The sequence below is a fragment of the Motilibacter rhizosphaerae genome (genome assembly GCF_004216915.1).
In the GTDB taxonomy this organism is placed as follows: Bacteria; Actinomycetota; Actinomycetes; order Motilibacterales; family Motilibacteraceae; genus Motilibacter; species Motilibacter rhizosphaerae.
On the sequence record NZ_SGXD01000007.1, the window covers coordinates 1 to 57,120 of the forward strand.

Annotated in this window: 52 protein-coding genes and 3 tRNA genes (1 of these 55 only partly in view); 14 read left to right on the forward strand and 41 right to left on the reverse strand. The window is 73.4% G+C overall.

Annotated elements, in window-relative coordinates:
• Window positions 1–143: 143 nt before the first annotated feature.
• From rpoB to secE, 7 genes are all read right to left on the reverse strand, one after another.
• Window positions 144–3,638: a DNA-directed RNA polymerase subunit beta gene (rpoB, locus tag EV189_RS18855; RefSeq protein ID WP_130494567.1), complete on the reverse strand. Its 3,495-nt coding sequence runs from the start codon at window positions 3,636–3,638 to the stop codon at window positions 144–146.
• A 516-nt stretch (window positions 3,639–4,154) separates the two neighbouring features.
• The gene (rplL, locus tag EV189_RS18860) at window positions 4,155–4,544 is read right to left on the reverse strand and encodes a 50S ribosomal protein L7/L12 (protein ID WP_130494568.1); all 390 of its coding nucleotides are present in this window, start codon (window positions 4,542–4,544) and stop codon (window positions 4,155–4,157) included.
• Between the two features lie 50 nt (window positions 4,545–4,594).
• Window positions 4,595–5,248 (reverse strand): 50S ribosomal protein L10, encoded by a 654-nt coding sequence (gene rplJ / locus EV189_RS18865; protein WP_130494569.1) that lies wholly within the window; start codon window positions 5,246–5,248, stop codon window positions 4,595–4,597.
• Window positions 5,249–5,583: 335 nt separating this feature from the next.
• The gene (gene rplA / locus EV189_RS18870) at window positions 5,584–6,300 is read right to left on the reverse strand and encodes a 50S ribosomal protein L1 (RefSeq protein ID WP_130494570.1); all 717 of its coding nucleotides are present in this window, start codon (window positions 6,298–6,300) and stop codon (window positions 5,584–5,586) included.
• An 80-nt stretch (window positions 6,301–6,380) separates the two neighbouring features.
• On the reverse strand, window positions 6,381–6,812 hold the full coding sequence (gene rplK, locus EV189_RS18875) for a 50S ribosomal protein L11 (protein WP_130494571.1): 432 nt from the start codon (window positions 6,810–6,812) through the stop codon (window positions 6,381–6,383).
• A 43-nt stretch (window positions 6,813–6,855) separates the two neighbouring features.
• Entirely contained in the window at window positions 6,856–7,755 is a 900-nt protein-coding gene (nusG, locus tag EV189_RS21180; protein ID WP_130494572.1) for a transcription termination/antitermination protein NusG, read from the reverse strand.
• A gap of 65 nt (window positions 7,756–7,820) precedes the next feature.
• A complete protein-coding gene (gene secE / locus EV189_RS18885) occupies window positions 7,821–8,093 on the reverse strand; it encodes a preprotein translocase subunit SecE (RefSeq protein WP_165400399.1) in 273 nt (90 codons plus the stop codon).
• Window positions 8,094–8,320: 227 nt separating this feature from the next.
• On the opposite strand from secE, the gene EV189_RS18890 reads away from it, so the two are divergent.
• Window positions 8,321–9,541 (forward strand): pyridoxal phosphate-dependent aminotransferase, encoded by a 1,221-nt coding sequence (locus EV189_RS18890; RefSeq protein ID WP_130494574.1) that lies wholly within the window; start codon window positions 8,321–8,323, stop codon window positions 9,539–9,541.
• A complete protein-coding gene (locus EV189_RS18895) occupies window positions 9,538–10,581 on the forward strand; it encodes an adenosine deaminase (protein WP_130494575.1) in 1,044 nt (347 codons plus the stop codon). The genes EV189_RS18890 and EV189_RS18895 overlap by 4 nt, the downstream gene beginning before the upstream one ends.
• Here the strand turns inward: EV189_RS18895 and EV189_RS18900 are convergent.
• From EV189_RS18900 to EV189_RS18940, 9 genes are all read right to left on the reverse strand, one after another.
• Window positions 10,578–11,645, reverse strand: coding sequence for a UDP-N-acetylmuramate dehydrogenase (locus EV189_RS18900; protein WP_130494576.1), 1,068 nt, complete (start codon window positions 11,643–11,645; stop codon window positions 10,578–10,580). The genes EV189_RS18895 and EV189_RS18900 overlap by 4 nt on opposite strands.
• Window positions 11,642–12,070, reverse strand: coding sequence for a MaoC family dehydratase (locus EV189_RS18905; RefSeq protein ID WP_130494577.1), 429 nt, complete (start codon window positions 12,068–12,070; stop codon window positions 11,642–11,644). The genes EV189_RS18900 and EV189_RS18905 overlap by 4 nt, the downstream gene beginning before the upstream one ends.
• A complete protein-coding gene (locus tag EV189_RS18910) occupies window positions 12,067–12,492 on the reverse strand; it encodes an FAS1-like dehydratase domain-containing protein (RefSeq protein ID WP_165400392.1) in 426 nt (141 codons plus the stop codon). Before EV189_RS18910 ends, EV189_RS18905 begins: the two co-directional genes overlap by 4 nt.
• 20 nt (window positions 12,493–12,512) lie before the next feature.
• Window positions 12,513–12,677, reverse strand: coding sequence for a 50S ribosomal protein L33 (rpmG, locus tag EV189_RS18915; RefSeq protein WP_130494579.1), 165 nt, complete (start codon window positions 12,675–12,677; stop codon window positions 12,513–12,515).
• Window positions 12,678–12,717: 40 nt separating this feature from the next.
• Window positions 12,718–12,790 (reverse strand) — tRNA-Met (locus EV189_RS18920).
• Between the two features lie 41 nt (window positions 12,791–12,831).
• Window positions 12,832–12,904 (reverse strand) — tRNA-Thr (locus EV189_RS18925).
• A gap of 52 nt (window positions 12,905–12,956) precedes the next feature.
• The gene (locus tag EV189_RS18930; RefSeq protein ID WP_130494580.1) at window positions 12,957–14,030 is read right to left on the reverse strand and encodes a hypothetical protein; all 1,074 of its coding nucleotides are present in this window, start codon (window positions 14,028–14,030) and stop codon (window positions 12,957–12,959) included.
• Window positions 14,027–14,599, reverse strand: a complete 573-nt coding sequence (locus tag EV189_RS18935) for a SigE family RNA polymerase sigma factor (RefSeq protein ID WP_130494581.1) — start codon at window positions 14,597–14,599, stop codon at window positions 14,027–14,029. Before EV189_RS18935 ends, EV189_RS18930 begins: the two co-directional genes overlap by 4 nt.
• A 316-nt stretch (window positions 14,600–14,915) precedes the next feature.
• Window positions 14,916–14,997 (reverse strand) — tRNA-Tyr (locus EV189_RS18940).
• Window positions 14,998–15,122: 125 nt separating this feature from the next.
• Here EV189_RS18940 and EV189_RS18945 point away from each other — a divergent pair.
• Complete coding sequence (locus EV189_RS18945) at window positions 15,123–15,614, forward strand: YajQ family cyclic di-GMP-binding protein (protein ID WP_130494582.1); 492 nt, start codon at window positions 15,123–15,125, stop codon at window positions 15,612–15,614.
• 76 nt (window positions 15,615–15,690) lie between these two features.
• Here the strand turns inward: EV189_RS18945 and htpX are convergent, their stop codons facing one another.
• The 4 genes from htpX to EV189_RS18965 form a co-directional block, all read right to left on the reverse strand.
• Window positions 15,691–16,554, reverse strand: coding sequence for a zinc metalloprotease HtpX (htpX, locus tag EV189_RS18950; protein WP_130494583.1), 864 nt, complete (start codon window positions 16,552–16,554; stop codon window positions 15,691–15,693).
• A gap of 62 nt (window positions 16,555–16,616) precedes the next feature.
• Entirely contained in the window at window positions 16,617–16,994 is a 378-nt protein-coding gene (locus tag EV189_RS18955; RefSeq protein WP_130494584.1) for a 4Fe-4S binding protein, read from the reverse strand.
• On the reverse strand, window positions 16,991–17,560 hold the full coding sequence (locus tag EV189_RS18960; RefSeq protein WP_231116577.1) for an NADH-quinone oxidoreductase subunit C: 570 nt from the start codon (window positions 17,558–17,560) through the stop codon (window positions 16,991–16,993). Before EV189_RS18960 ends, EV189_RS18955 begins: the two co-directional genes overlap by 4 nt.
• A complete protein-coding gene (locus EV189_RS18965) occupies window positions 17,557–17,991 on the reverse strand; it encodes an NADH-quinone oxidoreductase subunit B (RefSeq protein ID WP_130494585.1) in 435 nt (144 codons plus the stop codon). The genes EV189_RS18960 and EV189_RS18965 overlap by 4 nt, the downstream gene beginning before the upstream one ends.
• A 185-nt stretch (window positions 17,992–18,176) precedes the next feature.
• Between EV189_RS18965 and EV189_RS18970 the strand changes: the two genes are divergently transcribed.
• From EV189_RS18970 to EV189_RS18990, 5 genes are all read left to right on the forward strand, one after another.
• On the forward strand, window positions 18,177–19,922 hold the full coding sequence (locus EV189_RS18970; RefSeq protein ID WP_130494586.1) for a right-handed parallel beta-helix repeat-containing protein: 1,746 nt from the start codon (window positions 18,177–18,179) through the stop codon (window positions 19,920–19,922).
• 249 nt (window positions 19,923–20,171) lie between these two features.
• Window positions 20,172–22,067, forward strand: coding sequence for a 2-oxoacid:acceptor oxidoreductase subunit alpha (locus EV189_RS18975; protein ID WP_130494587.1), 1,896 nt, complete (start codon window positions 20,172–20,174; stop codon window positions 22,065–22,067).
• Window positions 22,064–23,113 carry a 2-oxoacid:ferredoxin oxidoreductase subunit beta gene (locus EV189_RS18980; RefSeq protein WP_130494588.1) on the forward strand — a complete coding sequence of 350 codons (1,050 nt, stop codon included), beginning with the start codon at window positions 22,064–22,066 and terminating at the stop codon, window positions 23,111–23,113. The genes EV189_RS18975 and EV189_RS18980 overlap by 4 nt, the downstream gene beginning before the upstream one ends.
• On the forward strand, window positions 23,095–24,039 hold the full coding sequence (gene rarD / locus EV189_RS18985; protein ID WP_231116578.1) for an EamA family transporter RarD: 945 nt from the start codon (window positions 23,095–23,097) through the stop codon (window positions 24,037–24,039). Before EV189_RS18980 ends, rarD begins: the two co-directional genes overlap by 19 nt.
• A gap of 10 nt (window positions 24,040–24,049) precedes the next feature.
• Complete coding sequence (locus EV189_RS18990) at window positions 24,050–25,519, forward strand: glycosyltransferase family 39 protein (protein WP_231116579.1); 1,470 nt, start codon at window positions 24,050–24,052, stop codon at window positions 25,517–25,519.
• A 4-nt stretch (window positions 25,520–25,523) separates the two neighbouring features.
• On the opposite strand, the gene EV189_RS18995 is transcribed toward EV189_RS18990, so the two are convergent.
• The 3 genes from EV189_RS18995 to EV189_RS19005 form a co-directional block, all read right to left on the reverse strand.
• Window positions 25,524–26,330 carry a hypothetical protein gene (locus tag EV189_RS18995; RefSeq protein WP_130494589.1) on the reverse strand — a complete coding sequence of 269 codons (807 nt, stop codon included), beginning with the start codon at window positions 26,328–26,330 and terminating at the stop codon, window positions 25,524–25,526.
• Window positions 26,331–26,440: 110 nt separating this feature from the next.
• Window positions 26,441–27,922 carry a DUF4331 domain-containing protein gene (locus tag EV189_RS19000; RefSeq protein WP_196788601.1) on the reverse strand — a complete coding sequence of 494 codons (1,482 nt, stop codon included), beginning with the start codon at window positions 27,920–27,922 and terminating at the stop codon, window positions 26,441–26,443.
• Window positions 27,923–28,052: 130 nt separating this feature from the next.
• Window positions 28,053–28,985, reverse strand: coding sequence for an NADP-dependent oxidoreductase (locus tag EV189_RS19005; protein WP_130494590.1), 933 nt, complete (start codon window positions 28,983–28,985; stop codon window positions 28,053–28,055).
• Between the two features lie 59 nt (window positions 28,986–29,044).
• Between EV189_RS19005 and EV189_RS19010 the strand changes: the two genes are divergently transcribed.
• Window positions 29,045–29,509: an alpha/beta fold hydrolase gene (locus tag EV189_RS19010; RefSeq protein ID WP_196788602.1), complete on the forward strand. Its 465-nt coding sequence runs from the start codon at window positions 29,045–29,047 to the stop codon at window positions 29,507–29,509.
• On the opposite strand, the gene EV189_RS19015 is transcribed toward EV189_RS19010, so the two are convergent.
• Window positions 29,458–31,071 carry a phospholipase D family protein gene (locus EV189_RS19015; protein ID WP_130494591.1) on the reverse strand — a complete coding sequence of 538 codons (1,614 nt, stop codon included), beginning with the start codon at window positions 31,069–31,071 and terminating at the stop codon, window positions 29,458–29,460. The two genes, EV189_RS19010 and EV189_RS19015, sit on opposite strands and share 52 nt — an antisense overlap.
• A 32-nt stretch (window positions 31,072–31,103) precedes the next feature.
• Between EV189_RS19015 and EV189_RS19020 the strand changes: the two genes are divergently transcribed.
• Complete coding sequence (locus tag EV189_RS19020) at window positions 31,104–31,796, forward strand: hypothetical protein (RefSeq protein ID WP_130494592.1); 693 nt, start codon at window positions 31,104–31,106, stop codon at window positions 31,794–31,796.
• Window positions 31,797–31,806: 10 nt separating this feature from the next.
• On the forward strand, window positions 31,807–33,213 hold the full coding sequence (locus EV189_RS19025) for an FAD-binding oxidoreductase (RefSeq protein WP_130494593.1): 1,407 nt from the start codon (window positions 31,807–31,809) through the stop codon (window positions 33,211–33,213).
• Between the two features lie 3 nt (window positions 33,214–33,216).
• Here the strand turns inward: EV189_RS19025 and EV189_RS19030 are convergent, their stop codons facing one another.
• The 17 genes from EV189_RS19030 to EV189_RS19110 form a co-directional block, all read right to left on the reverse strand.
• A complete protein-coding gene (locus EV189_RS19030) occupies window positions 33,217–34,626 on the reverse strand; it encodes a glycoside hydrolase family 5 protein (RefSeq protein ID WP_130494594.1) in 1,410 nt (469 codons plus the stop codon).
• Window positions 34,627–35,025: 399 nt separating this feature from the next.
• Window positions 35,026–36,039, reverse strand: a complete 1,014-nt coding sequence (locus EV189_RS19035) for a polyprenyl synthetase family protein (RefSeq protein WP_130494595.1) — start codon at window positions 36,037–36,039, stop codon at window positions 35,026–35,028.
• Between the two features lie 7 nt (window positions 36,040–36,046).
• Window positions 36,047–37,612 carry an NADH-quinone oxidoreductase subunit NuoN gene (gene nuoN, locus EV189_RS19040; protein WP_130494596.1) on the reverse strand — a complete coding sequence of 522 codons (1,566 nt, stop codon included), beginning with the start codon at window positions 37,610–37,612 and terminating at the stop codon, window positions 36,047–36,049.
• Window positions 37,609–39,150: an NADH-quinone oxidoreductase subunit M gene (locus EV189_RS19045; RefSeq protein WP_130494597.1), complete on the reverse strand. Its 1,542-nt coding sequence runs from the start codon at window positions 39,148–39,150 to the stop codon at window positions 37,609–37,611. The genes nuoN and EV189_RS19045 overlap by 4 nt, the downstream gene beginning before the upstream one ends.
• The gene (gene nuoL / locus EV189_RS19050; RefSeq protein ID WP_231116580.1) at window positions 39,150–41,051 is read right to left on the reverse strand and encodes an NADH-quinone oxidoreductase subunit L; all 1,902 of its coding nucleotides are present in this window, start codon (window positions 41,049–41,051) and stop codon (window positions 39,150–39,152) included. The genes EV189_RS19045 and nuoL overlap by 1 nt, the downstream gene beginning before the upstream one ends.
• A gap of 10 nt (window positions 41,052–41,061) precedes the next feature.
• Window positions 41,062–41,361, reverse strand: coding sequence for an NADH-quinone oxidoreductase subunit NuoK (gene nuoK / locus EV189_RS19055; RefSeq protein ID WP_130494598.1), 300 nt, complete (start codon window positions 41,359–41,361; stop codon window positions 41,062–41,064).
• On the reverse strand, window positions 41,362–42,153 hold the full coding sequence (locus EV189_RS19060; RefSeq protein ID WP_130494599.1) for an NADH-quinone oxidoreductase subunit J: 792 nt from the start codon (window positions 42,151–42,153) through the stop codon (window positions 41,362–41,364).
• Window positions 42,150–42,689 carry an NADH-quinone oxidoreductase subunit NuoI gene (gene nuoI / locus EV189_RS19065; RefSeq protein WP_407938161.1) on the reverse strand — a complete coding sequence of 180 codons (540 nt, stop codon included), beginning with the start codon at window positions 42,687–42,689 and terminating at the stop codon, window positions 42,150–42,152. The genes EV189_RS19060 and nuoI overlap by 4 nt, the downstream gene beginning before the upstream one ends.
• Before the next feature lie 76 nt (window positions 42,690–42,765).
• Complete coding sequence (gene nuoH, locus EV189_RS19070) at window positions 42,766–44,109, reverse strand: NADH-quinone oxidoreductase subunit NuoH (RefSeq protein WP_130494601.1); 1,344 nt, start codon at window positions 44,107–44,109, stop codon at window positions 42,766–42,768.
• A complete protein-coding gene (locus EV189_RS19075) occupies window positions 44,106–46,757 on the reverse strand; it encodes an NADH-quinone oxidoreductase subunit G (protein ID WP_130494602.1) in 2,652 nt (883 codons plus the stop codon). The genes nuoH and EV189_RS19075 overlap by 4 nt, the downstream gene beginning before the upstream one ends.
• Entirely contained in the window at window positions 46,754–48,058 is a 1,305-nt protein-coding gene (gene nuoF, locus EV189_RS19080; protein WP_130494655.1) for an NADH-quinone oxidoreductase subunit NuoF, read from the reverse strand. Before nuoF ends, EV189_RS19075 begins: the two co-directional genes overlap by 4 nt.
• Window positions 48,059–48,063: 5 nt before the next feature.
• Window positions 48,064–48,885, reverse strand: coding sequence for an NADH-quinone oxidoreductase subunit NuoE (gene nuoE / locus EV189_RS19085; RefSeq protein WP_231116582.1), 822 nt, complete (start codon window positions 48,883–48,885; stop codon window positions 48,064–48,066).
• Window positions 48,885–50,213 carry an NADH-quinone oxidoreductase subunit D gene (locus EV189_RS19090; RefSeq protein WP_130494604.1) on the reverse strand — a complete coding sequence of 443 codons (1,329 nt, stop codon included), beginning with the start codon at window positions 50,211–50,213 and terminating at the stop codon, window positions 48,885–48,887. Before EV189_RS19090 ends, nuoE begins: the two co-directional genes overlap by 1 nt.
• Window positions 50,213–50,956 carry an NADH-quinone oxidoreductase subunit C gene (locus EV189_RS19095; protein WP_130494605.1) on the reverse strand — a complete coding sequence of 248 codons (744 nt, stop codon included), beginning with the start codon at window positions 50,954–50,956 and terminating at the stop codon, window positions 50,213–50,215. Before EV189_RS19095 ends, EV189_RS19090 begins: the two co-directional genes overlap by 1 nt.
• A complete protein-coding gene (locus tag EV189_RS19100; protein WP_130494606.1) occupies window positions 50,953–51,507 on the reverse strand; it encodes a NuoB/complex I 20 kDa subunit family protein in 555 nt (184 codons plus the stop codon). The genes EV189_RS19095 and EV189_RS19100 overlap by 4 nt, the downstream gene beginning before the upstream one ends.
• A gap of 48 nt (window positions 51,508–51,555) precedes the next feature.
• Complete coding sequence (locus tag EV189_RS19105; RefSeq protein ID WP_130494607.1) at window positions 51,556–51,912, reverse strand: NADH-quinone oxidoreductase subunit A; 357 nt, start codon at window positions 51,910–51,912, stop codon at window positions 51,556–51,558.
• 152 nt (window positions 51,913–52,064) lie between these two features.
• A complete protein-coding gene (locus EV189_RS19110; protein ID WP_130494608.1) occupies window positions 52,065–53,327 on the reverse strand; it encodes a geranylgeranyl reductase family protein in 1,263 nt (420 codons plus the stop codon).
• 178 nt (window positions 53,328–53,505) lie between these two features.
• Between EV189_RS19110 and EV189_RS19115 the strand changes: the two genes are divergently transcribed.
• From EV189_RS19115 to EV189_RS19125, 3 genes are all read left to right on the forward strand, one after another.
• On the forward strand, window positions 53,506–54,360 hold the full coding sequence (locus EV189_RS19115; RefSeq protein WP_165400394.1) for a DUF3105 domain-containing protein: 855 nt from the start codon (window positions 53,506–53,508) through the stop codon (window positions 54,358–54,360).
• A gap of 571 nt (window positions 54,361–54,931) precedes the next feature.
• Window positions 54,932–56,416: a DUF222 domain-containing protein gene (locus tag EV189_RS19120; RefSeq protein ID WP_130494610.1), complete on the forward strand. Its 1,485-nt coding sequence runs from the start codon at window positions 54,932–54,934 to the stop codon at window positions 56,414–56,416.
• 330 nt (window positions 56,417–56,746) lie between these two features.
• On the forward strand, window positions 56,747–57,120 hold the start of the coding sequence (locus tag EV189_RS19125) for a discoidin domain-containing protein (protein WP_130494611.1). It continues 1,810 nt past the right edge of the window; 374 of the gene's 2,184 nt are visible here — the first part of the coding sequence; its start codon is at window positions 56,747–56,749; the stop codon falls past the right edge of the window.

Genomic DNA, 57,120 nt, shown 5'->3' on the forward strand with positions numbered 1-57,120 from the left:
CGGGGCGGGGCGGGGGCGGGGCGGGGGGGGGGGGCGGCCCGCGCGCCCCCGCCCCCCCCCCCCCCGGCGGGGGGGGGGGGGGTGGGGGGGGGGGGGGGGGGGGGGGGGCCCCGGGGGGGGGGGGCCCCCCCCCGCCCCTCCCGTCAGACCTCTTCGACGCTGCTGGGCTCGCGGCGGGACAGGTCGATGCCCAGCTCCTCCGCGGCCCTGAAGACGTCCTCGTCGGTCTCGCGCATCTCGATGGACATGCCGTCGCTCGAGAGCACCTCGACGTTGAGGCAGAGCGACTGCATCTCCTTGATGAGCACCTTGAAGGACTCGGGGATGCCCGGCTCGGGGATGTTCTCGCCCTTGACGATCGCCTCGTAGACCTTGACGCGGCCGGTGACGTCGTCGGACTTGATGGTGAGCAGCTCCTGCAGGGCGTAGGAGGCGCCGTAGGCCTCGAGGGCCCACACCTCCATCTCGCCGAAGCGCTGGCCGCCGAACTGGGCCTTCCCGCCCAGCGGCTGCTGCGTGATCATCGAGTACGGGCCGGTCGAGCGCGCGTGGATCTTGTCGTCGACCAGGTGGTGGAGCTTCAGGATGTAGATGTAGCCCACCGAGATCGGCGCCGGGAACGGCTCGCCGGAGCGGCCGTCGTAGAGCCGCGCCTTGCCGCTGGCGCCGATGAGGCGCTGGCCGTCGCGGGTCGGCAGGGTCGAGTCGAGCAGGCCGGTGATCTCCGACTCGCGCGCGCCGTCGAAGACGGGCGTCGCGACGTTGGTCCCCGGCTCGCCCTGGTCGGCCCCGATCGAGCGCAGCGACGTCCGCCAGTCCTCGCCCTCGGCGTCCTCGCCCTCGACGCTCCAGCCCGTCTTCGCGACCCACCCGAGGTGGGTCTCGAGGACCTGGCCGACGTTCATCCGGCCCGGCACGCCGAGCGGGTTGAGCACGATGTCGACCGGGGTGCCGTCCTCGAGGAACGGCATGTCCTCGACCGGGAGGATCTTGGAGATGACGCCCTTGTTGCCGTGGCGGCCGGCGAGCTTGTCGCCGTCGGTGATCTTGCGCTTCTGGGCGACGTAGACCCGGACGAGCTGGTTGACGCCCGGCGGGAGCTCGAAGCCCTCCTCGCGGTCGAACACCTTGACGCCGATGACCTTGCCGGACTCGCCGTGCGGCACCTTGAGCGAGGTGTCGCGCACCTCGCGCGCCTTCTCGCCGAAGATCGCGCGGAGCAGGCGCTCCTCGGGGGTCAGCTCGGTCTCGCCCTTGGGCGTGACCTTGCCGACGAGGATGTCGCCCGGGACGACGTCGGCGCCGATGCGGATGATGCCGCGGTCGTCGAGGTCGGCGAGGACCTCCTCGGAGACGTTCGGGATGTCCCGGGTGATCTCCTCGGGGCCCAGCTTGGTGTCGCGGGCGTCGACCTCGTGCTCCTCGATGTGGATCGAGGAGAGGACGTCGTCCTGCACGAGGCGCTGCGACAGGATGATCGCGTCCTCGTAGTTGTGGCCCTCCCACGACATGAAGGCGACGAGCAGGTTCTTGCCCAGCGCCATCTCGCCGTTGTCGGTGCAGGGGCCGTCGGCGAGGACCTGACCGGCCTCGATGCGCTGGCCCTGGTCGACGATCGGGCGCTGGTTGAAGGCCGTGCCCTGGTTGGAGCGGCGGAACTTCTGCACCCGGTAGGTCTGGTAGGTGCCGTCGTCGTTGGCCGTGGTGATGTAGTCGGCCGCGACCTCCTGCACGACGCCGGCCTTCTCCGCCACGATGACGTCGCCCGCGTCCTTGGCACCGCGGTACTCCATGCCGGTGCCGACCAGCGGGGACTCGCTGCGCAGCAGCGGCACCGCCTGGCGCTGCATGTTGGCGCCCATGAGCGCGCGGTTGGCGTCGTCGTGCTCGAGGAACGGGATCATGGCCGTGGCCACCGACACCATCTGGCGCGGCGAGACGTCCATGTAGTCGACCTCGTCGGCCGGGATGTACTCGACCTCGCCGCCCTTGCGGCGGACGAGGACGCGGGCCTCGGCGAAGCTGCCGTCGGGGTTGAGCGGCGCGTTCGCCTGGGCGACGACGTGCTCGTCCTCCTCGTCGGCGGTGAGGTAGTCGACCTCGTCGCTGACCCGGCCGCCGGTCACCTTGCGGTACGGGGTCTCGACGAACCCGAACGCGTTGATGCGCGCGTAGGTCGCGAGCGAGCCGATGAGGCCGATGTTCGGGCCCTCGGGGGTCTCGATCGGGCACATGCGGCCGTAGTGCGACGGGTGGACGTCGCGGACCTCCATGCCCGCCCGCTCGCGCGAGAGGCCGCCGGGGCCGAGCGCCGAGAGGCGGCGCTTGTGGGTCAGGCCGGCCAGCGGATTGGTCTGGTCCATGAACTGGCTGAGCTGGGAGGTCCCGAAGAACTCCTTGATGCTCGCCACGACCGGGCGGATGTTGATCAGGGTCTGCGGCGTGATCGCCTCGACGTCCTGGGTCGTCATCCGCTCGCGCACGACGCGCTCCATCCGGCTCAGGCCCGTGCGGACCTGGTTCTGGATGAGCTCGCCGACCGTGCGCAGGCGCCGGTTGCCGAAGTGGTCGATGTCGTCGACCTCCACGCGCACCTGGCCGCGGGCGCCCTCGAGCGAGGTCTCCCCCGCGTGCAGGGCCACGAGGTACTTGATCGTCGCGACGACGTCGTCGACGGTCAGGACGCCCTGGCCGATCTCCGCGTCGGTGCCGATCTTCTTGTTGACCTTGTAGCGGCCGACCTTGGCGAGGTCGTAGCGCTTCGGGTTGAAGTAGAGGTTGTCGAGCAGCGTCTGCGCCGCCTCGCGGGTCGGCGGCTCGCCCGGGCGCAGCTTGCGGTAGATGTCGAGCAGCGCGTCGTCCTGGCCCTGGGTGTGGTCCTTCTCCAGGGTGGAGCGCATCGACTCGTACTCGCCGAACTCCTCGAGGATCTTGGCGTCGTCCCAGCCGAGGGCCTTGAGCAGCACGGTCACCGACTGCTTGCGCTTGCGGTCGACGCGGACGCCGACCTGGTCGCGCTTGTCGATCTCGAACTCGAGCCAGGCGCCGCGGCTCGGGATGATGCGCGAGCCGAAGACGTCCTTGTCGGAGGTCTTGTCGAGCTGCTTGTCGAAGTAGACGCCCGGCGAGCGGACGAGCTGCGAGACGACGACGCGCTCGGTGCCGTTGATGATGAACGTGCCCTTGTCGGTCATGAGCGGGAAGTCGCCCATGAAGACCGTCTGGGACTTGATCTCACCGGTGGTGTTGTTCATGAACTCGGCCGTGACGAACAGCGGCGCCGAGAACGTGATGTCCCGCTCCTTGCACTCCTCCACGGAGTACTTCGGGTCGGAGAACTCCGGGTCCGAGAACGACAGGGACATGGTCCCCTGGAAGTCCTCGATCGGGCTGATCTCCTCGAAGATCTCCTGCAGCCCGGACTTCTCCGGGACGAGGACGCCCTGTGCGCGGAGGCCCTCGACGCGGGTCTTCCACTTGGCGTTGCCGAGCAGCCAGTCGAAGCTGTCGGTCTGCAGGGCCAGGAGGTTGGGGACCTCCAGGGGCTCACGGATCTTGGCGAAGGAGATGCGCCGGGGGGCGGTGCTCATGCTGCTGTGCTGGGGGGTCGTGCCATCTGCGGGGCGCGAGGCGGCCAAGAGGGGTCCTTCCGAGGCTCGGACTCGAGGCGTACGGAGTGCGTGCCCACGACCCCCACCTCCGGGCGTCTCAGGACGACGTCTCGGGGCATCTGAAGTGCACAGGGCAGCGCAAAGCGACAGCATACCCGTCCGGGCATGCTCGCGCAAACCCCTGCTCCGGCCCCTCCAGCGGGTCCCCTCCGCACCGCGGAGGTCCAGCACCGGTCGGGCCGACGAGCACCGTCCCGGGGGCTCGCGCTCCCGTCCGGCGCGAGCAGGATGGCCCGCGCGGGCCGGTGCGGTCAAGCACCCGGGAGGGGGTGTGGACGACCTTCTTCCCGCCGACACCTCGCCGACACTCCTCCGTCGACACCCGCGGGCCCGACCTGAGCTGTCCTCGCCCCTCCCGCGCGCACCCGCTCCCCCGCCGCGACGGGACAGGGGCACCCCCGGACGCAGCGAGGCCGCCCGTGCAGGTGCACGGACGGCCTCAGGGCGCAGCGGCCGGACGCGGGGTCCGGCCGGTGCGCGGGACTACTTGAGCGTGACGGTGGCGCCGGCGCCCTCGAGCTGCGCCTTGGCCTTCTCCGCCGCCTCCTTGGTGACCTTCTCCAGGACCGCCTTGGGCGTGCCGTCGACGAGGTCCTTGGCCTCCTTCAGGCCGAGGTTCGTGAGGGCGCGCACCTCCTTGATGACCTGGATCTTCTTGTCGCCGGCGCCCTCGAGGATGACGTCGAACTCGTCCTGCTCCTCGACGGCCTCGGCGGCCGCGCCGGCGCCCGCGCCGGCCGGGGCCGCGACGGCGACCGGAGCGGCGGCGGTGACGCCGAACGTGTCCTCGAACGCCTTCACGAACTCGGAGAGCTCGATGAGGGTGAGCTCCTTGAACGCGTCGAGGAGCTCGTCGGTGCTGAGCTTCGCCATGGTGGCGGTCCTTCCGTGCTGGGGATGTAGCGGGTCGGGCGAGGCGCTGGTCAGGCCTCGGTCGCCTCGGCGGCGGGAGCCGCCTCGGCCACGTCGGCGGCGGGAGCCGCCTCAGCCGCGTCGGCGGCCGGAGCCGCGTCGGCAGCCTCGGGGGCGTCGGCCGGAGCCGCAGCCTCCTCGGCGGGGGCGCCCTCCGCGCGCTGGGCGCGCAGGGCCTCCGCCAGGCGCGCGGCCTGGCTGAGCGGGGCCTGGAACAGCGCGGCCGCCTTGGCGAGCGTGGCGTTCATCGCGCCCGCCGCCTTGGACAGCAGCACCTCGCGCGACTCGAGGTCGGCGAGCTTGGTGATGTCGGCGGCGCTGAGGGGCTTGCCCTCCAGCACACCGCCCTTGATGACGAGCAGCGGGTGCGTACGGGCGAAGTCGCGCAGGCCCTTCGCGGCGTCGACCGGGTCGCCCTTGACGAAGGCGATGGCCGACGGGCCCGCGAGCAGGTCGTCGAGACCCGTCACGCCGGCCTCGCGGGCGGCGATCCTGGTCAGCGTGTTCTTCACCACGGCGTACGTGGCACCCTCGCCCAGGGAGCGGCGGAGCTCCTTCATCTGGGCGACGGTGAGCCCGCGGTACTCGGTGAGCACCGCCGCGGAGGAGTCACGGAAGTGCTCCGTCAGCTCGGCGACGGCGGTGGCCTTGTCAGCCTTCGCCATGGGTCTCCCTTCGGTGCCGGCACGCGAAGGGCTCCGGGGACGACGAACGCCCCGGCGCAGGCGCACGGGGCGTGGCACGCTGGGGACCAGCGGGCGAGCTCTGTCCAACCTGCGCGGGCGCCCGCGGAGCGGGTCCTTCGGCTCCTTCGTGGTCGGGCAGGTGCCCGGGCACGGTGGAGCAGCCAGCGGTCTTCGGCTCCGCCAGCGTACGCGACGCCGCGACCCCGTGTCGAATCCCGCCCTCCCCCCGGACGCGCCGAGGGGGCGCCGGCCGGAGCCGGCGCCCCCTCGGGACGCGCAGGTGGAGCTGTGCGGGTGGAGCGGAGGGGCGGTCCTCAGACCGCGGCCTCCTCCTCGAGCAGGTTGCGCGTGCGGCTGCTGTCGAGCGGGATGCCCGGGCCGTTGGTCGTGCTGACCGTGGCCTTCTTGATGTAGCGGCCCTTCGCGGCGGAGGGCTTCAGGCGGTTGATCTCCTCGAGCGCGGCGGAGTAGTTCTCCACCAGCGAGCGGTCGTCGAAGCTCGTCTTGCCGATGATGAAGTGGAGGTTCGAGTGGCGGTCGACGCGGAACTCGATCTTGCCCCCCTTGATCTCGGTGACGGCCTTGGCGACGTCCGCGGTGACCGTGCCGGTCTTGGGGTTCGGCATGAGGCCGCGGGGGCCGAGGACGCGGCCGAGGCGGCCGACCTTGCCCATGAGGTCCGGCGTGGCGACGACGGCGTCGAAGTCGAGGCGGCCCTTGGCGACCTCGTCGATGAGCTCGTCGGAGCCGACGATGTCGGCGCCGGCGGCGCGGGCGGCCTCGGCGCGGTCGCCGTTGGCGAAGACGAGGACGCGGGCCGTCTTGCCGGTGCCGTGCGGGAGGTTGACCGTGCCGCGGACCATCTGGTCGGCCTTGCGCGGGTCGACGCCCAGGCGGAAGGCGACCTCGACGGTCGCGTCGTACTTGGTGGAGGACGTCTCGCGGGCGAGGCGGACGGCCTCGAGCGGGGCGTAGAGCTTGTCGCCGTCGACCTTCTCGGCCGCGGCGCGGTAGGCCTTGCTGCGCTTCATGGTGCTGCTCCGTGTCGTTCGTGGGAGGTGTGGTCCGGGCCGCGCGAGGCCCTGCCACGGGTCGGGGGGAGCCGGGTGGCTCAGCCCTCGACCGTGATGCCCATCTGGCGGGCGGTGCCGGCGATGATCTTCTCGGCGGCGTCGAGGTCGTTGGCGTTGAGGTCGGGCAGCTTGGTCTGCGCGATCTCGCGGACCTGGTCGCGGCTGAGCTTGCCGACCTTGGTCTTGTTCGGCGTCGACGAGCCCTTCTCCAGGCCGGCGGCGGCGAGGATCAGGCGGGCGGCCGGGGGGGTCTTCGTGATGAACGTGAACGAGCGGTCCTCGTAGACGCTGATCTCGACCGGCACGACCTGGCCGCGCTGGGCCTCCGTCGCGGCGTTGTACGCCTTGACGAACTCCATGATGTTGACGCCGTGCTGGCCCAGCGCGGGGCCGACGGGCGGCGCGGGCGTCGCCGCGCCGGCCTTGATCTGCAGCTTGATGATCGCTGCGAGCTTCTTCTTGGGAGGCATCTCTCTCGCGTCCTCGTGGGTCAGCCCCGGCCGACGGCCGGGGTCAGATCTTCTGGATCTGGCTGAAGGGGAGCTCGACCGGGGTCTCGCGCCCGAAGATCTCGACGAGGCCGCGCACCTTGCGGGCGTCGACGTCGATCTCGTTGATGGTCGCGTGCAGCGTCGCGAAAGGCCCCTCGGTCACCATGACCGAGTCGCCCACCGCGAAGTCCACGACCTTGACCTCGGGCGCCGCGGAGGCCGCCGCGCCCTTCTTCTCCTCGGGCTTCGGGGCGAGCATGCGCCCGACCTCGTCGGTGCTGAGGGGCGAGGGGTTGTGCGCGTGGCCGACGAACTGCGTCACGCCGGGGGTGTTGCGCACGACGCCCCACGACTCGTCGGTGAGGTCCATGCGCACGAGGACGTACCCGGGGAACTTGGTCCGGCGCACGGTCTTGCGCTGGCCGTTCTTGATCTCGGTGACCTCCTCCATGGGCACCTCGACCTGGAAGATGAAGTCCTCCATGTTGAGCGTCGCGGTGCGCTGCTCGAGGTTGGCCTTCACCCGGTTCTCGTAGCCGGCGTAGGAGTTGATGACGTACCAGTCGCCCGGCGCCCGGCGCAGCGCGGCGTAGAACTCCGCGACCGGGTCCTCCTCGTCCTCGTCGGCCCCCTCAGGGGCGTCCTCGACGGCGTCCGGGGCGCCCGGCAGGTCGGCCTCCTCCTCGCCCGCGGCCTCCTCCTCGCCGGCCCCGCTCACGACCGCGCCCTCGAGGTAGCCGCTCGAGGCGTCGTCCGTGCCGCCGAGCGCGTCCGTGCCCGAGCCGGTGTCGTCACCCGGGTCGGCCGCGAACGGGTCGGTGCCGTAGCCCGCGCCGTAGGGCGAGCGGCCCGCGAACGCGCCCTCGGCGTCGGCAGCCTCGGCACTCTCGGTGTGCGGGACGTCGAAAGGACTCTGGGACACGGTGGGCGGCTCCGGTCTTCGGTGCGGGCGGTCGGTCAGGAGGGGGGGCGCGGCGGGGCCGCGGGTCAGCCGAAGACCCAGAACATGAGCCGGCCGAAGCCGTAGTCCAGGACGCTGAGCAGGGCGATCATCGCGATGACGAAGACGATGACGACCGTGGTGTAGGTCGTCAGCTCGTTGCGCGTCGGCCAGATGACCTTGCGCAGCTCCGCGACGACCTGCCGGATGTAGAGCGAGAGGCGCGCGAGCGGACCGCCCCGCCCGACCGCCGCACGGGCGCCGCTGCGGGACGCCGGCGCGACGTCGCGCTCGGGGACGGCGCTGCTGCCGTCGTGCAGCTCGGTCACAGCGGGGCTCCACTCGGTGGTCGGTCGGTGCTGGCGGGCGGTGTCGTCCACCCGTGCGGGGCCGGCACGACCCGGGCGGGTGCGCAGGCGCGGGCACGGGTCGGCACGACGCCGACGGACCAGTGTACGGCGTGGTCCCTCCCGCGGTCGAACCGCGTACGGCCGGGGCGCCGGGAACGCCCGCGCGGGCACCGTCGGGCGTCTGGCACGATCGGGGCATGACCTCCCCCGTCGCGCCCACCGCCGCCCGGGTCTCCGCCCGGGTGGGAGCCATCGCCGAGTCCGCCACCCTGGCCGTCGACGCCAAGGCGAAGGCGCTCAAGGCGGCGGGGCGGCCGGTCATCGGGTTCGGCGCCGGCGAGCCCGACTTCCCGACGCCCGCGCACATCGTCGAGGCCGCGGTGCGCGCGTGCTCGGACCCGAGGATGCACCACTACACCCCCGCGGCGGGGCTGCCCGAGCTGCGCGAGGCCGTCGCCGTCAAGACGCTGCGCGACTCCGGCTGGGGCGTGCAGGCGAGCCAGGTGCTCATCACCAACGGCGGCAAGCAGGCGGTCTACAACGCCTTCGCCGCGCTGCTCGACCCGGGCGACGAGGTGCTCGTGCCCGCGCCGTACTGGACGACCTACCCCGAGAGCATCCGGCTGGCCGGCGGTGTCCCCGTCGAGGTCCTCACGGACGAGACGACGGGCTACCTCGCGAGCGTCGAGCAGCTCGAGGCGGCGCTGACCCCGCGTACCAAGGTCCTGCTGTTCGTCTCCCCCTCGAACCCCACGGGGGCGGTCTACTCCCCCGAGCAGACGGCGGAGATCGGGCGCTGGGCGCTCGAGCGCGGCCTCTGGGTCGTCACCGACGAGATCTACGAGCACCTGGTCTACGGCGGCACGGTGTTCTCCTCGCTGCCGGCGCTGGTGCCCGAGCTCGCCGACCGCACCGTCGTGGTCAACGGCGTCGCCAAGACGTGGGCGATGACCGGCTGGCGCGTCGGGTGGCTCATCGGCCCCGGCGACGTGGTCCGCGCGGCTGGCAACCTGCAGTCGCACGCCACCTCCAACGTCAGCAACGTCGCGCAGGCCGCGGCGCTCGCGGCCGTCACCGACGACCTCTCGGCGGTCCGCGAGATGCGCACGGCCTTCGACCGGCGCCGGCAGACCATGGTGCGGATGCTCAACGACGTCCCCGGCTTCGTCTGCCCGGAGCCGCTGGGCGCGTTCTACTGCTACCCCTCGGTCAAGGGCGCGCTCGGTCGCAGCATCCGCGGGCGCAGCGTCAGCAGCTCCGCCGAGCTGTGCGAGGTCGTCCTGGACGAGGCCGAGGTCGCGCTCGTGCCGGGTGAGGCGTTCGGGACGCCGGGCTACGTCCGGCTGTCGTACGCCCTGGGTGACGCCGACCTCGCCGAGGGCGTGGGGCGGGTCCAGCGCCTGCTGTCCGGGGAGTGACCGGCGCGGTCCCCCCGGAGCAGGGCCGCGACCTCGCCGCGCTGCCGAAGGCGCACCTGCACCTGCACTCGACCGGGTCGATGCGGCACGCCACCCTCGTCGAGCTCGCCTACCGCTCGGGGGTGCGGCTGCCGGAGAGCCTGCGCTCGCCCTCGCCCCCGCCGCTGCGCGACGTGGACAGCCGCGGGTGGTTCCGGTTCCAGCGGCTCTACGACGTCGCCCGCTCGGTGCTCACGACCGAGGACGACGTGCGGCGCCTCGTCCGCGAGGCGGCCGAGGACGAGGCGGCGGAGGGCTCGGGCTGGCTCGAGATCCAGGTCGACCCCTCGGGCTACGCCGCGCGCTACGGCGGCGTCACGCCGTTCCTCGAGCTGTTCCTCGCCGCGGCCCGCGAGGCCGAGGAGCTCACCGGCGTGGGCATCGGCGTCATCGTCGCGGCGAACCGCACCCGCCACCCCCTCGACGCCCGGACGCTCGCGCGGCTCGCCGTCCGCTACGCGGGGGCGGGCGTCGTGGGCTTCGGGCTCTCCAACGACGAGCGGCGCGGGGCGACGAGCGAGTTCGCCCGGGCGTTCGCGATCGCCCGGCACGGCGGGCTGCCCACCGTCCCCCACGCCGGCGAGCTGCGCGGCCCGGAGCACGTCCGCGCCGTGCTCGAGGTCGCCGACCCGGCGCGGCTCGGCCACGGCGTACGTGCTGCGGAGGACCCCGCGCTGCTCGAGGAGCTGGCCCGGAGGGGCACGGCCTGCGAGGTGTGCCCGGCGTCCAACGTGTCGCTGGGCGTCGCCGAGCGGCCCGAGGACGTGCCGCTGCGCCAGCTGCTCGCCGCGGGCGTGCCGGTCGCCCTGGGGGCGGACGACCCGCTGCTGTTCGGCTCGCGGCTCACGGCGCAGTACGCGCTGGCGCGCTCCGCGCACGGCCTGGACGACGCGGCGCTGGCCGCCCTGGCGCGCTCCTCGGTGGAGTCGTCGTTCGCGCCGGAGGACCGCAAGCGGCGGCTGCTCGCGGGGATCGAGCGCTGGCTGGCGACGCCGCCCTAGAGGGCGACACCCACGAGGGCGGGCTCGGGCTCCAGGACCACCCCGAAGCGGTCGGCCACCCTGTCGCGCAGCGTACGGGCCAGCGCGACGAGGTCCTCGGCCCGCGCGCCGCCCCTGTTGGTGAGCGCGAGGGCGTGCTTGCCGGACAGCGCGGCCGGGCCGTCGCCGTAGCCCGGCGGGAAGCCGGCGTGCTGGATGAGCCAGGCCGCCGAGAGCTTCACGCGGCCCTCGGGCGCGGGCCAGCGCGGGGCGTCGGCCGGGACGCGCTCGGCCGCCGCGGCGGGCACGACCGGGTTGGTGAAGAAGGAGCCGGCACTGCGCGTGTCGGGGTCGGCCGGGTCGAGGACCATGCCCTTGCGGGCGCGCAGCGCGAGCACGGTCTCGCGGACCCGGGCGAGCGGGGCCCGTCCGCCCTCGGGGACGCCGAGCGCCCGGGCCAGCTCGGCGTAGCGGACCGGGTCGGACAGCTCGGCCGGCCGCAGGGCGAGCTCGACGCCCAGCACGACCCAGCGCTGGCGAGCGGCGGGGCCCTGCTCCGCGCCCGGCCAGTCCTCCGGCAAGCGCTCCTGCTTGAAGCGGCTGGTGCGGTAGCCGAAGCCGCAGTCCCCGACCGCGAGGGTGCGCCGCTGCCCGGTGAGCCGGTCCCAGGTGCGGACGCGCTCGACGACGGCGGCCACCTCCTGGCCGTACGCGCCGACGTTCTGGACGGGGGTGGCGCCGGTGGTGCCGGGGATCCCGGTGAGGCACTCGATGCCGGCCAGGCCCTCCTCGAGGGCGCGGTCGACGACCGACTCCCAGGGCTCCCCCGCGGCGACGTCGAGCGTGGGGTAGCCGCAGCCGCAGTCGACGAGGGCGGCGCCGCGCGTGGCGACCTGGACGACGGTCCCGGGGAAGCCGGCGTCGCCGACCAGCAGGTTGCTGCCGCCCCCGACGAGGAGGAGCGGCTCGCGCGCGGCGTCCGCCTCCTGGACCGCGCTGAGCAGCTCGGCCTCGGTCGTGGCCCGCACGAGGCGGCCGGCGGGGCCGCCCACCCCCAGGGTGGTGAGCTCGGCGAGGGTGCTCACGGCGCGAGCTGGAGCACGGCCCGGGCGCCGGCGAGCACGCGGACGCCGCTCGACACGGCCTGCAGCTCGACGCGGACCCGCCCCTCGGGGAGGAGCTCGGCGACGCGGCCGCTGACGACCAGCTCGGCGCCCTGCTCGCCCCAGGGGACGACGACGGGCTTGACGAAGCGCACGGAGAAGTCGGCGACGGCGTCCGGGCTCCCCGCCCAGGCGGTGAGCAGGCTGCCGGCGAGGGCCATCGTCAGCATCCCGTGGGCGATGACCCCGGGCAGGCCGACGGCCTCGGCGGTGCGCTCGTCCCAGTGGATGGGGTTGAAGTCCCCGGAGGCGCCGGCGTAGCGGACGAGGTCCGCACGGGTGAGCGCGTGGGTCGTCGGGCCGAGCTCGTCGCCGACGGCGACGCCAGCGGCGGAGCGGAGCGTCACGCGGACGCCTCCCCGCTCGCGGCGGAGGAGATCACGAGCGTGGACCAGGCGCTGCCCAGCGGGCCCTCGGCGGCGGTGAGGTCGACGCGCACGGCCACCAGGGCCGCGGGGCCGAGGACGCGCACGGACTCGACCGTCGCCGTGCCCGAGACCCGGTCGCCCGGCACCAGGGCGCGGGTAAGGGCGAAGCGCTGCTCGCCGTGCACGACCCGCTCGAGCGCGATGCCGAGCCCGGGGTCCTCCAGCAGCGGCTGCAGCGCGCGCCAGGCCACCACGAAGGGGTAGGTCGGCGGCGCCGCGACGGGCTCGCCGCCGTCGCCCGTCCGCACGGCGGAGGCGAAGCGGCGGACCTCCTCGCGGCCGACCTCGTACGCCGCCGAGGCGGGGTAGGAGCGGCCGACGAGGGAGGCGTCGAGACCCACGGACCTGCTCGCCAGCGGGACTAGCGGGTCTCGCGGTGCGCGGTGTGCGTCCGGCAGTTCGGGCAGAACTTCTTCAGCTCGATCCGGTCGGGGTCGTTGCGCCGGTTCTTCTTGGTGATGTAGTTGCGGTGCTTGCACTCCTGGCAGGCCAGGGTGATCTTGGGACGGACGTCGGTGGCAGCCACGGGTGCAGCCTTCCTTGCAGTTCGAGGGAGTCGGTGCGGGTAGCGGTGACCGGACTTGAACCGGTGACACAGCGATTATGAGCCGCTTGCTCTGCCAACTGAGCTACACCGCCGAGCAGGCGGCCTCCTTGCGGAGACCGCCGGACTGGATCAGAGCCCCAATACGGAATCGAACCGTAGACCTTCTCCTTACCATGGAGACGCTCTGCCGACTGAGCTATTGGGGCACGCGAGGTACGAGGATACACGGTCCGCAGACCGTCGGGCGACCACCCCGGGCTATGCCCCCGGCAGCGCCCCCGGCGCCTGGCTCGGCGCCGCGAGGGTCGTGGGCGTGGCGCCCGCCGACGGGCTGCCGGCGCTCTGCGCCCGCGGCACCGCCGAGTCCCCAGGGTCGGCCGCCGCCGGAGTGCCGCCCGTCGCCGTCGACGGGCTGGCGCTCGCCGAGGAGCCGTCGCTGGGACTGCTCCCCGGGCTCGGCGTGGGGCTCGTCGACGGGTCCCCTCCACCCGTCGACGACGGCGACGGCGTGCTCGTGGGCGTCGAGGGCGCGCCGGAGCCCGCCGTCCACGTCCACGTCCGGGCCTCGGTCTGGACCTGCTCGCTGCCCTTGCAGCCGGTGTGGACGGCCGCGACGAGCACGTGCGGGCCCGGCCCGGAGAAGAGCAAGTCGCCCTCGACGAAGCCGGCGCTCGGCGCGCGGTCGCAGGCGCCCGGGACCGGCCGCGTCGCGCGGACCAGTCCGTCCTCGCGCAGCGCGACCAGCGTGACCGGGGCGTCCCCCCCGCTCCACCGCACGACGTAGTGCGCGCGGTAGCCGCCGTCGGAGGCACGGCCCGCGGAGGTCAGCTGGTAGCCGAGCACGACGGGCACCCCGCTGGGGGTGGGCGCCGCGGTCGTGGCTGCGGGGACCGCCGCCGAGGTGGTGGTCGGCAGCGCCAGGCCCGCGGCCGGGCTCGACGAGCCCACGGGGCGGACCGCGCCGGGCACCGTCACGGTCACGGCCGGCTGCGGCACGACGTGGGCGGACGCCTTCGGCGCAGGAGCGGTCGTGGCGGGCGCCGAGGCCGAGGCGGTCGCGCCCGAGCCCAGGACCGTCGTCGGCTGGGTCCCGGTGCCGTGCAGCCACCAGCCGCCGGCGGCGGCCACGGGCACGGCGGCCGCGGCGAGGGCGAGGACGCGGCGCGACGTCCGCTGCGCACTGGCCCGGGACAGCACGGCCCCGCGCAACTCGGTGGCGTCGAGGTAGCGCGGCGTCTCGTCCGCCAGGCGCGAGAGCCCCGCGCGCAGCATCGCGTCCACGTCCTCGGCGCCGCCGAGGCCGTCCCGTCCGGGCTGGTCCTGCCTGCTCATGCGCGCTCCCCTCCTCCCACCGGTCCGGCCCCCCGGCCGCCCCTGCCCTCGACCTGCGTCAGGTCCACTGCTGCACCCACTCCGTCCGCGGGCTCCGCGAGCAGCGCCCGCAGCTTGCCCATCGCGGCTGACGCCGTGCTCTTCACCGTGCCCGGGGAGATGCCGAGCGACTCGGCGATCTCCTTCTCGGACATGTCCTCGTAGAACCTGAGGACGATCACCGCGCGCTGCCGGCGCGGCAGCTGCGCGAGCAGCCGGCGCACGTGCTCGCGGTCGTCCGCCGCGCCGTACGGGTCGAGCAGCTCCACGTCCGGCAGCTCGGCCGTCGGCCGCTCGCCGTTCCACTTCCGCTGCCACCAGCGGGTGTAGATGCTCACCATGACCTTGCGGACGTAGGCCTCGGCGGCCGCCTCGTCGCGCAGGGTCTCCCAGCGCAGGTAGGTCTTGGTCAGCGCCGACTGGAGCAGGTCCTCGGCGAGGTGCCGGTCGCCCGTCAGGAGGTACGCCGTCCGCAGCAGCGCCGCGGAGCGCTCGCGCAGGAGACGGTCGAAGGCCTCCGGCGTCTCCATCGAACCCCTCTGGACGGCAACCTGGCGCCGCCCGGCACCGGCATCGGCCGGAGCAGGGCGGACCCCCAGGGTAGAGGAGGCCGGGACGGGCACGGGCACGGCAGCGCCCAGCACGGCGCGGCGCTGGGCGCCGAGGCCGGGCGCCAGCCCCAGGGCCGTGGAGTGCTGCACGTCTTTGAGGAGACGGCGAGGGGGTCAGGAGGTTCAGTCGTCGAGCCGGATCTTTGCACGCTCAAGGGCTGCTGGCCGCGACCGCCCACGACGCGCCCCGGACGCACGGACGGCGCCCTCCCGAGGGGGAGGGCGCCGTCTGGTGTGGCAGGTGAAGGATTCGAACCTTCGTAGGCTAAGCCGACGGATTTACAGTCCGCTCCCATTGGCCACTCGGGCAACCTGCCGCATCACCGGCGAGCCGGCGACTGAGGGAGAATACCGGATCGGCGACCCCGGGTCGCGCCACCCCCGGGGCTCGTCGCCGCCGGGACCGGCACGTACGGCAGCAGCACCAACGGAAGGGCCAGCCATGGCGGACTCGTCGTTCGACATCGTGAGCAAGGTCGACCGCCAGGAGGTCGACAACGCGCTGAACCAGACGGCCAAGGAGCTGTCGCAGCGCTTCGACTTCAAGGGCACCGGCGCCACCATCGCGTGGTCCGGCGAGGAGGCGGTCGTGCTGGAGGCCAGCTCCGAGGAGCGGCTCAAGGCGGCGTACGACGTCTTCCAGGAGAAGCTCATCAAGCGCGGCATCTCGCTCAAGGCGGTGGACGCCGGGGAGCCCCAGCAGTCGGGCAAGACCTACAAGCTCACCGGCAGCATCAAGCAGGGCATCAGCCAGGACGACGCGAAGAAGCTCGCCAAGACGATCCGCGACGAGGGCCCCAAGGGCATCAAGGCGCAGGTCCAGGGCGACGAGCTGCGGGTGAGCTCGAAGAGCCGCGACGACCTGCAGGCCGTCATCGCGCTGCTCAAGGGCAAGGACCTCGACATCGCGGTGCAGTTCGTCAACTACCGCTAGCCGTCCCCTCCCGTGATCCTGCACGTCCTGGGCCCCAGGACGTGCATGATCACGGGGAGGTCGGGGGGCGCGGGGGTCAGCGCAGGCCGGCGTACTCCTCGAGGCGGCGGACCCGCTCCGCGGTCGGCGGGTGCGTCGAGAAGAGCCGCCCCGCCCCGCCGGCACCGAACGGGTTCGCGATCATGAGCGAGCTCGTCGTCTGCAGCCGCGGCTCGGGCGGCAGCGGCAGGGCTCGCGCCCCCGCCTCGATCTTGCGCAGCGCGCTCGCCAGCGCCAGCGGGTCACCGGTGAGCGCGGCCCCGGACGCGTCGGCCTCGAACTCGCGCGACCGGCTGATCGCCAGCTGGACGAGCGAGGCGGCGACGGGCGCTAGCAGCAGGCCGAGCAGCACCACCACGGGGTTCGGCCGGTCGTCGTCGTCGCTGCCGCCGCCGAGCGGCAGGAACATCGCGAACTGCGCGACGTACATGACGACGGAGGCGAGCGTCGCCGCGACCGACGAGATGAGGATGTCGCGGTTGTAGACGTGCGAGAGCTCGTGCCCGAGCACGCCGCGCAGCTCGCGCTGGTCGAGCAGCTGGGTGATGCCCTCGGTGACGCAGACCGCGGCGTGCTGGGGGTTGCGGCCGGTGGCGAAGGCGTTCGGCGCCTGGGTCGGCGAGACGTAGAGCTGCGGCATCGGCTGCTGCGCCGCGGTCGAGAGGTCGCGGACGATGGCGTACAGCCAGGGCGCCTCGACCTCGCTGACCGGGCGGGCGCGCATCGAGCGCAGCGCGATCGTGTCGCTCTTGAAGTAGGCGAACGCGTTCATGCCCAGGGCGAGCACGAGGGCGATGGTCAGCCCGCTCGCGCCGCCGACCAGCTGGCCGACGACGAGGATGAGCGCGCTGAGCACGCCCAGCAGGGCGGCGGTCCGCAGGCCGTTGTGGTGGCGGTGCATCTGTCTCCTCCGGAGATCCGTACGTCCGGGGAACGACGCCGCGCGGGCCGCGGGTTCCGCGTTCAGCCGGAGGCGGACTGCCCGTCGGGCTGCGCGGCGCCCGGAGCGCTGCCCAGCCACTCCCCCAGCCGCTCCTTCCCGTGGACCAGGTCGCCAAGCGCGGGCTCGGCGTAGTCGGTCTCCGGGGACCAGAACAGCGCGTCGAACGGGCAGACCTCGACGCAGATGCCGCAGTACAGGCAGAGCGCGTAGTCGATGTCGAACCGGTCCAGCACGTGCGCGGTCCGCGGCCGGCCGCCCGGCCCCTCGGCAGGGACGCGCTCGACGTGGGAGTCGATGGTGATGCACCAGTCCGGGCACTCGCGCACGCAGAGCATGCAGACGGTACAGCTCTCCTCGCGCAGCGCGATGACCCCCCGGCGCCGGTCGCTCCCGCTCATGCGCCGCCCCAGGTGCCGGGCTCGGGCACGCCCGGGGGCAGCGCGCGCCGGCGGGTCCGCCCGCTCGGCTCGTGCTCGCCGGGCCACTCGCGGGCGACGCGGGACGCCAGCACGAAGTCCTTGCGCAGCGGGTGCCCCTCGAACCCCGGCGGGAGCAGCAGCGGGCGGAGGTCCGGGTGCCCGCGGAAGCCCACGGCGTACATCTCGTGGGCCTCGCGCTCGTGCCAGGCCGCGCCGGGCAGCAGCGGCACGAGGCTGTCGACCTCCGGCGCGTCCGGCGGGAGACCCGTCGCCAGCAGTGCGACGGCCCCCGCGGAGGGTCCGTCGGGCGCGCGCAGGCAGACCAGGAGGTCGACGCGCTCCTCCTCGTCGACCGCACCGAGCCAGTCGAGCCACCCGGCGCCGGCGCGCTCGACCACGAGCCCGACCGCCTCGCGCCAGCGCCCGGGAGGCACCCGGGCGTACGCGACCTCGGCGGGCGCCCCCGGCCGCGAGCCGACCTCGAGCAGGTCGTCCCCGAGCTCCGCGAGCGCGTCGCGCAGGGCCGGCTCCAGCGCGGCTGTCACGCGACCAGCTCCTCGAGCCGGCGCAGGCCCTGCTCCAGGGCCTCGGGCTGCGGCGGGCAGCCGGGGATCCACAGGTCGACCGGCAGCACCTGCCCGATGCCCTTGGTCACCGAGTAGGAGTCCCAGTACGGGCCGCCCGACGCGACGCACGCCCCGAAGGCGACCACACGGGCCCCCGGCGGGAGCGCGCGGTGCGCGGCGACGACGGCGGGGAGGCCCTTGTCCGTGACGGTGCCGCTGACGAGCAGCACGTCCGCGCGGTCCGGCGCCTCCGCGAAGGGGGCCTCGACGGCGCCGGCGGCGAGCAGGCGCCGGGACGCGGCCGCGGAGACCTCCACCGCGCAGCAGGCGAGCCCGGCCTCGAGGACGTGGAGGCGCAGCCGGGCGCCCCAGTCGAGGACGGCGGCGGGCGGGGCGGGGGACGGGGTCACGGCGGGTCCAGGGTAGTCCGCAGCCCTGGGTGACGAGCCCGGTCACGCTGCGCGACGCTTTCGCTCCCCGCATCACGCCAACGGGTGGAGCGGGTGCTGGTCAGCGCCTCGATGTCGACCGATGTTGACCCGGACGTCACGACGCACGGTTACGCTGCGCCTCCGACGACCCCGGAGGACCCCGCATGACGCGCCCGCGCCGCCTGGCCCTGCTGACCGCCCCCGTGGCCCTCGCCGCGCTCACCGGAGGTCTCGCCGCAGCCCCTGCCGCACAGGCCGGGCCGACCGCCCTGCGGGCGCTCGCCGGCCTGCACACCGCGGCGTACGGCCCCTCGAAGGGCTACACCGCGACGGCGTTCGGCCGCGCCTGGGCCGACACCGACGGCAACGGCTGCGACAACCGCGACGACGTGCTGTGGCGCGACTCCGGGCGCGGGGCGGCGTTCTCGACGACCGACCGCTGCGTGGTGACCTCAGCGGCGGTGCGCAGCGCGTACACCGGGCGCACGCTGCGCTACACGACGGGGAGCCGCGCGGTCTCGGTCGACCGCGTCGTCCCGCTGCCGCAGGCGTGGCGGAGCGGGGCGCGCAGCTGGGGCGCCCGCAAGCGCCAGCAGTTCGCCGAGGACCCGCTCAACCTCGTGACCGGCGAGGCGGCGCTCAGCCGCACCCGGGCCGCGAAGGACGCCTCCGGCTGGCTCCCCGCCGGGCGCGTCCAGCGCTGCGCGTTCGCCGCCCGGACCGTCGCGGTCCTCCGCACCTACGCGCTCAGCGTGACCAAGGCGGAGCGGGTCGCCCTCCAGCGCGCGCTCGCGCCCTGCCCCCGCCAGGCGCTGCCGACCGGCACCGGCATCCCGGCTCGGCCCAAGGCCGGCAGCACGCCCGCCGACCCGGGCACGCCGGCCAAGCCCGGCACACCGACGACGCCCGGCAGCCCCGGGAGCCCCGGCACGCCCGGCACGCCCGCCGCACCGACGACGCCGGGCACCCCCGGCACCCCGCCGCCGGCGGGCAGCACGCTGCCGCCCGTCGCGGGCGGGACGACCCCGAGCCCGGCCCAGCCGTGGACGCCGGACCAGAAGGCGCCGAGCTTCACCCCCGACGCGAGGACCCTCCCCGACCTGCGCCTCGCCCTCGAGCAGGCGCGCCCGGGCACGGTCATCACGCTGGAGGACGGCGTCTACCCCGCGCGCCTCGAGCTCGACGCCAGCGGCACCGCGGCGGCACCGATCGTGCTGCGCGGCACCCGCGGCGCGATCATCGACGTGGACCGCGAGCGCACGGGGACGGCGCTCACCGTGAAGGGCAGCTGGTGGGTCGTGCAGGGCATCACGCTGCGCGACGCGCAGCGCGGGGTGCTGGTGCAGGGCGGCTCCCACGTCGTGCTCGACGGCATCGACGTGCACGACGTCGGCAACGAGGGCGTCCGCTTCCGCGGCACGAGCGACGACGTGCTCCAGGGCAGCGACATCCACGAGACGGGCATCAACCGCGGCAACCTCGGCCAGGGCGTCGAGGTCGGCTCCCCGATCACCGTGTGGCAGGGCGGCCCCGACCGCGCCGACCGGATCACGGTCACGGGCAACCGGATCTGGCGGACGACGGCCGCGGGCGTCGACGTGAAGGAGGGCACCTCCGGCGCCCTCGTCACGGGCAACCACTTCTGGCACGTGGACCACGGGCACGACGACGAGCCCTACGGCCCGTACAGCCCCTGGGTCGGGGTCGCCGGCAACGACGCGACCGTCACCGGCAACCGCGGCGACGGCGGGACGCCGGTCTGGGCGAAGGCGCCCCTCGACCCGCGCACCCGCAAGCCGCTCGAGGGCTACGCACTGCGGCTCAGCGCGGACGACAACACGACGGACGGTGCCCCCGAGCCGCCGCTCAGCGACGACCACAGCACGGGTATCGACCGCGGCGACGACTGACACGCGGCCCGGGCGGCCGGGCGGTGCACCAGCGGGCGGAGGGGAATCCCCTCCGCCCGCTGTCTGTTGCGTCTCACGAGGCGGCTGCTCAGAGGCGTGGGGGCACCGACGACCGTAGGATGGTCCGTCGGCGCGCAACGCGGAGCGCCGTGCACACCCGTCCGGCCACCTCGGGGTCGAGCAGCAGGGTGCGCACCCGTGGGTCGGCGCCGTCAGGTCGCGCCGACGATCGACCGGAGGCTAGTGCGCGTGGCGAAGCAGGTCCAGCAACTCGAGCGCGTCGTCATCCGCTTCGCCGGGGACTCCGGCGACGGCATGCAGCTGACCGGTGACCGGTTCACCGCCGAGACCGCGTCGTTCGGCAACGACCTCTCGACGCTGCCCAACTTCCCCGCCGAGATCCGGGCGCCAGCCGGGACCCTGCCGGGCGTCTCGAGCTTCCAGCTCCACTTCGCCGACCGCGACATCATGACGCCCGGCGACGCGCCCGACGTGCTCGTCGCGATGAACCCGGCTGCGCTCAAGGCCAACCTCAAGGACCTGCCCAAGGGCGCGCTCGTCATCGTCAACACCGACGAGTTCACCAAGCGCAACCTCGCCAAGGTCGGCTGGGACGCCAACCCCCTCGAGGACGACACCCTCGACGGCTGGAACGTCCGCCGCATCCCGCTCACCTCGCTCACCGTCAAGGCGGTCGAGGGGCTCTCCATCACCAAGAAGGAGGCCGAGCGCGCGAAGAACATGTACGCCCTCGGCCTGCTCTCCTGGCTCTACAACCGGCCCACCGAGGGCACGGTCACGTTCCTCGAGCGCAAGTTCGGCCGGAAGCCCGAGATCCTCGAGGCGAACGTCGCGGCCTTCCGCGCGGGCCACGCCTACGGCGAGACGACCGAGGACTTCGCGGTCTCGTACGAGGTCAAGCCGGCGCCGATGCCCGCCGGCACCTACCGCAACATCACCGGCAACCTCGCGCTCGCGTACGGCCTGGTGGCGGCGGCGCAGCGCAGCGGGCTCCCGCTGTTCCTGGGCGCGTACCCGATCACGCCGGCGTCGGACATCCTCCACGAGCTCTCGAAGCACAAGCGCTTCGGCGTCACGACCTTCCAGGCCGAGGACGAGATCGCCGGTGTCGGCGCGGCGCTCGGGGCGAGCTTCGGCGGCGCGCTGGGCGTGACGACCACCTCCGGCCCGGGTGTCGTGCTGAAGGGCGAGACGATCGGCCTCGCGGTCATGCAGGAGCTGCCGCTCGTCATCGTCGACGTCCAGCGCGGCGGCCCCTCCACGGGACTGCCGACCAAGACCGAGCAGGCCGACCTGCTGCTGGCGATGTTCGGCCGCAACGGCGAGTCGCCGGTCGCGGTCGTCGCGCCCCGCTCCCCCAGCGACTGCTTCGACGCGGCGATCGAGGCGTGCCGGATCGCGCTGCAGTTCCGCACGCCGGTGTTCCTGCTGTCGGACGGCTACCTCGCCAACGGCTCCGAGCCGTGGCACCTGCCGGACGTCGCGACGCTGCCCGACCTCCACGTCGAGTTCGCGACGGAGCCGAACCGCGAGGACGGCGCGTTCTGGCCGTACCTCCGCGACCCCGAGACGCTGGCCCGCCCGTGGGCGGTGCCCGGCACCCCGGGCCTCGAGCACCGCCTCGGCGGCATCGAGAAGGCCGACGGGTCCGGCGAGATCTCCTACGACCCGGCCAACCACGACCTCATGGTCCGCACCCGCCAGGCGAAGATCGACGGCATCGCGCGGTTCATCGAGCCGCTCGAGGTCGACGACCCGGGTCGCGAGAGCGGCGAGGGCGCGCGCGTGCTCGTCCTCGGCTGGGGCTCGACCTACGGCCCGATCGGCGCCGCGGTCCGCCGCGCCCGCCGCGAGGGGCACAAGGTCGCCCAGGCGCACCTGCGCCACCTCAACCCGTTCCCGGCCAACACCGCCGAGGTGCTCAAGGGCTACGACCGGGTGCTCGTCCCCGAGATGAACCTCGGCCAGCTCTCGCTGCTGCTGCGCGCGAAGTACCTCGTCGACGTCACGCCCTACAACCAGGTGCGCGGCCTGCCCTTCCGCGCGGTCGAGCTCGCCGAGGTCATCACCGGCCTCGTCGAGGAGGTCGAGAAGGCCGACGCCAACGAGGGAGCCCTGCGATGACCGTCGCCGACCTGCCGACGCCGAAGCTCACGGCGAAGGACTTCAAGACCGACCAGGAGGTCCGCTGGTGCCCCGGCTGCGGGGACTACGCGATCCTGGCCGCCGTGCAGGGCTTCATGCCCGAGCTCGGGGTGGCGCGCGAGAACATCGCGATCGTCTCGGGCATCGGCTGCTCCAGCCGGTTCCCGTACTACATGAACACCTACGGCATGCACTCGATCCACGGGCGCGCGCCGGCGATCGCCACCGGCCTCGCGGTCGCGCGCCAGGACCTCTCGGTCTGGGTCATCACCGGTGACGGCGACGCCCTGTCGATCGGCGGCAACCACCTGATCCACGCGCTGCGCCGCAACGTCGAGCTGAAGATCCTGCTGTTCAACAACCAGATCTACGGCCTGACCAAGGGGCAGTTCTCGCCCACCTCGGAGATGGGCAAGATCACCAAGTCCTCCCCGATGGGATCGCTCGACGCGCCGTTCAACCCGGTGTCGCTCGCGCTCGGCGCTGAGGCGACCTTCGTCGCGCGCACGATGGACTCCGACCGCAAGCACCTCACCTCGGTGCTGCGGGCGGCGGCGGAGCACAAGGGCTCGGCGCTGGTCGAGATCTACCAGAACTGCAACATCTTCAACGACGGCGCGTTCGACGTGCTGAAGGACCCGGAGACGCGCGACGAGTTCGGCATCAAGCTCGAGCACGGGCAGCCGATCCGCTGGGGCGGCCAGGGCCAGCACGGCATCGTCCGCAACGAGCGGACCGGCCACCTCGACGTCGTCGACGACGTGACCGACGAGAACGCCGGTCGGCTGCTCGTCCACGACGTGCACGCCGACGACCCGAGCGTCGCGTTCGCGCTCTCCCGCCTGCAGGACGCCTCGCTCGCGCGCACGCCGTTCGGCGTGTTCCGCGACGTCGACCGGCCGGCGTACGGCGCGCTGGTGGCCGACCAGCTGCAGCGCGCGGCCGAGACGCAGGGCGCGGGCGGGACCGAGGACGCGCTGGCCTCGCTGATCGCCGGCGGCGACACGTGGACCGTGGGCGCCTGAGCACCAGCCCCGTACCGGCCGAGGCCCGTCGCCGCTCCGAGGGAGTGGCGGCGGGCCTCGGCGCGTACGTCCTGTGGGGCGTGTTCCCGCTCTACTTCCCGCTGCTCGAGCCGGCGGGGCCGGTCGAGATCCTCGCCCACCGCATCACGTGGACGGCGCTGACCTGCGCGGTCGTGCTGGGCGTGCTGCGGATGCCACTGCCGTGGCGCGGCCTCACCCGCAGCCAGCTGCTCCGGCTCGGGGTCGCCGCCGTCGCCATCGCGGTCAACTGGGGCGTCTACATCGCCGCGGTCAACACGGGGCACGTCGTCGAAGCCGCCCTGGGCTACTTCGTGAACCCGCTCGTCTCGGTCCTCCTGGGCGTCGCCGTCCTGGGCGAGCGGCTGCGCGCGCTGACCTGGGCGGCCGTCGGCGTGGCGGCGTCCGGTGTCGCGGTGCTCACCGTGGCGTACGGCCACGTGCCGTGGATCGCGCTCGTCCTCGCGCTGTCGTTCGGGGGCTACGGCCTGCTGAAGAAGCAGGCCGCGGTCGCCCCGCTGCCCGCGCTCACGATCGAGTCCTGGGTGCTGGTGCCGGCCTCGATCGCCTCCGTCGTCGTCCTGGAGGCGCTCGGCGACGGCAGCCTCGACCGCGGACCGGGGCACGTCGCGCTGCTCGCGACGAGCGGGCTGGTGACCGCGGTGCCGCTCCTGCTCTTCGGCGCGGCGGCCAACCGCGTCCCGCTGTCGCTGCTCGGCCTGCTCCAGTACGTCACCCCCACACTGCAGCTGCTCGTCGGCGTGCTGGTCCGGCACGAGGCGATGACGGCGTCGCGGTGGGCGGGCTTCGGGCTCGTCTGGGCCTCGCTCGCGCTGCTCACCGCGGACGGGCTGCGCGGCCGCACGCGCGAGCCCGAGGAGGTTCCGGTGGAGGCGGCGTCCCGCTAGCGTCGCGGAGGTGGTCGCCCCCCGGACGCCGCTCGCGGTCCGCCCCCTCGCGCTCGGCGCCGGTGCGCTGGTCGTGGTCCTGCTGCTGCTCGCCGGCCGCTACGGCTACCACCGCGACGAGCTGTACTTCCGGGTGCTCGGCCAGCACCCGGACTGGGGCGCGGTCGACCAGCCCCCGCTGACCCCGCTCGTCGCCCGAGCCGAGACCGCCCTGCTCGGCGACACCGTGACCGCGCTGCGCGTCGTGCCGGCGGTCTGCGCCAGCGCGTACGTGCTGCTGCTGGCGCTGCTCGCCCGCGAGCTCGGCGGCGGCCGGGGAGCGCAGCTGCTGGCGGCGACGGGCGCGCTCGGGTCGTTCCCGCTCATCGCGGGGCACACGCTGTCGACCGCGACGCTCGACCTGGTCACCTGGCTCGGCGCGCTGCTGCTCGTCACACGCGCACTGCTGCGCGGCGAGCGGCGCTGCTGGCTCTGGGCCGGGGTCGTCGTGGGCCTCGGGCTGTACGCCAAGCTGCTCGTCGCGCTGCTGCTCCTCGGCCTGCTCGCGGGGCTGCTGCTCGTCGGCCCCCGGCGCCCGCTGCGCGACCCGCTGCTCTGGGCCGGCGCCCTGCTGGTGCTCGCGGTCGGCGCGCCGAACATCGTCTACCAGATCGTGCACGGCTTTCCCGAGCGGGACATGGCCGCCTCGCTGGCCGCGCACAAGGGCTCGACCGCGCGGGCGACGTTCGTGCCGCTCCAGCTCGTCATGCTCGGCCCGCTGCTCGTCCCCGTGTGGGTGGCCGGGCTGCTGGCGCTGCTGCGCCGGCCCGAGTGGCGGCCGGTGCGGGCGGTGGCGGTCGCGTACCTGCTGGTCTGCGCGTTCCTGCTGCTCAGCGGCGGGCAGCCGTACTACACGCTCGGGCTGGTGGCGTACCTCTGGGCGGCGGGCTGCGTGGTCGCCGCGCGGTGGCGGCGCGGGCTCGTGCTCGCCGCGGTCGTGGTGGACGCGGCTGTGTCCGCCGTGATCGCCCTGCCGCTCGTGCCGCTCGCCTCGCTCGGCAGCACGCCGGTGCCCGTCGCCAACCAGGTCGTGCGCGACTCGGTGGGCTGGCCGGCGTACGCGCAGGAGGTGGCGGCGGTGTGGACATCGCTCCCCCAGGCGGAGAGGGCGCACGCCGTCGTCGTCACGGCGAACTACGGCGAGCAGGGCGCGCTCGCGAGGTACGGGCCGGAGCTCGGGCTGCCGCGGGCGTACAGCGGTCAGAACCAGCTCTGGCACGTCGCGCGGCCGCCGGACTCCGCGACGACGACCGTGCTCGTCGGCTTCGGCGATGCCGGCGAGGACTGGCTCCACGAGCGGTTCGGCTCCTGCACGGTCCGCGGCCGGCTGGACGACCGGGTCGGCGTCGACAGCGAGGAGCAGGACGAGCCGGTGCGGGTGTGCACCGGCGTGCGCGAGCCGTGGAGCAGGCTCTGGCCGCGCTTCGCCCACCTGGACTGACGGGCTAGGCGGTCTGCTGCCCCTCCCCGGTGCTGGCGCCGCGGAGCGGGCGGGCGAGCGAGGCGATGACCAGCGCGCTGCCGGCGAACGCGGCCCAGGTGGGACCCACGCCGATGTCAGGGATCCAGGTGCTGATCCAGGTGCTGCCCAGGTCGCCGTCGCTGGTGTACGCCGCGTGCAGGCCGCCCACCGCCGCGACGCCCCATCCCAGCGCGAGGAGCACGGCTGCCAGCACCGCGCCGGCGCGCTCGACGCGCGGGCGCCAGGCGCCGAGCAGGAGGACGGCGGCGGTGAGGACCACGGCAGCGGTCCACGCCGGTGACGCCTGCCAGAGCCACCGGCCGTTGACCCCCCAGGCCCCGCTGCCCCACCAGGGGAAGCACGCGAGGAGCAGCAGCGGCACGGCGGCCGCAGGGCCGGGGCGGCGGAGCAGGGGTCCCAGGAGCACGAGCAGGACGGTCACGACGGCGAGGGGCGCTCCGGCGTCGAGCACGGCGTACGCCGCGGCGCGGCCCGCTGGGGCCAGGCCCGTGGGGACGGCGTCGCTGCAGAAGACGAAGTCGACGCCGTGACTGCTGGACCTGCTGGGCCGTGGGGCGACCACCGCCACGAGCACGAGGACCGCTCCCAGCCCGGCCCGCAGCGGGGCAGCACGGCCTGGGGCCACGGCGAGGGCCAGGGCAGCGAGCAGCGCACCCGTGGTCCACCAGTCGAGCGGGCCGCGGAGGCAGCCGGACGGGCCGTGCAGGCGGTCGAGGACCAGGAGCGCGGCGGACGCCGCGGCGAGCAGCAGGAGCGGTCGGCGCGGCACGCGAACAGTCTGGCGGACCTCCGGGCGGTCGGCAGCGATCCGGCCGATACCGCGCAGGACCTCCTCGGCGGGGTCGCCGCCGAGGAGGCCTGTCGCACTGGATCAGCCGGTCAGGCGGTCACGCTCCGCCGCCGGCGCGCGTACGTGCCGGTGAGGCCGAGCAGGAGCAGACCCGCCGCGGCCGTCCCGACCAGCCCGGGAGCTGCCGAGCGCAGCGCGCCGGGACCGTTGCCCCCGTGGTGGCCGGAGCCGCCCGTCAGCAGGCTGACGCTGGTGCTGTCGCTGCCCTTGGGGATCGAGCCCGAGTGCGGCAGCGCGACGTACGGGAACGAGCTGGTGAACCCGGCGTCGTTGGCGTCCACGCCGTCACCCAGGTCGTTGGGGTAGCCGACCAGCTCGCCGGCCACGGCCTGCAGGCTGATGTCGATGACGTCGTCGCCGAGGCGCCGCCCGTTCGGGAAGCCCTGCACGTCGCCGCCGAGCACGCCCAACCGGTCGGGGTGCGCCGCCACCGGGGTGGAGGTGTTGACGCGCAGCTCCTCGGCCGGCGTGACGTGGGCCGGCTGGTTGAGGCCCTTCACCCCGGTGAGGAAGACCGAGACGAGGTCGTTGCGCGGCTCCGCGGGCACCGGGAGGCCGTAGACCGCGTTGAGCAGGTGCGGCAGCTCCGGGGCCGTGACGTACGGCGCGAACTGCGCGTCGTCCTGCGGCTTCGAGGCGTTCCAGGCGTCCTTGTCCTTGACCGGGATGACCACCTCGTTGACCAGCGGGTTGCCGAGGCGGCTGACCTGCACCTGCTGGCGCTTCGCGTTCTCCTTCGTCACGGTCGTCCACACGCCGACGACGGGGTCACCGTCCTTCACCAGGTCCTTGATGGGCACCTGGATCCCGAGGGTGTTGACGTTGTAGCCGCGCAGCGAGTCGTTGCCGACCTCCGAGAGGTTGCCGCCGTACAGCAGGTCGAAGACGCGCAGGTCGAGGAAGAACGGGTCGTCGGCCTGGCCGGCGAACGACGTGCCCGTCGCCCCGCTCCGGTCGAACGGGACGACCGCCTGCTGGCGCAGGGAGGCGTAGTCCGGCATGGACGCCGCCCCGACGTAGGACGGCGCCACGGGGGCGCGGTGCAGCACCCGGGGGCTGCTCCCGCCCTCGATCCGGCGGACCGTGTAGATCTGCCGGAAGTTGAGGTCGGGGTCGGTCAGGCTCGTGACCGGACCGGTGTTGTAGAGGAACGTGCCCGGGTTCTGGTAGCTGCTGCTGAACTCGAACTGGTAGACGATGTCGGCCTTGCCGTCCCCGTCGTTGTCGATGTTGATGTTGTAGAGCGCATCGTCGTCGAACGGGTAGAAGTTCGGGCCGCCTGCCGGGTCCTCGAACGGGATGAAGTTCCCGAGGATCGTCAGGGTGTCCGGGGCGTCCGGGCTGCGGAAGGCGTAGACGTCCGTGGCGTCGTCCTTCGGCATCCCGGAGATGAGGGGCGCCTCCCGGTGGGAGGACGCCGAGGCGGTCGGGGCGAGCGCGACGCCCGCCGACAGCAGCGCGAGGCTGCTGAGGGCGACGGGCGCTGCGCGGCGCAGCAGGGAGGGGGACACGGCGAGCCCTTTCTCGAGCCGGCGGTGTGACAGGTGCCACACCGAGCCCAGTTCGGAGACGGGCGGGACGCGGATCGGCGCGTTCCTGTGAACAGCAGGAGAACAGCCCGATCGGGCAGAGTCCGGGCCACTAGGGCACGAGGACGACCTTCCCACTGGCGTGGCCGTCCTTGCTGTGCCTGTGCGCCTCGGCGACCTCCGCCAGCGCGTACGCCCGGTCCACGACGACCACCAGGTCCCCCGCTCCCGCCTGCCGGGCGAGCTCGGGCCGCGCGGCGTCGCGCAGCTCGGTGCCGGGGTCCGCGCCCGGGCCGCCGCCGAGCAGCCGGATCCCGGTGTCGCCGCGCCCGAACGCCGCGATGGACGCGATCCGCTGCACGTCGCCGACGAGCTCGAGCGAGACGTCGACCGCCTCGTCGGTCCCCACGGCGTCGACGGCGGCGTCGACGCCCTGGGGAGCAGCGGCGCGTACGCGGTCGGCGAGGCCGTCGCCGTAGGTCACCGGCTCGGCGCCGAAGCGGCGCAGCAGCGGGAAGTTCCGCTCGCTCGCCGTGGCCACCACCGCGGCCCCCCGCAGCTTGGCGAGCTGGACGAGCATCAGCCCGACGCCGCCCGCCCCGCCGTGCACGAGGACGGTCTCGCCGGCCTCGAGACCGACAGCCGTGAGGGCGTGGACGGCGGTCGCGCCGGCGAGCATGAGTCCCGCGGCCTCGGCCCAGGGCAGGCTGGCGGGCTTCGGGACGAGCGCCGTCGCGGGCACCACGACCTGGTCGGCGTACGCCCCGCTGATCCGGAGGGCGATGACCTCGTCGCCCACGGCCACGGTGTCGACGTCGGGCCCGAGGGCGAGGACGACGCCCGCCGCCTCGAAGCCCAGGCGCAGCGGCAGCTTCGCCGGGTCGCTGCTCCGTCCACCGCTGTAGGTCTTCCAGTCCACGGGGTTGATGCCGGCCGCGCGGACCTCGAGCAGCACCTCGCCCGGGCCTGGCGGGTCCAGCTGCACGTCGGTGACGGACAGGACGTCGGGGTCGCCGTACGCGGTGGCGACGACAGCTCTGGTCATGCGGCTGTCCTGCCCGCGAGGATGGCGCTGACGCACGACGACGGAGGTCCGCTGCGGACGTGGTCCTGTTCCACCACGCGCAGGGGCTCACCCGCGGCGTCCACGCCCTCGCGGACGCGCTCCGCGCAGGCGGAGCCCAGGTCACCACCCCGGACCTCTACGCCGGGCGCACCTTCGCCACCCTCGAGGACGGGGTCGCGCACGCCGAGGAGCTCGGGTCGGAGGAGGTGCTGGCACGCGGCACGGCTGCGGCGCCGGAGCGACCGGCGGTCTACGTCGGGGTGTCGCTCGGCGCCCTCCCGGCCCAGGCCCTGGCACAGACCCGTCCGGACGCGCTCGGCGCGGTGCTCGTCAGCTACCCCTGCGACGGTCACCTGTTCGTCGACAGTGGCCTGGCGGCGTTCGTACCCGGACAGCACCGCCCGGCTGCTGCAGCGCGTACGCGCCTTCCTCGACCGGCTGTGACGAGTCCTCAGAGCGTCCGCGCCAGGCGCATGCGCAGCGGCCGGCCGTCCGGGTCGTAGAGCACGCGGTAGAGCGGCTCCGCCCACACCCGCTGCCAGGCGCGTACAGGATCCGGCCGGTGAGCCCGCGCCTGCCCCGGCGGCCGGGCACCGCGCCGGCTGCTCCCGTGCCAGTCGTCGAGCGCACCCGACCGCTGGCGCCACAGGTCGAGGGCGCCGTCGAGGTCGAGCAGCCGTTCGTCGTCCGCGGGCAGGGCGAGGTGCTCCGCCCAGAGCTCCGCGCGCAACGAGCGTGGGAGGACCCGCGCGCCCTCAGCGGTTCCTGCCGGGTCGCGGGGCTCGCGCGCGTCCCGCTCGGGGTCGACGACGGCGCAGGTCGCCTCGCTGTCGCAGGTCCACGAGCGGCGGTTGAGGTTGTCCGACCCGCACGTCATCCAGATGTCGTCGACCACGCAGACCTTGGCGTGGACGTAGATCGGGGTGCCGGCGGTGTTCTCGAGGTCGAAGACCCCGACTCGGTCGGGGGCCGCAGCTCGCAGCCGGCGGATCGCCTCGAGCTGGCCGATCCGGTTGGGCGGCCCCGTGAAGAACCCGTCGCTGTCAGGGAACCTCGGCACGACGGCGATGACGCGCAGGCCCGGCTCACGCCGCAGCGCACCCGCCAGCGCGTCGGCGACGAGGGGCGACCAGAGGTACTGGTCCTCGATGTAGACCAGCTTGCGGGCCAAGGAGAACGCCTTGAGGTACGCCCGTGCGACGCTCCGCTCGCCGAGCGGGGCGAACGGGAAGCCGCGGTGCTTGCGCCCGTAGGTCCGCAGCACCTGCACCGCGTGCGCTCCCGCTGCCGGCGGTGAGGGCAGCTGCTCCGGGAGCGGCTCGGGGTGGCGCGGCATCCGGGCCGCCCGCTGCACGGCCATCCGGTACGGCGTCCGCCGGTCGAGCGGCCGGTGGTCGTCCCAGCGCTCGACGAAGGTCTGCAGCACGTCACCCACCACCGGGCCACGCAGCTCGAGAGCCGCGTCGTGCCAGGGAGATCTGCCCTCGTAGCGCTTGTCCATCGGCTGCTGCTGAGGGTCGGCACCGTGCTCGGCGTCGTCACGCCGCCCGTGGCAGAGGTCGATGCCGCCCACGAAGGCGACGTCCCGCTCGGGTGCCCCGCGGTGCTGCACCACGACGACCTTCTGGTGGTGCGAGCCGAAGCGGCGTACGCGCTGGTCCAGCAGGACCTCCCCGCCGGCCTCGTTGAGCTCCTGGCCGAGGCGCTGGTTCTCCTGCGCGCTGAACGTCGCCCGGTCGCTGTGCGAGCGCCAGAGCAGACCGCGTACCTCGACACCGCGGGTGGCGAGCGTGCAGAGCAGCTCCCCGATCGTCGGCCCGTCGGGCAGCAGCCGCTGGTCGGCGTCACCGCGCCAGTCGGTGAACCACAGCCGGTCCCCCGGCACGAGCGCGTCGAGCTCGTCGTGGAGCCGCCGGAAGTACGTCGCGCCGTGGACCAGCGGGCGCACCTCGTTGCCGGTGGTCCACGCCAGGCCGTCGGGGTGGCGCCGGTCGATCCGCGTCGCCGGGTTGCCCCGCTCGTCGGCCGAGAGGAACCAGCGGCCGGGAGCGGGGTCGGGGGCCATCCCGGCACGCTAGCCGGTCGTCGCGCAGGCCGGTGGTCGGCCTCGACAAGGACTCCGCAAGCGGACGGCAAGCGCCCCGCGGCACCGTCATCGACGAGCAGCGGGCGACCCGCCCGCACGACCAGGAGGACCTCACCATGAACCGCAAGTTCCGCCTCGGCCTCGCCGGCGCCGCGCTCGTCGCCAGCAGCCTGGCCGCCCCCATCGCCTCGGCCCACGAGGACGGCGAGACGACCCCCACGCCCGTCCCGGTGCACATGACCGCCACCGACCGGGCCGAGCTGACCGCGCTGTACGACATCGTCAAGCCCTACAAGGACATCCAGAAGGCCCTGGCGGACGGGTACGTCCCGGCCTCCGAGTGCACGGAGTCCCCCGCGGGCGGGATGGGCGTGCACTACATCCTCCCGGCGCGCGCGGGCGCCCCCATCCAGTGGGACAAGCCGGCGCTGCTGCTCTACATGCCGCTCCCCCACGGCAAGTTCCGGCTCATGGGCGCGGAGTACTTCAAGGCCGACGCCGACCAGGACCTCACCACGGACGGCGACCGCCCCTCGCTCTTCGGCCGACCCTTCGACGGCCCGATGCTCGGCCACTCGGCCGACATGCCGATCCACTACGACCTGCACGTCTGGCTGTATCAGCACAACCCCGCCGGACTCCTGGAGCCGTGGAACCCCACGGTGCACTGCCCCGTGCCCACCACTCCCGCGACCGAGAACTAGGACCAGGACGATGACCATCACCACGACCAGCACCGACACCGCGCGCGCCGAGCTCGCCGCCCTGCTGCCCGGGCAGGTCCTCCTCCCGGGCGACGCGGGCTGGGAGGCCGGCCGCCTCGGCTGGACCGTCTCCGCCGCCCAGGAGCCCTGGGCCGTCGTCACCGTCGAGGAGGAGGAGGACGTCGCGACCACCGTGCGCTTCGCCGCCGAGCGCGGCCTGACCGTCTCCGCCCAGCCGGTGGGGCACGGCGCCACCACCGCGGCCACCGGCACGATCCTGCTGCGCACCAGGCCCTTGCGCGGCATCATCGTCGACCCCGAGCGGCGCACGGCGCGCGTCGGCGCGGGCGTCAAGTGGGGCGAGCTGCTGGCCGCCGTCGCCCCGCACGGGCTCACCGGCCTCGCCGGCAGCAGCCCCGACCCCACCGTCGTCGGCTTCAGCGTCAGCGGCGGGCTCAGCTGGTTCGGCCGCGCGTACGGCCTCGCGGCGCACGCCCTGCGCGCTGTCGAGCTCGTCGACCCCAGCGGCCAGCACCGCCGCATCACGGCCGAGAACGACCCGGAGCTGTTCTGGGCCGTACGCGGCGGCGGCGGGGAGTTCGGCATCATCACCGCGGTCGAGATCGCGCTGTTCCCCGCCCCGCACGTCTACGGCGGCCGCATCATGTGGCCGCTGGAGATGGCCCGCCCGGTGCTCCGGGCGTACCGCGACGTGACGCGCTCCGCGCCCGACGAGCTCACGACGTGGGCGCACATCCTGCGCTTCCCGCCGATCCCCGAGGTGCCGGAGCCGCTGCGCGGCAGGTCCTTCGTCTCGGTCGAGGCGACGTTCCTCGGCTCGTCCGAGGACGCCGAGGAGCTGCTCGCGCCGCTGCGTACGCTCCCGGCGGTGGTGTTCGACTCGATGGGCACCGTCCCGCTCGAGCGCCTCGGCGACATCCTGCAGGAGCCGCTCGACCCGATGCCCACGCAGGAGGTCTCCTGGCTGCTCGAGGACCTCGACGTGGCGACGATCGACCGGCTCGTGGACGTCGCGGGCGCCGGCGTGCAGACGCCGGTGCTCCTCGTGCAGCTGCGCCACCTCGGCGGCGCGCTGTCCCGGGGCTCGGTGGAGGACGGCCCGAACGGCGCAGTTCCCGAGCAGTACCAGGTGTTCTGCCTGGGTGTGCCGGTGAGCCCGGAGGTCGTGGCCGGCATCGCGGCGACCTCGGCGCAGGTCACCGAGGCGGTGGCTCCGGTCGCGACCGGACGGACGTTCTTCACCTTCCTCGGTGCGGAGACGGACCCGAGCCGGGCCTTCACGCCCCGCTCGCTCGAGCGGCTCCGTGACGTCAAGCGCGCGGTCGACCCGCGCGGCACCGTCCGCGGCAACCGCCCGCTGCTCCCCGCCGCGCTGCCGGCGCAGCGGGAGGCGTGAAGCTCAGCTCGCCCCGGGCTGCGCACGCAGCACGGCAGCGAGCCCCTCACGGACGTCGCACTGGTCGAGGGCGAAGGACCGGGCGAGGCGCTCCGCCTCGTCCGGTCCCACGCCCGCGAAGCACGCCGCGAACTCGTCCACCATCGGCTCCGAGAGCATGACGCTGCGGACGAGCACGCCGATCCAGTGCTTCTGCCCCCACGGGAACGGCGTGAAGTCGGGGAACTCCTCCTCGAAGAGCCGCTCGAGCGGCTCGAGGACATGGCGGATCCCGCGGTCGCTCCCGCCCCAGCGGTCGACGCCCAGCCGGCGCTTCTTCTCGAGGACAGGCGCGATGCGCTGGAGGTACGCGCTGTCCGGCCGCGCGGTCACCACGCCCTGCAGGCCGATGTCCTTGTAGGTCCACAGCGCCCAGCTCGCGCCGTGCTCGGCGTAGATCGCCAGCTGGTCCTGCAGCAGCTGGAGCCGCTCGGCGTCGCGCTCCGGGTCGCCGGTGTAGACCGGCCCGAACTCGCCGACCCAGATCGGGGTGCCGGTGCGACGCATGAACCCCGTACGCTCCAGGAAGACCTCCTCGACGACGTCGCGGTCGTAGAAGCGGCCGCGCGCCTCGCCGGGGTAGCGCCCGTCCTGCGTGATCACGGGGAGCACGTAGTCGTGCGCGGTGAACACCGCTCCCTCTGGGACCTCGCTGAACATCGAGAAGTCCGTGGAGTAGCGGTTGCCGTCGAGGAAGAGCACCTTGTGCGGGTCGACCGCACGGATGGCCGCGACGAGCCGCTCGTAGAACGGGCCGATCCGCTCACCGCTCGCGTCGGCCGGCTCGTTGACGGGGTTGTAGCCGCCGACCCAGGGGTTGTCCCGGTAGCGGTCCGCCAGCGCCTCCCACAGGTGCACGACGCGGTCCTGGAACTGGCGCTGGTTCCAGAACTCCGACCAGTTGGTCGGGTTGTCGCTGTGCCAGTGCTGGTTCTGCCACCCGGGCAGCGCGTGGAGGTCGAGGATCGCGTAGATCCCGTGCTGGGCGCATGCGTCGACGACCCGGTCCAGCCGCCGGAACCCCTCCTCCTTGAACTGGAACGGCGCGTCGTCGTCCTCGAAGTGCTTGTAGCTGAAGGGGACCCGCGCCGAGTTGAGGCCCAGCCCGGCCAGGAACTCCGCGTCGGCGGGGGCGAAGAAGCTGTCCAGCAGCACGTCGAAGAAGCGGGTGTACGCCTCCTCCCCCATCGCCCGGCGCAGCGCACGGCGCTGCTGCGACTCCGTCCCCGGGAAGCCGGTGATGAAGTTCTCCATGTTGAGGAAGCCGCCGAGCCCGAAGCCGCGCAGGACGACGGTCGCACCGGTGCCGTCGACGAGGCGGGTGCCCTCGACGTGCAGGGCCTTGCTGCTGCTGGGGACTGCGCTGTCCGGCATCGTCGCTCCCTGGCTGGGCGGTGGCTGCCGCTCGACAGTAGACGACCGGCTCGGATCTCACTCAGCACGTACGCCGGGGCCAGGCAGCTCGCCGCCGCCGCGCCGGTCTGCCGTGAAGTTGATCAGGTTGCCCGATCGAGTGGGAGCCCGACCGTACGAGATGTGCCCCAGTCACATCGGATTACGGCAGCACGGCGACCACGTCGTACGGGTCGCCTGATCAACGGGCCGGAGCGAGGGACTTGGACGCCCGCACCGGGCCGGCCCAAGACGTGCATGATCACCGGGAGGGGGCGCGCGCCCCGACCCCATGATGTGCATGATCACGAGCTGGGGGTACGCGGGCCCCCCTCCCCGCGCCCCAGGACGTGCATGATCACGAGCTGGGGTGGCGCAGGGTCAGCTGGCGCGCTCGACCACCGCGGCGCAGAGGGCGTCCAGCGCCTCCTTGGCCGGGCACTCCGCCAGCGGCGCGAGCTCCGCGCGGGCGCGGTCGGCCCAGCGGCGTACCTCCGCGTGGGCGTCACCCAGCGCCCGGTGCGCCCGCAGCCGCTGCACGGCCTCGGCGAGGGCCGCGTCGTCGGCGAGGTCGCCGTCGAGCAGGGCCAGCAGGCGCCCGTCCTCCGGGTCGGCCGCGTCGGCGATGCGGCGGAAGCAGAGCACCGGGAGCGTCTCCACGCCCTCGCGCAGGTCGGTGCCGACCGCCTTGCCGGAGACGGCCGAGTCGGACTCGACGTCGAGCAGGTCGTCGGCGAGCTGGAAGGCGACGCCCACGAGCTCGCCGTAGCGTGTGAGGACCTCCGCGACGCCCTCGCCGGCCCCGGCCTGCAGCGCGCCGAGCCGGCCGCTGGTCGCGATGAGCGAGCCCGTCTTGTCCGCGAGCACCGCGAGGTAGTGCTCGAGCGGGTCCCCGCCCCGCGGCCCCTCGGTCTCGCGGATCTGGCCGACGACGAGCCGCTCGAAGGTCCGCGCCTGGATGCGCACCGCCTCGGGGCCGAGGTCGGCGACCCGGGCCGCGGCGCGGGCGAAGAGGAAGTCGCCCACGAGGATCGAGACGGAGTTGCCGAAGCGCACGTTGGTGCTAGGAGCCCCTCGCCGCAGCGTCGCCTCGTCCATGACGTCGTCGTGGTAGAGGCTCGCGAGGTGGGTCAGCTCGACGACCACCGCGGCCTGGCGGACCTCGTCGCGCTCGGCGTCCCCGAACTGGGCGGCGAGCAGGGTGAGCAGCGGGCGGAACCGCTTGCCTCCGGCGTCGACGAGGTGGCGCGCCGCCTCCGTCACGAGCGGGTAGTCGCTCGTCACGTCGGCGCGCAGGAGCTCCTCCACCGCGCCGAGGCCGGCGGAGAGGTCGGCCTCGAGCGAGGGGTGGAGGGCGGGCAGGCCGAGGCTGCTGGCGGCGGCGGACGTAGGCATGAGGGCCCTAGCGTACGAAACCCGCCGCACCGCTCGCGAGGTCGAGCACCGGCTGGGGCACGACACCGAGGACGAGGGTGACGGCGACGCCCAGCGCGAGCGCCACGGTGGTGAGCACGGAGGGCACGGCGACGACCGGTCCGTCGGCCAGCGGCTCGGTGAAGAACATGAGCACGATGACGCGGACGTAGAAGAACGCGGCGATGACGCTGGCCAGCACGCCGACGACGACCACGGGCGCGGCACCGCTGTCGAGGGCGGCGGAGAAGACGCCGTACTTGCTCATGAACCCCGACGTCGGGGGCAGACCGGCGAACGCCAGGAGGAACAGGGTGAACGCGCCCGCGACGAGCGGCGAGCGCTTGCCCAGCCCGGCCCACTGCGACAGGTGCGTGGCCTCGCCCGCGCTGTCGCGCACGAGCGTGACGACGGCGAAGGCGCCGACCGTCGCGAAGCCGTACGCCAGCAGGTAGAACAGCACGCTCGAGATGCCGCGGCCGTCGGCGGCGAGGACGCCGACGAGGATGAAGCCGGCGTGCGCGATGCTCGAGTAGGCGAGCATGCGCTTGACGTCGTTCTGGGTGAGGCTGACGACCGCGCCGACGAGCATGGTGAGGATCGCCACCGCCCACAGCAGCGGGCGCCACTCCCAGCGCAGCCCGCCGAGGGCGACGTAGTACACGCGCAGCAGGGCGCCGAAGGCGGCGATCTTCGTGCAGGCCGCCATGAAGCCGGTGATCGGCGTGGGGGCGCCTTGGTAGACGTCGGGGGTCCAGGCGTGGAACGGCACGATGCCCGCCTTGAACAGCAGCCCGACCGTCAGCAGCCCGACACCCGTGAGGAGCAGGGCGTCGCTGCCGGACGCTCCGCTGATCGCATCGGCGATCCCGGACAGTCGCACGGTCCCGGCGTAGCCGTAGAGCAGCGCGGTGCCGTAGAGCAGGAAGGCGCTGGAGAAGGCGCCGAGCAGGAAGTACTTCAGCGCGGCCTCCTGGCTGAGCAGCCGGCGCCGGCGCGCGAGGCCGCAGAGCAGGTAGAGCGGCAGGGAGAGCACCTCGAGCGCGACGAACAGCAGCAGCAGGTCGTTGGCCGCGGGGAAGACGAGCATGCCGCCGACCGCGAAGAGCACCAGCGGGAAGACCTCGGTCTGCGCGACGCCGCGCATGCCGCTCGTGCGCTCGGCGTCGGAGCCGGGGAGGGCCGCGGCCTGGGGGGCGAAGGCACCGGCGGCGCCGGGATCGAGCGAGCGCTCGGCGACCAGCAGCACGGCGACGGCGGCCAGCAGGAGGATCGTGCCCTGGAGGAACAGCGCCGGGCCGTCGACGGCGACCGCGCCCTCGGCCATGATCCCGCGCGTGCCCTCGTGGTCGGCCACGACCGCCACCATGACGAGCGCCGCGACCAGGCCGCCGAGCGTGACGACGAGCTGGGCGGCCCAACGCACCGCCCGGGGGGCGAACGCCTCGACGAGGACCCCGAGCACCGCCGCGCCGAAGACGACGAAGATGGGCGACAGCGCGAAGTACTCGATGTGCGGAGCGGTGAAGTGCTCCAGCCCTGCCGCGGCGGTCACTTGGGTGCCCCTTCCGCCGCGGCCGGCTTGAGCACCGTCGCGGGATCGTGCTGGTGGACCGACTGCATGGTGCGCTGCACCGCGGGGTTGATGACGTCGAGGACGACCTGCGGCGCGACCCCGACGCCGATGAGGAGCGCGATGACAGGAGCGACGACCCACGCCTCGCGCGCCACGAGGTCGCGCATGCCACCGACGCCCTCGACGACCGGGCCGGTCATCGTCCGCTGGAAGAGCAGCAGGATGTAGAGCGCGGCCAGGACGATGGCGAGGACCGCGACGACGGCGACCCACTCGTAGCGGCGGAACGTCCCCAGCAGCACGAGGAACTCGCTGACGAAGCTGGAGAAGCCCGGCAGGGCCAGGCTCGACAGGCCGGAGAGCAGCATCGACCCCGCCAGCAGCGGCGCGACCGTCTGCACGCCGCCGAAGTCGGCGATGCGGCGGCTGCCCCGACGCGCGACGAGCATCCCCGCGACGAGGAAGAGCCCTGCCGTCGAGAACCCGTGGCTCAGCATGTAGAGCGTCGAGCCCGCCTGCGCCTGGGAGGTCATCGCGAAGATGCCGAGGGCGATGAAGCCGAAGTGCGAGATCGAGGTGTACGCGACCAGCCGGATCACGTCCGCCTGGCCGATCGCGACGAGCGCACCGTAGATGATGCCGATGAGCGCCAGCGCGATGACGACCGGCCGCGCCCAGACGCTCGCGTCGGGGAACAGCGGCAGGCAGTACGCGATCATCCCGTACGTCCCGATCTTGTCCATGACGCCGACGAGCATCACGGCCCCGCCGGGAGGAGCCTCCGCGGCGGCGTCCGGCAGCCAGGTGTGAAGCGGCCACAGCGGGGCCTTGATGGCGAACGCCGCCATGAAGCCCAGGAAGAGCCAGCGCTGCGTCGTCGGGTCGAGGTGCGAGGCTTCGAGCGTCGTGCGCAGGAAGCCGTGCTTCCCGCCGGGCCCGGCGACGTAGGTGCCGATGACGGCGGCGAGCATGAGCAGGCCGCCGAGCAGGCTGTAGACGAGGAACTTCACCGCGGCGTAGGAGCGCTGGGCGCCGCCGAAGCCACCGATGATGAAGTACATCGGGATGAGGCTGAACTCGAACGCGACGTAGAAGAGGAAGACGTCGGTGGCCGAGAACACCAGCACCAGCAGGGCCTCGACGAGCAGCATGAGCGCGAAGAAGGCCTGCGGCCGCGACCGCCCCTCCCCCAGGTCGACGTCGTGCCAGGAGGCGAGCAGGCAGACCGGGGCGAGCACGGCGGTCAGCGCGAGCAGGACGAGGGCGATGCCGTCGACGCCCAGCGAGTAGCTCGCGCCGAGGGCCGGGATCCAGTCGTGCATCTCGGTGAACTGGAAGCCGCTGGCGTGCCGGTCGAAGTCCAGCCCGAGGCCGACGACGATGGCCAGCACGACGAGGGAGACCAGCAGCGAGAGGCGCTTCGCGAGCTCCTCGCGCCCGCGGGGAACGAGGGAGACGCCGAGGGCGCCGACCGCGGGGACGGCCGCCGCGAGGGTCAGCCAGGGCACGTCGGCCATCAGGACGCCACCACCAGCAGCGCACCGGCGATGAGCACCGCGCCGCCGACGATGGACAGTGCGTAGCTGCGCACGAAGCCGGTCTGGAGCGGCCGCAGCCGTGCCGAGGTGCCGCCGAGCATGGCGGCGAAGCCGTTGACCACTGCGTCGATCCCCTTGTTGTCGCCGAAGACGAGCGAGCGGGTGAGGTACTGGCCGGGCCGCATGAGCAGGGCCTCGTTGACCGCGTCCTGGTAGAGGTCGTTGCGCGCCGCCACGGTGAGCGGGCCGCCGACGGGCGCGACGACGGGGACGTCGCGGCGGGCGTACAGGGCGAGGGCACCGGCGGCGCCACCGGCGACGACGAGCAGCGTCAGCGCGGTGAGCACCCACGGGGAGAGCGTGTGCACGCCCTCCTCGGCGCTCTTCCCGACGACGGGGTCGAGCCAGTGCTGCAGCGTCGCGCCGTACGCGAGGACCGCGCCGAGGAACGTGCTGCCCACCGCGAGCACGACCATCGGCGCCGTCATGGCCACGGGCGCCTCGTGCGGGTGGACGTCGTCGCGCCAGCGGCGCGGCCCGAAGAACGTCATCACCATGACGCGGGTCATGTAGAACGCCGTGATACCGGCTCCAAGCAGGGCGACCAGGCCGAGGATCCACCCGCTCGTGCCGCCCTTGTCGAAGGCGGCCTCGATGATCTTGTCCTTGCTCCAGAAGCCCGACAGGCCCGGGAAGCCGATGATGGCGAGGTAGCCCAGCCCGAAGGTCACGAAGGTGACCGGCATGACCGAGCGCAGGCCGCCGAAGCGCCGCATGTCGGTGCGGTCGCCCATGGCGTGCATGACCGAGCCGGCTCCGAGGAAGAGCCCGGCCTTGAAGAAGCCGTGCGTCAGCAGGTGGAAGATGGCGACGGCATAGCCGGCAGGACCGAGGCCGGCCGCGAGCACCATGTAGCCGATCTGGCTCATCGTGCTGGCGGCGAGCGCCTTCTTGATGTCGTCCTTCGCGGTGCCGATGAGGGCCCCGAACAGCAGCGTGACCGCGCCGACGATGGTGACGACGAGCCGGGCGTCCGGGGCGCCGTCGAAGATCGGCCCCGAGCGGACGATGAGGTAGACGCCGGCGGTCACCATCGTCGCGGCGTGGATGAGCGCGGAGACCGGGGTCGGGCCCGCCATGGCGTCACCGAGCCAGGACTGCAGCGGCAGCTGGGCCGACTTGCCGCAGGCCGCCAGCAGGAGCAGCAGGCCGATCAGCGTCAACCTGCCTTCGCTCGCGTCGCCCGCCTGCGGCAGGACCCGGGCGAAGTCCGTCGCGCCGAAGGTGACGAACATCGTGATGATCGCCAGCGACATCCCCATGTCCCCGACGCGGTTGGCGACGAACGCCTTCTTCGCTGCCGTGGCGTAGGGCGGGTTGTGGGACCAGAACCCGATGAGGAGGTACGACGCCAGCCCCACGCCCTCCCAGCCGACGTAGACCACGAGGTAGTCGCTCGCCAGCACCAGCAGGAGCATCGCGGCGACGAACAGGTTGAGGTACGCGAAGAACCGCCGCCGGTCCTTGTCGTGCGACATGTAGGCGATGGAGTAGACGTGGATGAGCGTGCCGACGCCGGTGATGAGCAGCGCGAAGACGATGGAAAGCTGGTCCAGCCGCAGCCCGACGTCCATCTGGTAGTCGGCGACGTGCACCCCCGTCCAGAGCCGGGTGTAGCCCGGCCGGCGGTCCGTTGCGCGGCCGATCATCTGTAGCCACACGACCACCGCGACGACGAAGCTGGCCGCGGAGGCGAGCGTGCCCAGGATGTGCCCGACCGGGTCGGTGCGCCGCCCGCCGAGGAGCAGCACCGCCGCCCCGGCGATCGGGAACGCGAGGAGCAGCGGCGCCAGGGCGTACCCGGTGCTGACGGAGTCCACGAAGACCGCCTCAGTACTTCAGCAGGTTGGCGTCGTCGACGGAGATCGAGCGACGGGTGCGGAAGATGGTGATGATGATCGCGAGCCCGATGACGACCTCGGCCGCGGCGACCACCATGACGAAGAACGCGATGACCTGGCCGTCGAGGTTGCCCTGGATGCGGGCGAACGTGACGAAGGACAGGTTGACCGCGTTGAGCATGAGCTCGACGCACATGAAGACGACGATCGCGTTGCGCCGCAGCATCACGCCGGCGGCGCCGATCGCGAACAGGATCCCGCTGAGGTAGAGGTAGTTCGACAGGTCCACCTAGTGCCCCTCCTCGATCTCGCGGACGTCGTCGGCGACCGGGTGCGCGCCGTGCCGGACATCCTGCACGTCGCCGCGCGCCACCAGCACCTTCGACACCGAGATCTCCGAGGTGCTGCCGTCGGGCAGCAGGGCGGGGAAGTCCACGGCGTTGTGCCGGGCGTAGACGCCCGGGTTGGGCAGCGGGCCGGGGTGGGTGGTCGTGCTGCGGAAGCGCGCCTCCGACAGCTCGCGCTGCGTGGGACGGGGGACGTGGCGCTCGCGGTGCGCGAGCACCATCGCCCCGAGCGCGGCGGTGATGAGCAGCGCGCTGGTGACCTCGAAGGCGAAGACGTAGCGGGTGAACAGCAGCCGGGCGATGCCCTGGACGTTGCCCTCCGCGTTGGCCTGCGCCAGTCCGGCGGGCTTCGCGTCCCCGAACGCCGCGTGCCCGAGCACGCCCAGCACGAGCACGCCGAAGCCGATCGCGAGCAGGATGCCGACGACGCGCTGGCCGCGCAGGGTCTCCACGAGCGACTCGCTCGAGTCGACGCCGACGAGCATGAGGACGAAGAGGAACAGCATCATGACCGCGCCGGTGTAGACGACGACCTGCACGATCCCGAGGAAGGGCCCGCTCTCCGCGAGGTAGAACGCCGCCAGCACGAGCATCGTCAGCGCCATCAGCAGGGCGGCGTGCACCGCCTTGCGGACGAGCAGCATGCCGACCGAGGCGAGCACGGCGATGGGCGCCATGACCCAGAAGCCGACCGCCTCGCCGGTCGTGGTCTGCGCGGCGAGCAGACCGCTCACCGGCCCGCCCTCACGTCGTCGCCGCTGGGCTCGCTGAGCGCGGAGGCCCGCTCCGCGGCGTACCTGATCTGCACGTCGGTCGCGCGGGTGACCCGGCCCTGGTAGTAGTCCGTGTCCTCCATGCCCTCCGCCATCGGGTGGGGCGCCTCGACCATGCCCGGCAGCATCGGCCCGAGCAGGTCCTCCTTCTGGTAGATGAGGTCCGCCCGGTTGTCGTCGGCCAGCTCGTACTCGTTGGTCATGGTGAGCGCCCGCGTGGGGCAGGCCTCGATGCACAGCCCGCAGAGGATGCAGCGCAGGTAGTTGATCTGGTAGACGCGGCCGTAGCGCTCACCCGGGGAGAAGCGCTCCTCCTCGGTGTTGTCCGCGCCCTCGACGTAGATCGCGTCCGCAGGGCAGGCCCACGCGCACAGCTCGCAGCCGATGCACTTCTCGAGCCCGTCGGGGTGCCGGTTGAGCTGGTGCCGGCCGTGGAACCGCGGCGACGTCGGCACCTTCTCGAACGGGTACTGCTCCGTCACCGGCTTCTTGAACATCGTCCCGAAGGTGACGCCGAAGCCCTTGACCCCGCTCAACGGCCCCGGCTCGGGCGAGGTCTGGCTGCCCTGGGGATCAGGCACGGTGCGCTCCTCGGCTGGGGGTGGGGATGCTGGCGGTGGGGGTGCTGCCCGCGGGGCCCTGGTGAGTGGCCACGCGCTGGCGCACGGTGTCGACCGAGGGCACGGGGAAGCCACCGGCGAAGGCGGCGCGGTCCGCGCTCGCGGCGTCCTCGACCGGCTCGGGCGCCCGGTGGACGACCGGCTCCGGCTGGTCGCGGCGGGCGGCCACCGCGTCGTACGCGAAGGAGAGCAGGAGCGCGACGACGAGCGCGCCGCCGACCCAGCCGAAGACCTGGCGGGTGCTGAGGTGCGTGTCGTCGTTGAGGGCCCGGACCGTCGCGACGGCGAGGATCCACACGAGGCTGACGGGGATGAGCCGCTTCCAGCCCAGGCGCATGAACTGGTCGTAGCGCAGCCGGGGCAGCGTGCCGCGCAGCCAGATGAAGACGAAGATCAGCAGGACGACCTTCGAGATCCACCAGAGCAGCGGCCACCAGCCGGTGTTGGCGCCGGACCAGAACCACGTGATGGGCCAGGGGGCGCGCCAGCCGCCGAGGAACATCGTCGTGGCCAGCGCGGAGACGTTGACCATGTTGACGTACTCGGCGAGGAAGAAGAGCGCGAACTTCAGCGAGGAGTACTCGGTGTGGAACCCGCCGACGAGCTCGCCCTCGGCCTCGGGCAGGTCGAACGGCGCGCGGTTGGTCTCGCCGACCATCGAGACGAGGTAGACGAGGAAGGACACCGGCAGGGTCCAGAAGAACCAGTGGCTCTTCTGCGCGGTGACGATGTCGGAGGTCGACATCGAGCCCGAGTAGAGGAAGACCGCGACGAGGCTGAGGCCCATCGCCACCTCGTACGAGATCATCTGCGCGCTCGAGCGCAGGCCGCCGAGCAGCGGGTAGGTCGAGCCGCTCGACCAGCCCGCCAGCACGATGCCGTAGATCCCGATGCTCGCGACCGCGAGGACGTAGAGCACGCCGATCGGGAAGTCCGCGAGCTGCAGCGCGGTGTGGTGGCCGAAGATGCTGACCTCGGGGCCGAACGGCATCACCGCGAAGGCGAGGAAGGCCGGGCCCACCGAGAGCAGCGGGGCGAGGACGAAGACGATCTTGTCCGCGCCCTTCGGGATCAGGTCCTCCTTCAGCCCGAGCTTGACGCCGTCGGCGAGCGACTGCAGCAGTCCGAAGGGCCCGTGCACGTTGGGGCCCACGCGGTGCTGCATGCGGGCGACCACGCGGCGCTCGAACCAGATGTTGAACAGCGTCATGACGACGAGGAAGCCGAAGACGACGACCGCCTTGCCGGCGATGAGCCACCAGGGGTCGTCGGCCAGCAGCTGCTGGGTGGGGTTCACTCGCCCTCCTGGGGAGCAGCGGCGCCGTCCTGCACGGTGTCGGCAGCGGTGAAGAGGGCCGCCGGCTCGGCCGGCCCGTCGGGCTCGAGCACGACGGAGACCCCCTCGCGCCCGCCCTGCGGCGTGCTGCCGCCCGCGGGCTCGACGAGCACCTCGGGCAGCACCGGGACGGCGGCGGGTCCGGCGGCCAGCGAGACCAGGTCCCCCGCACCGGCGCGCAGCGTGCGGCGGACCTCGCTGCCGGTGGAGCGGGTCGGCAGCCACACGACGCGGTCGGGCATCTCGGTGAGCACGACCGGGAGCGTCACCATGCCGTACGCGGTGGCGACCGTCAGCGTCCCTCCCTCGACCACACCGACCTCCTCGGCCGTCGCCGGCGAGACCCGGGCGACGGGAGCAGGCGCAGTGGCGGCGAGGAAGGGCTCGCCCTCCTGGAGCCGACCGCCGTCGAGCAGCTGGTGCCAGGTGGCGAGGACCGCCTGCCCGTGAGCGGGTACGGGCGGGCCGGGCACGGGGGCGTCGGGAGCCGTGGCGCGCCCGCCCTCCCACCGGCCGAGCTCGTCGAGCTCGTGGCGCGCGGCCGCGGTGTGGGGCAGACCGAGGTCGGCGCCCATCTCCTCGGCGAGCACGTGGAGGACACGGCCGTCGGGCAGCATCGGCTGCGCCAGCTGCGGGTTGGCGAGCACCGCGCGGAAGGGGCGTACGCGGCCCTCCCAGTCGAGGTAGCTGCCCTCGCGCTCGATGTCGGCGGCGACCGGCAGCACGACGTCGGCGAGCTCGGTCACCGCGCTGGGACGCTGCTCCAGGCTCACGAGGAACGGCACGGCCTTGAGCGCCGCCCGCGCGATCGCGGGGTCGGGCAGGTCGGCCGGGTCGACCCCGCCGACGACGAGACCGCCGAGCTGCCCGGACACGGCCGCGGCGAGGATGCCGGCGAGGTCGCGGCCCGGCGTGGTGGGCAGGCCCTCGGCGCCCCACGCGGTGGCGACGTCGATGCGCGCCTCGGCGTCGGTGACCGGCCGACCACCGGGCAGGAGCCCCGGCAGCGCACCGGCTTCCAGCGCGCCGCGCTCGCCGGCGCGGCGCGGGACCCACGCGACCCGGGCGCCGGTGCGCGCCGCCAGCCGCGCCACGGCGCTCAGCGCGCCGCGCGAGGTGGCGAGGCGCTCGCCGACGAGGAGGACGGCACCGCTCTGCGTGAGGACGGTGCCGGTGGTCCCGAGCTCGCCGCCCTCGGCCAGCGCGTCGAGCACCTCGGCCTCGGTGCCGGGGGCCGCGGGGACGAGCGTCCCCGAGAGCTTCGTGAGCCCCCGCGTCGCGAAGGGCGCGACCGACAGGACCTGCAGGCCGGCCTTGCGGACCGCCTTGCGCAGCCGCAGGAAGAGGATGGGCGACTCCTCCTCGGGCTCGAGCCCGACGAGGAGGACGGCGCGCGCCCGCTCGAGGTCGGCGTACGTGACACCCCCCGTCGCTGGGCTCGTCCCGGCGACGGTGCTCGCGAGGAACTGCGCCTCCTCCGCGGAGTGCGGGCGGGCGCGGAAGTCGATGTCGTCGGTGCCGAGCACGACGCGGGCGAACTTCGCGTAGGCGTAGGCGTCCTCGACGGTGAGCCGGCCGCCGGGCAGGACCCCGACACCGCCGGCCGAGCGCGCGGCGAGCAGTCCGCGGGCGGCGACGTCGAGCGCGTCGGGCCAGCTCGTCGGGACGAGCGCGCCGGAGGAGTCGCGGACCAGCGGGGTGCGGAGGCGGTCGGGCAGGAAGGAGTACTGGAAGGCCCAGCGCCCCTTGTCGCAGTTCCACTCCTCGTTGACCTCGGGGTCGTCGCCGGCCATGCGGCGCAGCACCTTCCCGCGACGGGAGTCCGTGCGCTGCGCGCAGCCGGAGGCGCAGTGCTCGCACGCGGTCGGCGTGGAGACGAGGTCGAAGGGCCTGGCGCGGAAGCGGTACTGCGTACCGGTCAGCGCGCCGACCGGGCAGATCTGCACGGTGTTGCCGGAGAAGTAGCTCTCGAAGGGCTGCTTCTCGTAGATGCCGACCTGCTGGAGCGCGCCGCGCTCGAGCAGCTCGATGAACGGGTCGCCGGCGACCTGCTTGGAGAACCGCGTGCAGCGCGCGCAGAGCACGCAGCGCTCGCGGTCGAGCAGCACCTGCGCCGAGATCGGCACGGGCTTCGGGTAGGTCCGCTTGACGCCCTCGAAGCGGGACTCGCTGCGCCCGTTGCTCATCGCCTGGTTCTGCAGGGGGCACTCGCCGCCCTTGTCGCACACCGGGCAGTCGAGCGGGTGGTTGATGAGCAGCAGCTCCATCACGCCCTTCTGCGCCTTGTCGGCGACGGGCGAGGAGAGCTGCGTCTCGATGACCATGCCCTCGGCGACGGTCGTCGTGCACGACGCCGCCGGCTTCGGCATGCCGCGCCCGTTGCCGGCGTCCTTCACGTCGACGAGGCACTGGCGGCAGGCGCCGACGGGGTCGAGCAGCGGGTGGTCGCAGAAGCGCGGGATCGCGATGCCGAGCAGCTCGGCGGCGCGGATGACGAGCGTGCCCTTGGGCACCGAGACCGGGAAGCCGTCGATGGTGAGGTTCACCATCTCGACGCTGGGCTGGACCTCCGCGCCGCTGGCCGCGCCGCCGCTGGACAGGAGAGTCATGCCGTCACCGCCGTGCTCCCGCCGAAGACCGTGGACGCGACCGGGTCGAAGGGGCACCCGGCGTTGGTGAAGTGGGCGACGTACTCGTCGCGGAAGTACTTGATGGACGAGGTGATCGGGCTCGTGGCCCCGTCACCGAGCGCGCAGAACGACCGGCCGAGGATGTTGTCGCACAGGTCGAGCAGTTTTTCGAGGTCGGCCTCGGTGCCCTCCCCCGCCTCGAGCCGGTCGAGGGCCTGCACGAGCCACCACGTGCCCTCGCGGCACGGGGTGCACTTGCCGCAGGACTCGTGGGCGTAGAACTTCGTCCAGCGCGACACGCAGCGCACGACGCAGGTCGTCTCGTCGAAGACCTGGAGGGCCTTCGTGCCGAGCATCGAGCCCGCGGCCCCCACGCCCTCGTAGTCGAGGGGCACGTCGAGGTGCTCCGCCGTGAGCAGCGGCGTGGACGAACCGCCTGGCGTCCAGAACTTCAGCTCGTGGCCCTCGCGGACGCCGCCCGCGAGCTCGAGCAGCTGGCGCAGCGTGACGCCGAGCGGCGCCTCGTACTGGCCGGGGCGCTCCACGTGACCCGAGAGCGAGTAGAGCGTGGCGCCAGCGGACTTCTCGGTGCCCATCGTCTTGTACCAGTCGGCGCCGTTGAGCACGACGACCGGCACCGAGGCGATGGACTCGACGTTGTTGATGACGGTCGGCGAGCCGTACAGGCCGGCGATGGCCGGGAACGGCGGGCGGAGGCGCGGCTGGCCGCGGAAGCCCTCGAGCGAGTCGAGCAGCGCGGTCTCCTCCCCGCAGATGTACGCGCCGGCGCCCGCGTGCACGACGATCTCGAGGTCGTAGCCCGAGCCGAGGATGTCGCGCCCGACGTAGCCGGCGGCGTACGCCTCGCGGACCGCGGCGAGCACGCGGCGGTAGACGCTGGCGACCTCGCCCCGCACGTAGATGAAGGCGTGGCTGGCGCGGATCGCGTAGGACGCGATGATGACGCCCTCGACCAGCTGGTGCGGCGCCGCCAGCATCAGCGGGATGTCCTTGCAGGTGCCGGGTTCGCTCTCGTCGGCGTTGACGACGAGGTAGTGGGGGCGCCCGTCGCCCTGCGGGATGAAGCTCCACTTCATGCCCGTGGGGAAGCCGGCACCACCGCGCCCGCGCAGGCCGGAGTCCTTGACGAGCGCGATGACGTCGTCGGGCGAGGTCTGCAGCGCGGCGTGCAGGCCGCGGTAGCCGTCCTTCGCGCGGTAGGACTCGAGCGACCACGAGCGCTCCGAGTCCCAGGTACGGGACAGCACCGGGGTGAGCACGTCGGTCACGACCTCTCCTCCTGCTGGGCCGACCCCGTGGGGGTCGGGTTGGCCGGGTCGCTGCTGGCCGTGGGCAGCGGGGCGTCGTCGCCGCTCGGGCCACCCTGGTTGCCGTAGCCGGAGTCCGTCCCGGACTCGCCTGCGGCGTCGGCGGTCTGCGCCTCGTCGCGGTCGGGGCGGGGGGCGCTCCAGCCGCGCTGGCGGGCGAGCTCCAGGCCCACGAGGGTCGCCGGTCCTGCGCCGGTGCCGGTGTCGGCCAGGCCGTCCTCGAAGCCGGCGAGCAGCCGCTCGACCTCGCGGAAGGTGCACAGCCGCTCGGCACCGCGGGTGGGCGCCGGCGGGTCGCCCGCACGGATGCGGTCGACGAGGTCGGTCGCCGAGGCCGGCGTCTGGTTGTCGAAGAACTCCCAGTTGACCATCACCACGGGGGCGTAGTCGCAGGCCGCGTTGCACTCGAGGTGCTCGAGCGTGACGGTGCCGTCGGGAGTGGTGTCCCCGTGGTGGACGCCGAGGTGCTCCTCGAGCCGCTCGAGGATCGCATCACCGCCGAGCACGCCGCACAGGCTGTTGGTGCAGACGCCGACCTGGTAGTCACCGCCGGGGCGGCGGCGGTACATCGAGTAGAACGTCGACACCGCCGTCACTTCTGCGGTCGTGAGGTCGAGCCAGCGCGCGCAGAGCTCGACGCCCTCGGGGCTGACCCACCCCTCCTCGGACTGCACGAGGTGGAGCAGCGGGAGCAGGGCCGAGCGCGACCGGGGGTATCTCGCGATGACCTCCTTTGCGTCGATCTCCAGCCGCTGCAGGGCTTCCTCGGTGAGGGCCACTAGCGGTCCACCCCTCCCATGACCGGGTCGATCGAGGCGACCGCGGCGATGACGTCGGCGACCTGCGCGCCCTCGCACATCGCCGGCGCCGCCTGCAGGTTCTGGAACGACGGGTCGCGGTAGTGCACCCGGAAGGGCTTCGTGCCGCCGTCGGAGACGAGGTGGCAGCCGAGCTCCCCGCGCGGCGACTCGACCGCGGTGTAGACCTGGCCCGGCGGGACCCGGAAGCCCTCGGTCACCAGCTTGAAGTGGTGGATCAGGGCCTCCATCGACTCGCCCATGATGTGGCGGATGTGGTCCAGGGAGTTGCCGAGCCCGTCTCCGGAGAGCGCCAGCTGCGAGGGCCAGGCGATCTTCTTGTCCTCCACCATGACCGGGCCCGGCTTCAGCCGGCCCAGGCACTGCTCGACGATGTGCAGCGACTGCTCGATCTCGTCGAGGCGCACGCGGAACCGGCCGTACGCGTCGCAGCTGTCGCGGGTGATGACGTCGAAGTCGTAGGTCTCGTAGCCGCAGTACGGCTGCGCCCGGCGCAGGTCGTGCGGCAGCCCGGTCGAGCGGAGGATGGGGCCGGTGATGCCGAGCGCCATGCAGCCGGTGAGGTCGAGGTAGCCGACGCCGACCGTGCGCTGCTTGAACACCCAGCTCTCGTTGCAGAGGTCGGCGTACTCGTGCAGGCGGCTGCGGACCAGCGCGACGGTGTCGCGGACGAGCTCCTCGGCGCCCGGCGGGAGGTCCTGCGCGAGGCCGCCCGGCCGGAAGTACGCGTGGTTCATGCGCAGCCCGGTGATGGTCTCGAAGACCTTGAGGATGAGCTCGCGCTCGCGGAAGCCGATCGTCATGACGGTCAGCGCGCCGAGCTCCATGCCGCCGGTCGCGATCGCGACGAGGTGGGAGGAGACGCGGTTGAGCTCCATCATCATCACGCGGATGACCTCGGCGCGCTCCGGGACCTGGTCCTCGATGCCGAGCAGCCGCTCGACGCCGAGGACGTAGGCAGCCTCGTTGAACAGCGGCGCGAGGTAGTCCATGCGCGTCACGAACGTGACGCCCTGGGTCCAGCTGCGGTACTCGCAGTTCTTCTCGATGCCGGTGTGGAGGTAGCCGATGCCGAGACGGGTCTCGGTGACGGTCTCCCCCTCCATCTCGAGGATCAGCCGGAGCACGCCGTGCGTCGAGGGGTGCTGCGGCCCCATGTTGACGACGATGCGCTCGTTGCCGATGTCGCTGCTGCTGTCCCGGCCGATCTCGTCTGTCAGCTCGTCCCAGTCCCCGCCGTTGACGGTGAAGACCCGCCCCTCCTGGGGCTCGTCGATCGTCGTGCTCATCAGGTGTACGACCTCCGCTCGTCCGGCGGCGGGATCTGGGCGCCGTGGTACTCGACGGGGATCCCGCCGAGCGGGTAGTCCTTGCGCTGCGGGTGGCCGGGCCAGTCGTCCGGCATGAGGATCCGCGTCAGCGCGGGGTGCCCGTCGAAGACGAGGCCGAACATGTCCCACGCCTCGCGCTCGGGCCAGTCGTCGCCGGGATAGATCCCGACGACGCTCGGGACGTGCGGGTCCGCGTCGGGGGCGGTCGTCTCGACGCGTACGCGCCGGTTGTGGGTGATCGACAGCAGCGGCCACACGGCGTGCAGCTCGCGCCCGGCGTCATCGGGGTAGTGCACGCCGGCGACGCCGGCGGAGAACTCGAAGCGCAGCGCGGGGTCGTCGCGCAGGGTCTGCATGACCTCGCGCAGGTGCGTGCGCTTGACGACGAAGGTGAGCTCGCCGCGGTCGACGACGACCCGCTCGATCGCCTCGGCGAACTGGGGGTACGCCCGCTCCAGCTCGTCCGCCACGTCGTCGAAGTAGCCGCCGTACGGGCGCTGCGCCGCCCCGGGGAGCTGCACGCGCCGGACGAGACCGCCGTAGCCGGTCGTGTCACCGCCGCCGCGGCCGCCGAACATGCCGCGCCGCACTTGGAAGACCTCGTTGGGCACGCCGCTCGCCTCGGGCGAGGGCTGCGCCTCGAGCTGCTGCCCGGCGTCGTTCGCGGTGAGCGCCGCGCCGGGCTCGCGCACGTCGCTCATCGCAGCAGGCCCTTCTGGGCCGAGGTCGGGGGCGCAGCGAGCGCGAGCTGCTCGGCCTTGAGCTCCGCGCGCACCTTGTCGATGCCGAGCGGCGAGTGCTGGATCTTGTCGTGCAGCTTGAGGATCGCGTCGAGCAGCATCTCGGGGCGCGGCGGGCAGCCCGGCAGGTAGATGTCGACGGGCACGATGTGGTCGACGCCCTGGACGATGGCGTAGTTGTTGAACATCCCGCCGCTGCTCGCGCAGACGCCCATCGCGATGACCCACTTGGGGTTGGACATCTGGTCGTAGATCTGCCGCAGCACCGGCGCCATCTTGTTGCTCACGCGGCCCGCGACGATCATCAGGTCGGCCTGGCGCGGCGAGGCGCGGAAGACCTCCATGCCGAAGCGCGACGAGTCGTACTTCGGGCCGCCGAACGTCATCATCTCGATCGCGCAGCAAGCCAGGCCGAACGTCGCCGGCCACAGCGAGGCCTTGCGCATGTAGCCCGCCAGCGCCTCGACGGTCGTGAGCGCGAAGCCGCTCGGCATCTTCTCTTCAAGTCCCACGGCTCTGGCCGCCTCTCCCTGGATCCCTGCGTCAGTGCTCGGGTACCGCTAGTCCCACTCGAGGCCGCCGCGCCGCCACACGTAGGCGTAGGCGACGAAGACCGTGGCGATGAACAGGACCATCTCCACGAGCCCGAAGATCCCGAGGCTGTCGAAGGTCACGGCCCAGGGGTACAGGAAGATGATCTCGATGTCGAAGAGGATGAAGAGCATCGCGGTGAGGAAGTACTTCACCGGGAAGCGGCCGCCGCCCACGGGCTGCGGCGTCGGCTCGATGCCGCACTCGTAGGCCTCCGCCTTCGCGCGGTTGTAGCGCGCGGGACCGGAGAGCACGCCCGAGACGAGCGAGAACACGCCGAAGCCGAAGGAGATCGCCCCGAGCCAGGCGATGGGCACCCAGTTCATGCGTCCGCGCTCCTTGTCTCGTCCTGACGTCGTCGTCGGGGTGTCGAGTCGTCCCGACGTCGTCGTCGGGCGGGCCAGATCCTACGTACTGCTCGTGTCCTGCAGGTCACCGCCACCCTGCCGTGCCGTGGTGTGTCGGGCGGCGGTCGGGCTCACGCGCGGGGGACCACCTTCTGGAGCCCGTTGATGAGCCGGTCGATGGCGTCCCCGCCGCGCGGGTCCGTGAGGTTGGCGAGCAGCTTGAGGGTGAACTGCATGAGCAGCGGGTGGGTCAGGCCGCGCTCGCTCGCGACCCGCATGACGCGCGGGTCGCTGATGAGCCGCACGAACATCCGCCCGAGCGTGAAGTAGCCGCCCCACTGCTCCTTCAGCGCCTGCGGGTACGCCGCCAGCGCCCGCTCGCGCTGCGCGCCCGAGGGACGCGCGAGCGCCTGGGCGACGACGTCCGCGGCGAGAGCGCCGGACTCCATGGCGTACGCGATGCCCTCGCCGTTGAACGGGTTGACCATGCCACCCGCGTCGCCGACGAGCAGCAGGCCGTCGGCGTAGTGCGGCGTGCGGTTGAAGCCCATGGGGAGGGCGGCGCCGCGCACGGGACCGACCTGGGAGTCCTCGGTGAAGCCGTACTCCGGCGGGAGCGCGGCGAGCCAGCGGCGCAGCACGTCGCGGCTGTCGACCTTGCCCCCGCCCTGCGCGGCGTTGAGGATGCCCAGCCCGACGTTGCTCGTGCCGTCGCCCATGCCGAAGATCCAGCCGTAGCCGGGCAGGAGCTTGCCGTCCTCGCGCAGCTCCAGCCAGGACTCCAGCCAGTCGTCCCGGTCGTTGCGGCTCGTGTAGTAGGCGCGCACCGCCACGGCCATCGGGCGGTCCTCGCGCACACGGCGGCCGACGGCGAGCGAGAGGCGCGAGGAGTTCCCGTCGGCCGCGATGACGACCGGGGCGCGCACCTCGAGCGGCTCGCCCTCGCTGCCCTTGGCGGTCACGCCGACGACGGCGCCCGTGCGCTCGTCGCGGACGGGACCCGTGACAGTGGTGCGCTCGGAGAGCCGGGCGCCCGCCTTCTGCGCGTGGCGGGCGAGCATCTCGTCGAAGTCGTCGCGCCGGCGCACGAGGCCGTAGTCGGGGTACGCCGCGAGCTCGGGCCAGCGCAGCTCGAGCCGGTGGCCGCCGCCGAGGATCCGCAGGCCCTTGTTGCGCAGCCAGCCCGCCTCGGGCGAGGTGTCGATGCCGAGCTTGACCAGCTGGGCGACCGCGCGCGGGGTGAGCCCGTCGCCGCAGACCTTCTCGCGGGGGAAGGCGCTCTTCTCGAGCAGCACGACGTCGAGGCCGGCACGCGCGAGGTGCGCGGCGGTCGTCGAGCCACCAGGGCCGGCGCCGACGACGACGACGTCCGCCTCGGTCGTGCCCTCCGCCACCGCCGCCCACCTCCTCGTGCACGCTGCCGCTGGAGGCGCTTGTGAAGTCCTTCACGAGCGCCTGCACCCGCAGTCTAGGCACGTCCTCGCCCGGGCGTCCGCCCCACCCGCCTGTGCGCGGCCTGTGGGTGGGGAGGAGCGTGCGCCGGGAGGGGCCGGCTCCGCATACCGTTGTCCCGTGTCCACCTCCAGCACCGGCACCGGCCGGTCCGCCGAGCAGCGCCGCAAGCGCGCTGCCGAGCTCCGCGAGCAGCAGCTGCGCGAGGAGCGCCGTCGTCGCACCACCGCCATCGCCGCCATCGTGGTCGGGGTCCTCGTCGTCGTCGGCGGCGTCGGGGGGCTGATCGCGTACCAGAAGAGCGGCGGCTCGTCGGCCGGCGGGCAGGTCGTCCCGACGACGCCGACGGGCGCCGTGACGAAGGAGCCGGCGCCGACCCAGGTCAAGGACGACTCCGGGATCCAGGGCGTCCTCGCCTGGAACACCGGGACGTACCCGGGCACCGGCAGCGACGTCGGCGCGATCGGCCACGACCACGTCGCCGGCCCGGTGCAGTACGCCGTGGTGCCTCCCGTCGGTGGCCCGCACAACGGGACGTGGATGAACGCCGGCGTCTACACCAAGCCGATCCCGAGCGAGCGGGCCGTGCACAACCTCGAGCACGGCGCGGTCTGGATCACCTACCGCCCGGGGCTGGCCGCCTCGGAGGTGTCGGCGCTGCGCACGCTGGTGCACAAGCAGTCGCTGCTCCCCGAGTCGGCCGCGTCCCTGCAGAGCACGACGAGCAGCTCCAACCGCTTCGTCGACCTCAGCCCGTGGAAGGACGCGAGCCTCCCGAGCCCGATCGTCATCAGCTCCTGGGGCCACCAGCTGCGCGTGGACTCGGCCAGCGACCCGCGGCTGCAGAAGTTCATCGACACGTTCCGCGTGAGCAAGAAGTACACGCCGGAGTACGGCCCCGCCGTCGACGGCGTCCCGGTCTCGATCGGCGGGCGGCCCGCGGCCGACGGCGGTTCGCAGCCGAACCCGAACTAGCGCCTGGAGGACCGGGGCCCGGCAGGGGCACCCGGACCAGCGCTCGAGCACGCTGACGGCGCGGCACCCGACCGGGTGCCGCGCCGTCGCTGCGCCTGGGTGCGGGTCCTCTTCTGCGGTGATCATGCAGATCTCGGGTCCTGGTGCGCGGACCGTGGGGTTCAGGGCCTCCAACCTCTCCGTGATCATGCAGATCTTGGCTCCGTTGGCAGGTCGGGTGCGGCGACCGGCCGGGGAGAGCCAGCAGGCGAGCGCGGGGCGGACACGGGGCTCGCGGGAGAGGGAGCGGGCCGGGGCAGCGGGGACGCGGGTGCAGACGGCGGAGGCGGAGGAGGGCCACGAAGCCGAACTCGAGCCGGGTCTGGCCGGGGCAGGGGCGGCGGAGAAGCAGGGCCCCAGCAGGCAAGGCGGCGGAGCGAGAGGCGCGGCAGCGCGGGGCTGCACCCCTCCCTCGTGATCATGCACAGCTTGGATCGCGACGGCGACGCACCCTTCGGAGGCGCACGGAGACCGGCCAGGAGGCGGCACGTCGACCCTTGCCTGCTGTCTCCCCGTCGGCTAAGATTCGAACATGCGTTCGAGTGACGGTCCTGAGCGGGGTGACGGGTTGCCCGTCCGCCCCGTGCCCGGGGTCGTCGCGCTGCCTGGGCCGGGGCTGCCGTTCGCGCAGGCACTGAAGCAGGTCGCCGTAGGGCCGATGCTGCTGTCGCTGGTGCAGCAGCTGAGTCGTGACGAGGGGCTGCTGCGGTCGTGGGCGCTGGCGGGGGAACCGGCCGCCGGTGTGGCCGGGTCGAAGGAGGGTCGCCCGGAGGTCGTGGTCCTCGCCGACGCGCGGTTGGCGCTGGTGCAGGCGTGCGCGCGGGTGGAGGCTGTGGCGGCGGCGGTGAAGGCGGAGCTGGTCGCCTCGGCCTACTCGCAGATCAGCGCCGCCACTGCGGAGACAGTGCCGGGTGCGGCTCGGGGTGGTGGTGCGGAGGCGTCCGCGCGGGCGGAGATGGCGCTCGCGCTGCGGATGACCGAGCGCGGTGCCGCCGCGATGGTGGACGGTGCGCTGCTGCTGACGAGCCGTCATCCGGGTACGCGGTGGCTGCTCGCCGAGGGCCACCTGTCACCTGCCCACGCCCGCGTCGTGGTCGACGAGGCGTCCGTGCTGGCCGACGAGTTCATCCCGGCACTCGAGGCGGCGGTGCTGCGCCGCGCGCCGGAGCGGACGGTCAGCGAGCTGCGCCGCGACGTGCGCCGCGCGGTCGCGAAGCTCGACTCCCGCGGCGCGGCGGAACGGCACGCCGACGCCGTCCAGCAGCGCGCCGTCCGCGTCACCCCGCTGCCCGACGGGATGGCCGAGATCCGCGCCCTGCTCACCGCCGACGAAGCCCAGGTCGTGTCCAGCGCGCTCGACCGGATCGCCCGCGACCTGCCCACCGCCGACCGCGGGTTCGCCGCGCGAGCCGGGTCCCGCGCCGACGCGCTCGTCGCGGTCTGCTCGGTCCTGCTCGACCCGACCGCCGACGGCGACTTCCTCCCCGCCCTTGCCAGGACGGCCGCGCCGGTCGCCGTGCAGGTGCAGATCTCCGCCGCCACCCTCCTCGGCCTGACCGAGGACCCCGCCCACCTGACCGGCCACGGCCCGATCCCCGCCGACCTCGGCCGCCTGCTCGCCTCCGACGGGACCTGGCAACTCGCCATCACCGACCCCGACGGCAAGCTCCTCGACCTCCACACGCTGCGCTACCAACCCACCGCCGCCCAACGAGCACACGTGACCGCGCTGTGGCTGCACTGCGGCCACCCCACCTGCTCCGTACCCGCGGCCCGCTGCGACGTCGACCACACCGTGCCCTTCAACCACGAAGCTCCAGGCACTGGCGATCCCGACGACCCCGGCGGCGGGCACACCACCTGCCGCAACCTCTGCCCCAGATGCCGGCTCCACCACAACCTCAAGACCTGGTGGGGCTGGACCACCACCCCCCTCCCCGACGGCACCATCGCCCACCGCACCCCGCTCGGCCGCATCTACGAAGCACGACCAGAACCACAACCCTGCGCCGCCTGACCACGATCGGACGCCCTACCCCCGTGGACGCCCAGCCCCGCCGGCACCAGCCGGACGGGGCCAGCGGCGCGCGACAGCGCCCTGCCGACCACCGGGCATCCAGTGCGGACCGGTGGTCGTCGGAAGCGGAAGCGCGGACCGGGGGCGCCGTACTCGCGAAGCCGCTGGGCGGCCAGCACGACAGGCACCAGCCCCCGCCCCCGAGGTCACGAATCGGTCACGAGGGGGCATCCCGCCGTTGACGGGATACCGCCACACCGCCTACAACGCTTTTATCAAGGCGTGAAGGCGCAGGGCGCCCCGCCACCCCTCCCCCGGAAGGCAGGCAGCATGGGCGCTGCTCCCCCCGTCGCGCGGCACCGCCGCCCCTGGTCCGGCCGCGGCCGTACCTCGAGGTCGAGGAGGACCGCGCTCGCGCTCGCCCTCCTCCTGCTCGCCCCGCTCCTCTCGGTCGTCTCGACCGGCGGGAGTGCCCACGCGGCTGATGCGCTGCTGTCGCAGGGCAAGACGGCGACCGCCTCCTCGACGGAGAACGCCGGCTCCGCCGCCGCGAACGCCGTCGACGGCAACACCGGCACCCGCTGGTCCAGCGCGTTCTCCGACCCCCAGTGGCTCCAGGTCGACCTCGGCGCCACCGCCACCGTCACCTCGGTCACCCTGCAGTGGGAAGCCGCCTACGCCAAGGCCTTCCAGATCCAGACCAG

Coding starts and splice junctions, on each gene's coding strand:
- EV189_RS19075 (WP_130494602.1), bottom strand. CDS start 46,757: ATGACTCTCCTGTCCAGCGGCGGCGCGGCCAGCGGCGCGGAGGTCCAG.
- EV189_RS18930 (WP_130494580.1), bottom strand. CDS start 14,030: ATGAGCAGGCAGGACCAGCCCGGACGGGACGGCCTCGGCGGCGCCGAG.
- EV189_RS18955 (WP_130494584.1), bottom strand. CDS start 16,994: ATGAGCGGGAGCGACCGGCGCCGGGGGGTCATCGCGCTGCGCGAGGAG.
- rplJ (WP_130494569.1), bottom strand. CDS start 5,248: ATGGCGAAGGCTGACAAGGCCACCGCCGTCGCCGAGCTGACGGAGCAC.
- EV189_RS19025 (WP_130494593.1), top strand. CDS start 31,807: ATGACCATCACCACGACCAGCACCGACACCGCGCGCGCCGAGCTCGCC.
- rplK (WP_130494571.1), bottom strand. CDS start 6,812: ATGCCTCCCAAGAAGAAGCTCGCAGCGATCATCAAGCTGCAGATCAAG.
- htpX (WP_130494583.1), bottom strand. CDS start 16,554: ATGCACCGCCACCACAACGGCCTGCGGACCGCCGCCCTGCTGGGCGTG.
- EV189_RS19105 (WP_130494607.1), bottom strand. CDS start 51,912: ATGAACTGGGTGCCCATCGCCTGGCTCGGGGCGATCTCCTTCGGCTTC.
- EV189_RS19005 (WP_130494590.1), bottom strand. CDS start 28,985: ATGACCAGAGCTGTCGTCGCCACCGCGTACGGCGACCCCGACGTCCTG.
- nuoI (WP_407938161.1), bottom strand. CDS start 42,689: ATGTTCAAGAAGCCGGTGACGGAGCAGTACCCGTTCGAGAAGGTGCCG.
- EV189_RS19095 (WP_130494605.1), bottom strand. CDS start 50,956: ATGAGCGACGTGCGCGAGCCCGGCGCGGCGCTCACCGCGAACGACGCC.
- rplL (WP_130494568.1), bottom strand. CDS start 4,544: ATGGCGAAGCTCAGCACCGACGAGCTCCTCGACGCGTTCAAGGAGCTC.
- EV189_RS19090 (WP_130494604.1), bottom strand. CDS start 50,213: ATGAGCACGACGATCGACGAGCCCCAGGAGGGGCGGGTCTTCACCGTC.
- EV189_RS18980 (WP_130494588.1), top strand. CDS start 22,064: ATGACCGTCGCCGACCTGCCGACGCCGAAGCTCACGGCGAAGGACTTC.
- rplA (WP_130494570.1), bottom strand. CDS start 6,300: ATGAAGCGCAGCAAGGCCTACCGCGCCGCGGCCGAGAAGGTCGACGGC.
- EV189_RS19045 (WP_130494597.1), bottom strand. CDS start 39,150: ATGGCCGACGTGCCCTGGCTGACCCTCGCGGCGGCCGTCCCCGCGGTC.
- EV189_RS19035 (WP_130494595.1), bottom strand. CDS start 36,039: ATGCCTACGTCCGCCGCCGCCAGCAGCCTCGGCCTGCCCGCCCTCCAC.
- EV189_RS18935 (WP_130494581.1), bottom strand. CDS start 14,599: ATGGAGACGCCGGAGGCCTTCGACCGTCTCCTGCGCGAGCGCTCCGCG.
- EV189_RS18890 (WP_130494574.1), top strand. CDS start 8,321: ATGACCTCCCCCGTCGCGCCCACCGCCGCCCGGGTCTCCGCCCGGGTG.
- EV189_RS19030 (WP_130494594.1), bottom strand. CDS start 34,626: ATGCCGGACAGCGCAGTCCCCAGCAGCAGCAAGGCCCTGCACGTCGAG.
- EV189_RS19015 (WP_130494591.1), bottom strand. CDS start 31,071: ATGGCCCCCGACCCCGCTCCCGGCCGCTGGTTCCTCTCGGCCGACGAG.
- EV189_RS18945 (WP_130494582.1), top strand. CDS start 15,123: ATGGCGGACTCGTCGTTCGACATCGTGAGCAAGGTCGACCGCCAGGAG.
- EV189_RS18970 (WP_130494586.1), top strand. CDS start 18,177: ATGACGCGCCCGCGCCGCCTGGCCCTGCTGACCGCCCCCGTGGCCCTC.
- EV189_RS19120 (WP_130494610.1), top strand. CDS start 54,932: ATGCGTTCGAGTGACGGTCCTGAGCGGGGTGACGGGTTGCCCGTCCGC.